44 protein-coding genes and 1 riboswitch are annotated in these 52,158 nt (G+C 55.9%); of the genes, 18 read left to right on the forward strand and 26 right to left on the reverse strand.

Annotated elements, in window-relative coordinates; all coding sequences use genetic code 11:
• Window positions 1-246: 246 nt before the first annotated feature.
• The 5 genes from JUK32_RS10530 to JUK32_RS10550 form a co-directional block, all read right to left on the reverse strand.
• Entirely contained in the window at window positions 247-1,485 is a 1,239-nt protein-coding gene (locus JUK32_RS10530; protein ID WP_204138810.1) for a murein transglycosylase A, read from the reverse strand.
• Entirely contained in the window at window positions 1,485-1,739 is a 255-nt protein-coding gene (locus JUK32_RS10535; RefSeq protein ID WP_204138811.1) for a hypothetical protein, read from the reverse strand. Before JUK32_RS10535 ends, JUK32_RS10530 begins: the two co-directional genes overlap by 1 nt.
• A gap of 131 nt (window positions 1,740-1,870) precedes the next feature.
• Window positions 1,871-3,442 carry a lysine--tRNA ligase gene (gene lysS / locus JUK32_RS10540; protein ID WP_204138812.1) on the reverse strand — a complete coding sequence of 524 codons (1,572 nt, stop codon included), beginning with the start codon at window positions 3,440-3,442 and terminating at the stop codon, window positions 1,871-1,873.
• Between the two features lie 147 nt (window positions 3,443-3,589).
• On the reverse strand, window positions 3,590-5,038 hold the full coding sequence (locus tag JUK32_RS10545; RefSeq protein WP_239112535.1) for a Na+/proline symporter: 1,449 nt from the start codon (window positions 5,036-5,038) through the stop codon (window positions 3,590-3,592).
• A gap of 112 nt (window positions 5,039-5,150) precedes the next feature.
• Window positions 5,151-5,294: a hypothetical protein gene (locus JUK32_RS10550; protein WP_204138814.1), complete on the reverse strand. Its 144-nt coding sequence runs from the start codon at window positions 5,292-5,294 to the stop codon at window positions 5,151-5,153.
• A 582-nt stretch (window positions 5,295-5,876) separates the two neighbouring features.
• Here JUK32_RS10550 and JUK32_RS10555 point away from each other — a divergent pair.
• Entirely contained in the window at window positions 5,877-7,835 is a 1,959-nt protein-coding gene (locus tag JUK32_RS10555) for a CHASE2 domain-containing protein (protein WP_204138815.1), read from the forward strand.
• Here JUK32_RS10555 and JUK32_RS10560 read toward each other — a convergent pair whose 3' ends face one another.
• From JUK32_RS10560 to JUK32_RS10580, 5 genes are all read right to left on the reverse strand, one after another.
• Window positions 7,836-9,599: a hypothetical protein gene (locus JUK32_RS10560; RefSeq protein WP_204138816.1), complete on the reverse strand. Its 1,764-nt coding sequence runs from the start codon at window positions 9,597-9,599 to the stop codon at window positions 7,836-7,838.
• A 169-nt stretch (window positions 9,600-9,768) separates the two neighbouring features.
• Window positions 9,769-10,653, reverse strand: a complete 885-nt coding sequence (locus tag JUK32_RS10565; protein WP_239112536.1) for an SWIM zinc finger family protein — start codon at window positions 10,651-10,653, stop codon at window positions 9,769-9,771.
• Between the two features lie 147 nt (window positions 10,654-10,800).
• Window positions 10,801-11,814 (reverse strand): DnaJ C-terminal domain-containing protein, encoded by a 1,014-nt coding sequence (locus JUK32_RS10570; protein WP_204138817.1) that lies wholly within the window; start codon window positions 11,812-11,814, stop codon window positions 10,801-10,803.
• A 273-nt stretch (window positions 11,815-12,087) separates the two neighbouring features.
• Window positions 12,088-12,468: a metal-sensitive transcriptional regulator gene (locus tag JUK32_RS10575; RefSeq protein WP_204138818.1), complete on the reverse strand. Its 381-nt coding sequence runs from the start codon at window positions 12,466-12,468 to the stop codon at window positions 12,088-12,090.
• A gap of 27 nt (window positions 12,469-12,495) precedes the next feature.
• Window positions 12,496-12,936, reverse strand: coding sequence for a protein disulfide isomerase family protein (locus JUK32_RS10580; RefSeq protein WP_204138819.1), 441 nt, complete (start codon window positions 12,934-12,936; stop codon window positions 12,496-12,498).
• 462 nt (window positions 12,937-13,398) lie between these two features.
• Here JUK32_RS10580 and JUK32_RS10585 point away from each other — a divergent pair, with 462 nt between their 5' ends.
• The 6 genes from JUK32_RS10585 (at window position 13,399) to JUK32_RS10610 (ending at window position 18,247) form a co-directional block, all read left to right on the forward strand.
• Window positions 13,399-14,574: an HhoA/HhoB/HtrA family serine endopeptidase gene (locus JUK32_RS10585; protein WP_204138820.1), complete on the forward strand. Its 1,176-nt coding sequence runs from the start codon at window positions 13,399-13,401 to the stop codon at window positions 14,572-14,574.
• Between the two features lie 209 nt (window positions 14,575-14,783).
• A complete protein-coding gene (locus tag JUK32_RS10590) occupies window positions 14,784-15,854 on the forward strand; it encodes a sulfotransferase family protein (protein WP_204138821.1) in 1,071 nt (356 codons plus the stop codon).
• Between the two features lie 214 nt (window positions 15,855-16,068).
• Window positions 16,069-16,614: a sigma-70 family RNA polymerase sigma factor gene (locus JUK32_RS10595; protein WP_204138822.1), complete on the forward strand. Its 546-nt coding sequence runs from the start codon at window positions 16,069-16,071 to the stop codon at window positions 16,612-16,614.
• On the forward strand, window positions 16,611-16,988 hold the full coding sequence (locus JUK32_RS10600) for a hypothetical protein (protein WP_204138823.1): 378 nt from the start codon (window positions 16,611-16,613) through the stop codon (window positions 16,986-16,988). Before JUK32_RS10595 ends, JUK32_RS10600 begins: the two co-directional genes overlap by 4 nt.
• A gap of 29 nt (window positions 16,989-17,017) precedes the next feature.
• Window positions 17,018-17,539, forward strand: a complete 522-nt coding sequence (locus tag JUK32_RS10605) for a Spy/CpxP family protein refolding chaperone (RefSeq protein ID WP_204138824.1) — start codon at window positions 17,018-17,020, stop codon at window positions 17,537-17,539.
• A 513-nt stretch (window positions 17,540-18,052) separates the two neighbouring features.
• On the forward strand, window positions 18,053-18,247 hold the full coding sequence (locus JUK32_RS10610) for a hypothetical protein (RefSeq protein WP_204138825.1): 195 nt from the start codon (window positions 18,053-18,055) through the stop codon (window positions 18,245-18,247).
• 39 nt (window positions 18,248-18,286) lie between these two features.
• Here JUK32_RS10610 and pyrR read toward each other — a convergent pair whose 3' ends face one another.
• From pyrR to JUK32_RS10625, 3 genes are all read right to left on the reverse strand, one after another.
• Window positions 18,287-18,832, reverse strand: a complete 546-nt coding sequence (gene pyrR / locus JUK32_RS10615) for a bifunctional pyr operon transcriptional regulator/uracil phosphoribosyltransferase PyrR (protein ID WP_204138826.1) — start codon at window positions 18,830-18,832, stop codon at window positions 18,287-18,289.
• Window positions 18,833-18,978: 146 nt separating this feature from the next.
• On the reverse strand, window positions 18,979-19,977 hold the full coding sequence (gene cbiB / locus JUK32_RS10620; RefSeq protein ID WP_204138827.1) for an adenosylcobinamide-phosphate synthase CbiB: 999 nt from the start codon (window positions 19,975-19,977) through the stop codon (window positions 18,979-18,981).
• Window positions 19,958-20,401, reverse strand: coding sequence for an RrF2 family transcriptional regulator (locus JUK32_RS10625; RefSeq protein WP_204138828.1), 444 nt, complete (start codon window positions 20,399-20,401; stop codon window positions 19,958-19,960). Before JUK32_RS10625 ends, cbiB begins: the two co-directional genes overlap by 20 nt.
• 741 nt (window positions 20,402-21,142) lie before the next feature.
• Here JUK32_RS10625 and JUK32_RS10630 point away from each other — a divergent pair.
• Entirely contained in the window at window positions 21,143-21,535 is a 393-nt protein-coding gene (locus JUK32_RS10630) for an AbrB family transcriptional regulator (protein WP_204138829.1), read from the forward strand.
• 348 nt (window positions 21,536-21,883) lie between these two features.
• Window positions 21,884-23,425: a hypothetical protein gene (locus tag JUK32_RS10635; protein WP_204138830.1), complete on the forward strand. Its 1,542-nt coding sequence runs from the start codon at window positions 21,884-21,886 to the stop codon at window positions 23,423-23,425.
• 263 nt (window positions 23,426-23,688) lie between these two features.
• Window positions 23,689-23,779: riboswitch (Glutamine riboswitch) on the forward strand.
• 586 nt (window positions 23,780-24,365) lie between these two features.
• On the opposite strand, the gene JUK32_RS10640 is transcribed toward JUK32_RS10635, so the two are convergent.
• Window positions 24,366-24,527: a hypothetical protein gene (locus JUK32_RS10640; RefSeq protein ID WP_204138831.1), complete on the reverse strand. Its 162-nt coding sequence runs from the start codon at window positions 24,525-24,527 to the stop codon at window positions 24,366-24,368.
• A 255-nt stretch (window positions 24,528-24,782) separates the two neighbouring features.
• Here JUK32_RS10640 and JUK32_RS10645 point away from each other — a divergent pair, with 255 nt between their 5' ends.
• Window positions 24,783-25,907, forward strand: coding sequence for a geranylgeranyl reductase family protein (locus JUK32_RS10645; protein WP_204138832.1), 1,125 nt, complete (start codon window positions 24,783-24,785; stop codon window positions 25,905-25,907).
• Window positions 25,908-25,968: 61 nt separating this feature from the next.
• On the opposite strand, the gene JUK32_RS10650 is transcribed toward JUK32_RS10645, so the two are convergent.
• On the reverse strand, window positions 25,969-26,469 hold the full coding sequence (locus tag JUK32_RS10650) for a GNAT family N-acetyltransferase (RefSeq protein ID WP_204138833.1): 501 nt from the start codon (window positions 26,467-26,469) through the stop codon (window positions 25,969-25,971).
• A gap of 538 nt (window positions 26,470-27,007) precedes the next feature.
• On the opposite strand from JUK32_RS10650, the gene dnaK reads away from it, so the two are divergent.
• From dnaK to JUK32_RS10665, 3 genes are all read left to right on the forward strand, one after another.
• Window positions 27,008-29,551: a molecular chaperone DnaK gene (dnaK, locus tag JUK32_RS10655; protein WP_204138834.1), complete on the forward strand. Its 2,544-nt coding sequence runs from the start codon at window positions 27,008-27,010 to the stop codon at window positions 29,549-29,551.
• Between the two features lie 77 nt (window positions 29,552-29,628).
• A complete protein-coding gene (locus tag JUK32_RS10660) occupies window positions 29,629-30,609 on the forward strand; it encodes a DnaJ C-terminal domain-containing protein (RefSeq protein WP_204138835.1) in 981 nt (326 codons plus the stop codon).
• Between the two features lie 125 nt (window positions 30,610-30,734).
• Window positions 30,735-31,508, forward strand: a complete 774-nt coding sequence (locus JUK32_RS10665) for an ADP-ribosylglycohydrolase family protein (protein ID WP_204138836.1) — start codon at window positions 30,735-30,737, stop codon at window positions 31,506-31,508.
• 69 nt (window positions 31,509-31,577) lie between these two features.
• Here the strand turns inward: JUK32_RS10665 and JUK32_RS10670 are convergent, their stop codons facing one another.
• Window positions 31,578-32,339 (reverse strand): tetratricopeptide repeat protein, encoded by a 762-nt coding sequence (locus JUK32_RS10670; RefSeq protein ID WP_204138837.1) that lies wholly within the window; start codon window positions 32,337-32,339, stop codon window positions 31,578-31,580.
• Window positions 32,340-32,541: 202 nt separating this feature from the next.
• Here JUK32_RS10670 and JUK32_RS10675 point away from each other — a divergent pair, with 202 nt between their 5' ends.
• Entirely contained in the window at window positions 32,542-33,147 is a 606-nt protein-coding gene (locus JUK32_RS10675; RefSeq protein ID WP_204138838.1) for a peroxiredoxin, read from the forward strand.
• 230 nt (window positions 33,148-33,377) lie between these two features.
• On the opposite strand, the gene ybaK is transcribed toward JUK32_RS10675, so the two are convergent.
• Window positions 33,378-33,845, reverse strand: a complete 468-nt coding sequence (ybaK, locus tag JUK32_RS10680) for a Cys-tRNA(Pro) deacylase (RefSeq protein WP_204138839.1) — start codon at window positions 33,843-33,845, stop codon at window positions 33,378-33,380.
• A 514-nt stretch (window positions 33,846-34,359) separates the two neighbouring features.
• The gene (locus JUK32_RS10685; protein WP_204138840.1) at window positions 34,360-35,397 is read right to left on the reverse strand and encodes an aromatic ring-hydroxylating dioxygenase subunit alpha; all 1,038 of its coding nucleotides are present in this window, start codon (window positions 35,395-35,397) and stop codon (window positions 34,360-34,362) included.
• 257 nt (window positions 35,398-35,654) lie between these two features.
• Here JUK32_RS10685 and JUK32_RS10690 point away from each other — a divergent pair, with 257 nt between their 5' ends.
• Window positions 35,655-37,529, forward strand: coding sequence for an ArsA family ATPase (locus JUK32_RS10690; protein ID WP_204138841.1), 1,875 nt, complete (start codon window positions 35,655-35,657; stop codon window positions 37,527-37,529).
• A gap of 188 nt (window positions 37,530-37,717) precedes the next feature.
• Here JUK32_RS10690 and JUK32_RS10695 read toward each other — a convergent pair whose 3' ends face one another.
• The 5 genes from JUK32_RS10695 to JUK32_RS10715 form a co-directional block, all read right to left on the reverse strand.
• On the reverse strand, window positions 37,718-38,200 hold the full coding sequence (locus tag JUK32_RS10695) for a DUF4079 domain-containing protein (RefSeq protein ID WP_204138842.1): 483 nt from the start codon (window positions 38,198-38,200) through the stop codon (window positions 37,718-37,720).
• A 65-nt stretch (window positions 38,201-38,265) separates the two neighbouring features.
• Window positions 38,266-39,153 carry a glycine--tRNA ligase subunit alpha gene (glyQ, locus tag JUK32_RS10700; RefSeq protein WP_204138853.1) on the reverse strand — a complete coding sequence of 296 codons (888 nt, stop codon included), beginning with the start codon at window positions 39,151-39,153 and terminating at the stop codon, window positions 38,266-38,268.
• A 163-nt stretch (window positions 39,154-39,316) separates the two neighbouring features.
• Window positions 39,317-40,546, reverse strand: a complete 1,230-nt coding sequence (locus JUK32_RS10705) for a D-alanyl-D-alanine carboxypeptidase (protein WP_239112539.1) — start codon at window positions 40,544-40,546, stop codon at window positions 39,317-39,319.
• A 288-nt stretch (window positions 40,547-40,834) separates the two neighbouring features.
• Complete coding sequence (locus JUK32_RS10710) at window positions 40,835-41,578, reverse strand: DUF4114 domain-containing protein (protein WP_204138844.1); 744 nt, start codon at window positions 41,576-41,578, stop codon at window positions 40,835-40,837.
• Window positions 41,579-42,274: 696 nt separating this feature from the next.
• Entirely contained in the window at window positions 42,275-45,058 is a 2,784-nt protein-coding gene (locus JUK32_RS10715; protein WP_204138845.1) for a GAF domain-containing protein, read from the reverse strand.
• A gap of 577 nt (window positions 45,059-45,635) precedes the next feature.
• Here JUK32_RS10715 and JUK32_RS10720 point away from each other — a divergent pair.
• Window positions 45,636-46,793 (forward strand): quinone-dependent dihydroorotate dehydrogenase, encoded by a 1,158-nt coding sequence (locus JUK32_RS10720; RefSeq protein WP_204138846.1) that lies wholly within the window; start codon window positions 45,636-45,638, stop codon window positions 46,791-46,793.
• Window positions 46,794-46,952: 159 nt separating this feature from the next.
• Here the strand turns inward: JUK32_RS10720 and argB are convergent, their stop codons facing one another.
• The 3 genes from argB to JUK32_RS10735 are packed head-to-tail and all read right to left on the reverse strand — an operon-like array spanning window position 46,953 to window position 49,432.
• Window positions 46,953-47,855 carry an acetylglutamate kinase gene (gene argB, locus JUK32_RS10725; RefSeq protein WP_204138847.1) on the reverse strand — a complete coding sequence of 301 codons (903 nt, stop codon included), beginning with the start codon at window positions 47,853-47,855 and terminating at the stop codon, window positions 46,953-46,955.
• A gap of 31 nt (window positions 47,856-47,886) precedes the next feature.
• Window positions 47,887-48,462 carry a shikimate kinase gene (locus tag JUK32_RS10730; protein WP_204138848.1) on the reverse strand — a complete coding sequence of 192 codons (576 nt, stop codon included), beginning with the start codon at window positions 48,460-48,462 and terminating at the stop codon, window positions 47,887-47,889.
• A 49-nt stretch (window positions 48,463-48,511) separates the two neighbouring features.
• Window positions 48,512-49,432: a hypothetical protein gene (locus JUK32_RS10735; RefSeq protein WP_204138849.1), complete on the reverse strand. Its 921-nt coding sequence runs from the start codon at window positions 49,430-49,432 to the stop codon at window positions 48,512-48,514.
• A 329-nt stretch (window positions 49,433-49,761) separates the two neighbouring features.
• Between JUK32_RS10735 and miaB the strand changes: the two genes are divergently transcribed.
• Window positions 49,762-51,144 carry a tRNA (N6-isopentenyl adenosine(37)-C2)-methylthiotransferase MiaB gene (gene miaB, locus JUK32_RS10740; RefSeq protein WP_204138850.1) on the forward strand — a complete coding sequence of 461 codons (1,383 nt, stop codon included), beginning with the start codon at window positions 49,762-49,764 and terminating at the stop codon, window positions 51,142-51,144.
• Window positions 51,145-51,391: 247 nt separating this feature from the next.
• Window positions 51,392-52,084 carry a uracil-DNA glycosylase family protein gene (locus tag JUK32_RS10745; protein WP_204138851.1) on the forward strand — a complete coding sequence of 231 codons (693 nt, stop codon included), beginning with the start codon at window positions 51,392-51,394 and terminating at the stop codon, window positions 52,082-52,084.
• The last annotated feature ends 74 nt before the right edge of the window (window positions 52,085-52,158 follow it).

Here is a 52,158-nt window from a genome sequence, read left to right on the forward strand (position 1 = left end):
GAAAGTGACGACTTTCTCACGATGAGACTACCGATACTTTGCTCCCAAAACTTTTCTGCACCAGTGAGCTCTGCCAGCCACCCAAACGATTCCAAAGAGATCGACGCGGCTTAATGGGAGAAGGTGTTTGTCTCTGACAACAGCTTTCCATGGGGGCATAGCTCTAGGAACCCCCACCGTCCTCGTCCCCCAGATGGAGATACTGTAAAGCACTGGTATCGGTTGCAGTGAGTGGCGTAACTAGGACTACTCCTTTAGCAGCAGAAAGAAGAGTTGACCATCGGTGTTGACTTGTCCGGCTTGGGCACCCGCCGCGTCGCCGCTGCCCACATAAATATCAACGCGCCCTGGTCCTTGAATCGCCCCCCCGGTGTCTTGATTGAGGACATAACGACTGATGGGAGTGGCCTGCCAATCACCGTCAGCACCGGGGATGGGCCAGTCGAGGGTGATGAGGGCGAGGGCACCGGGCGGCATAATCGCTTTATCCGTCGCGATGGAGCGGCCCGCTGTAACGGGTACGGAAAAGGTTCCGGTGGGGGGGCCACCAGCGGTTGCTCGAAAGAACACGAAGCGATCGTTGCGAGGGATGTATTCGCTGAGCGTGGCGGGATGGGCAGCGAAAAAGGCGAGCAGCCGCTCCAGGGTCATGCCCTCGGCGGGCACTTGACCATCGTTGATCAGTTCGCGGCCAAGGCTGACGTAGTCATACTCCGTCCGTCCGGCATAGCCCACCGACATGAAGCTGCCGTCGGCCAGGCGCAACCGGGCCGAGCCTTGCACCTGTACGAGAAAGGCTTCGAGGCGATCGCGCATCCACACTAGTTCCAAACCTTTGAGTGGGCCGTTGGCACTTTGCAGACCGTCTTTGCCCTCTAGCTCGGTGCGGGTAGGATGGGGCAACGTCCACTCTTCCAAATCCGCCGGCCGTTGATACAAGGGATAACGATATTCTGCCGTGGGGACGCGACTGGCCGCATAGGTGGGTTCAAAATATCCGGTGAAATGAACCGTGCCCGCACCGTCGTTGCCAATTGATTGATACAGCTCAAACTCTCGCTGCACAGCGGCGTGCAACTCCGCCGGTGAGGCGCTGGTCAATACCAGTGTCCGAAAGCGTTGCAGACTGCGGCGCACCCGATCGCGGGTCAGCCCTTCAATGGGATAGTTGGCATAGGCTTCCCTCGCGGCTGGGGTGTCGAGATAGCTGAGGCTATGGGCGATCGCGGTTAACAATCGCAATTGCGCCGCCGATGCATCTCCCTGCCACAGCAAATCATCCGCTAGCGCCGTATCGGGCCAGTGATCTAGCGACGTCAGGGGCAGGGATGGCGCGATCTCGCCGTCTTCAATCGCTTCAGTGGCTTGGGCGGCAGTCACTGGGGTCGCCGTGACTGACTGCGACGCTGAACTCAGCCAGGCGAGGCCGACTAAACCCGAGAGCGCGATCGCCCCGACTAACCCATTTCTCCACAAATGCTGCATTAGAACCGTTCGACACTAGAACTAAAGACGGGTTCCACCCGGATCGCCAAGAGCTTCGAGGGTCGAATCACCATGTATTCGCCAGGATTGATTTTGGGAATCGGCACATTAATAAAGGCGTCGTCCGACTGTTTGGGCATCAAGTCGGAGCTATACCATTTCTGGAATTCTTGAATCGTCGCAAACTTGACCTCTTGATGATGGCCGCCATCAAACAGCAAGTGGACAATATATTCGCTGGGTGTTCTTGGCATGGTATTCCCCGTGTTCTCCTACAGCGCTCCCGTGGGGCAGCGATAACAGACAAATTGTACCCACGGTCGGGCCTTCTCGACGCATCTGCTCACAAGCTCGGCCATCTCTCGCCTGTCGATGCCCACCACGCTTAAGCGTCGTCAGTCGGTTGGCTATCGCTATCGGCGGCGCGATCAGGCTTCAACAACGGAAAGGCGATGACATCGCGGATGCTGGGGCTGTCGGTGAGGAGCATAACGAAGCGATCGATGCCGATACCGAGACCGCAGGTGGGGGGCATCCCGTACTCCAGTGCCGTGAGAAAGTCCTCGTCCACTCCCGTCGCTTCAAGATCGCCAGCGGCCTTGCGGGCAGCCTGGGCCTCAAACCGCGATCGCTGATCGATGGGGTCGGTCAACTCCGAGAAGCCATTAGCCGTCTCGCGCCCCGCAATGAACAGTTCAAACCGTTCGACCACACCGGGTTTGCTGCGGTGGGGTTTCGACAACGGCGAAATTTCAACGGGATGATCGATGACGTAGGTAGGCTGGATGAGATCCGCTTCGACAGTTTCTTCGAACACGGTGTTGAGTAACCGCCCGATCGAATCGCAGCCGTCCAAATCGGTAATGCCGAGGGCCATGACTTTCTCTTTAGCAGTGGCGAGATTGTCTAACTGCTCAAAGTCCAGACCCGTTTTTTCTTGCACCAGTTCGTGCATGGTGGCCCGTCGCCAGGGGGGCGTGAGGTCGATGGTCTGGTCTTGGTAAGTGATTTTGGTGGTACCCAACACGGACTCCGTAACCTGGGCGATCAGGGTTTCCGTCATGGTCATGAAGTCGTGATAGTCGGCATAGGCTTCGTACACCTCAATACTGGTGAACTCAGGGTTGTGGCGGGTGGAGACGCCTTCGTTGCGGAAGATACGGCCAATTTCAAACACCTTTTCAAAGCCGCCCACGACCATGCGCTTGAGGTGCAGTTCGGTGGCGATGCGCAGATACAGCGGCAGATCCAGCGCGTTGTGGTGGGTGGTGAAAGGCCGTGCTTCCGCCCCCCCCGCTTCGCTTTGTAGCACGGGAGTTTCAATTTCGAGAAAGCCCCGATCTTCAAAAAAGCGGCGAATGCCGGAGGTGATCAGCGCCCGCTTGCGAAAGGTGTCGCGCACGTCAGGATTCACAATCAGATCGACGTAGCGTTGGCGGTAGCGTTTGGCAACGTCGGTCAGGCCGTGCCATTTATCCGGCAGGGGCAGCAAAGACTTGGTGAGCAGGGCGTAGTTTTGCACTTTGACGGAGAGTTCGCCTTTGTCAGTGCGCTTGAGGGTGCCGCGCACGCCGATAAAGTCACCCACGTCGGTGAGCTGTTTCACCTGGTTAAAGGCATCAGGATTATCGGCCATGCTGTCGCGAATCACCTTCTTGTCCAGATAAAGCTGGATGGGGCCGCTCTCGTCTTGAATATTGAAAAACGCGAGTTTGCCAAAGACCCGCCGGGCCAGGATGCGACCCGCGATCGCCACTTCATCCTCAACTTCTGCACCCGCCGCCAAGTCCTGATACTTTTCCTGCAACTCAGCCGCGCTGTGGGTCTTGTCCCAACGATAGGCAAAGGGGGTAAGTCCTGCTTCCGTGAGCTGCTGCACCTTTTGCAGTCGGGCCGCCCGGATTTCATCGAGGGTAGACGCGCTCTGATCGGGTTTGGGTGACTCGTTTTGGGCCATGGAATTGAGAAATGGGCGACACAAACAAACCCTCATTATAGGCAGTCGATGAACGGCCTCACTGAAATTATCGAAAAGTCGTGAGTTAAAGAATGTGCCCCCGGCGAGCACGATCAGAGCAGCACAACACGCGACTGCCACCTGCGGTTAGGTGACGTGGGGAGCGCGATCGCCCTCCCTGCTGGCGGCATCATTGCTTCGACGATCGCGGCGGCCCCACCAGGCCCCGACCAGATAGCCCGCCGTACAGAGCAACAGCCCGTACACATTCACCCCTAAATCCAGCGCATATTTGCCGCCCCCCAAACTCAACCAGGTGGGAAAAATACTGGTGCTCAAGGCACTTTCCAACACGCGCAAAACCCCAAAGATCAGGCCCGGCCAAAAGGCGAGATGAAAGCTCAAGGCCCCGGCACCGCGCAAAAAGGCCAGGAGAAAGATGGGGGCCAAGCCCATGACCATGGTGCCGCTAATGGTGGTCGCCATGATGATGGCCGGGCCGAGCTGATCGCCCATATAAATGCCCAGTAAGGGCAGGTTGCCGAGGAGGGCGATCGCCACAATCCACCAGCGACCGATAAAGGCTTGGCTCTCGGTGGGTTGACCTTTGCGGTTATCCCAGTCGCGCGCGCCCAGTTTCGCCACGCTCGAAAAGGTGGAATCCAGCGTTGAGCCCGCACTGGTGAGCATGATGGCATTGAACACTAGCAGCATCGGTAGGCCGAACAGGGCGGGCACGGTATAGCTGGGCGCGCCTTCCACCCCAAAGGCCCGGGCATAGAGGCCCACAGAGCTGAACAACAGAATGAAGCCGCCGCTGATCAGGCCCGCCCAGATGAAGGCTTTGACCATGGTGCGCGGCCCGGTAATGAAGGCGCGATCGGTCATCACGGGGTCGTGAAAGGGGTAGCTGAAAATTTGGACAAAGGCTAGCCCGCAAAAGGTCAACCCCGCCAGGCGCGTGTCGGCATCTACCGTTGGCAGTCCTTGGCTGACCAGGCCCGGCCCGAGCGTGGCGAGAATCACCACTAACAGCACGGCAGCTAGCAGCATTTGCGCCCCATCCGTCAGCAGGCTACTCCGCAAGCCGCCGAGGAGACTGTAAAACACGGTGAAGGCCGTGACGACTAGGGCGGCCAGCCAGTAACCCGCGCTGCCCTCGGCTCCAAAATACAGGGAAAAAACTTTGGTGTTTGACCACACTTCGTTGATCAGACGAATGGCGATCGCAATCAAAAAGAGGCGCGAGCAGACGAGGCCATATTTAGTTGCCAAAAACTCGGGAATGGAGCGATAGCCGCCCCGCGTGCGAATGAAATAGAGGGCGATCGCGGCGGTGACAAAGCTCAGGTAGTAAATGCTGTAGCCGATGCCGCCCAACACGCCGAAGGCATTGCCCAGGGTGGCCGCATTGTCGATAGATTTGGCAAAAATCCAGGAGATGGCAGCGCTGGCCACCAGGAGCCACATCCCGGGCGCTTTGCCGCTGCTGGACTGGCCTTCAAAGAATTCGGGGGCGGTGACTCGCTGGGGGGTGGTCTGGCGCACCAGGTAGAAAATGACGCCGCCGTAGCCCGCTAGGAGCATCCAAGTCATAGCTGTGATGAACATAAGCAGAAAATCGTGAAATCAGACGAACACTCAGAAAACGGTTTTGGAGTCGCCCCAACCTCACCGAAAGGTTGGCGAGGCGAGGCATCAGGCTACCTTAACTAGCCCGGTTTGACGACAGTTGCCGACTGGGGAGCCGCGATTGTTGAAATTCCACCAGCAGTCCGGCGTGGGCCATGGCGGCGATCGCGGTAAGGGCCACCACCGAGGGCGAGGCGATCACACGCCGCCGGAATTTCAAGCTCGATAGTTCTCAAATCCTTCACTGGTAATGCTATCGACAAGGGTTCATGCAACCTCGCCGTGAGGCTGCACAGGTGATTGAGCTTACCTTGCCAGACCACGCTGAGGATTACCTGAGAAAAGCGCTGACCAAAAATTAAGGCATCGTGAGTCGATAAATTAGCCCTGCTGAGCCCAGTCAGGGGACGGTTCCCTCGGACTAAGCCCCACCGTATTGGTGGATCCGACAGGGAACCGTCCCCTCGCAGCGCGATCGCTGTCCCCATACCTGGTGGCAACTGGCAATCATCCCGAGGCCGGACCGTGAGATTTCATACAATGAACTGGGGTGCCATGGGGCGAGATCCGCATCGTCCGGAGTTTTTAGACGCTCGGCTGTAGAGTTAGCCATGCAACCATCACCGCTGCCCGGTCATACATCAAGGGCGGTGATGATTGCCAATTATCCGCAACTAAAGCGGCGGTTGCATGTCTCCAACTCGCACTAGCTCATGCGAGGGGGCGAGCGCACGATAACCTCTCAACCAGGGCAGCATCCGTGGTGATTTTCAAATCCCTTAAATCTTGGGCGACCGGGCCAATGCAGCGTAGTCGTGGCTGGTGGCGATCGCAATCGGCCAATCTGATGATGATTGGGGTGGCGAGTTTGGCGCTGTCGTCCGGCGTGGCGGCGGTGGTGCAGGTGGGGCTACTCGAAGGGTTGGAGCACAAAACTTACGACCAGATGATGCGCCTGCGGCAGCTGACGCGATCGCTGCCGCCCGATGATCGGCTGCTGATTGTGACTGTCACCGAAGAAGATTTAGAGACTTTAGCGGAGTTTCCCCTCACCGACGGCACCGTCGCCCGCGCGATTAACCAGATCCAGCAGCACGAACCCGTCGCGATCGGGGTCGATATGTTTCGAGCCATTCCCAAGCCACCGGGCCGCGAGGCGTTGGGAGCAGCGCTGCAAGCGGACAATGTCATCGTGATCGCGCAGCTGTCCAACAGTACCGGTGGCCCCGGCATTCCGCCCCCCGCTGAGGTCGCCCCCGGTCAAGTCAGCTTCAACGATGTGGTGGTCGATGCCGATGGCAAGGTGCGACGGGCGCTCCTAGTGGCTGAACCCGTGGGCCTGCCCGAGCATCCGTATCTGTTTTCCTTTTCGCTGCAGTTAGCGATGCGGTATCTAGCGACCCAAGACATCGCCCCCACGGCCAGTTCCGCCAATTCTGACTACATGCAGCTCGGCGACACCACGCTGTGGCCCCTCCAGGCGGGGTCGGGGGGCTACGCTCGGATCGACGATGACGGCTATCAGGTCATGCTGGACTATCGCGATCGCCTGACGCCAGCCCGCACCGTGACCTTGCAAGCGGTCTTGAATGATCAGGTTGATCCCGATTGGGTGCGCGGCAAAGTCGTGCTTATCGGCATTACGGCTCCCAGCTTCAAAGACTTGTTTTACACCCCGTTTACGGGGGGAGCCAGCGACGCCAGCCACCAAATGCCGGGGGTGATCCTCCACGCGCAGATGGTCAGCCAGTGGTTAGACCTGGCCCTGGGCGATCGCCCCCTCATGGGGATGAGCCACCCCTGGCAAGAATGGCTGTGGTGTCTCGGCTGGGCGCTGCTGGGGGGTACCCTCGCCTGGTATCTGCATCACCCCATCACGTTGACCGCGAGCGAAACCGGCGTGTTTATCGCGATCGCCGTGAGCAGCTACGGTCTGTTTATCACCCAAGGCTGGGTGCCGGTGATTGCCCCCGCCCTGACGGTGTTGATCACCAGTGGTGTCGTCTTGGCCTATCAGGCCCAGCAGTCCTCTCGCCAACGGCAAATGATGCAGGTGCTCCTCGGTCAGAACGCCTCACCAGAAATCGCCCAAGCCCTATGGGAAAATCGCGATCGCCTGATCAAATCGGGCAAATTACCGGGCCGGGGCATGGTCGCCACCATGCTATTTACCGACCTGCGCGGCTTTAGCACCCTGGCCGAAACGACCTCGCCCGAGCAACTGTTGGAATGGCTGAACCACTACCTCGAAGCCATGACGGACGAAATCCGTATCCACCACGGCATTGTCAACAAATTTACCGGGGATGGGCTATTAGCGGTGTTTGGGGTGCCGATCGCCAGCACCACCCCGGCCGCGATCGCGGCCGACGCCCAAGCCGCCGTCGCCTGTGCCCTCGGCATGGCCACTCGCCTGGAAACGATCAACCAAGAACGCCAAGCATACGCCCACCCGCGTTTAGAAATGCGGGTGGGCATTTTCACGGGGCCAGTGGTCGTCGGCAGTCTCGGCGGCCACCACCGCATGGAATACGGCATCATCGGCGACAGCGTCAACATTGCCTCGCGGTTAGAAAGCGTGGATAAAAGCCGTCAGCCTGAACCCTGCCGCATTTTGATCGGTCAAGACACCCTTGACTACCTGGCCGATGCTTTTGTCGTCGAAGCGTGGGGCGACTTAGTGCTCAAAGGCCGTCACGCCCCCTTGGGCGTCTACCGGGTAGTTGATCACCGGGTCGCCCCGACCGCGCCGCCCACGTGATCACGTCTCTGCCGCCACTTGCTTGAGCAAATGCCAACAGGGAATGAAGTAGTCGGCCAAGACGTTGTCGACCTGCCAGAATTCGGCGTAGCTATCGCCCGAACAGAAGCGACTGATAAACACAATCAGCAAATCTTGAAACGGCAGCGGCGACTGTTGGGTGAACTGCGGGTCGGTGTAGAGCGTATTGATGACGTTTTGCAGGTGCAGCAAATTGACAGCAATTTCGGCAAACAGACTGTCTTCGCTCTCGACCGTCGGCAAGTAATGGCGACCGTATTCCTGCAAAAAGCAAGAGTACATTTGGGCGATCGCCTGCTTCAGATTCACCTCTAAGCGCGGAATCTGGTCGGCCCCCACATCCATCAGCGGGGAGTCGGCCAGCAGTGCAATTTCGAGGGGCGACGCTTCCATCGGCGACAGATGAATCTCTAATAGCGGTTGCAACACCCGCAAAAACAAGAAATCTAAGTCAGCCAGACTCAGGTCTAAATTGGCCGGATAGTCGGTAAACGCGGAGGAACTGGGCAGTTGATGGGCCGCCTGGGGATTGGTGAAGGTGAACTTGAATTCGGCAATGTCGGCGACCAACTCTCCCAGCAGGTGGGTAAACAGCAGTCCCAGGCGCTGGCGCACTTCCCCATGGAAAAACTGCACGGCTTTCTCTTCATTGAGCGACACCAACGGCCCGGCAAACTCAAACAGTTCGCCACAAGTCAAAGGGCCAGCCGGGGTGTAGGCCGTTTCGTGGGCTCGCAAGGCTTCGCCGCAGTCGGCCAGGGCAGTGTAATCACTGTTGAATTGGCTGAACAACAGTTGCCAGTAGTGCCCCCAAATATCGTGGACGAGAAACATCTCGGCATCTTTTTGCGGCAGCACCCCAACGCTTTTGGATAAGCGCTGCATGACCTGTTCGGGCGTGATGGGCACCGGCGATGACGACTGGACGTTGTAGCGATCGCTCACCGCCTGCGCCCAGGTCTCGCGAATGCCCGCCGGCTGACAGGGACCAAAGGTGGGAAACCGCTGAAACTTCTGAAACGTAAATTCTGACAGGCGTTGATGGAGCTGCCGCAGCGCGTTTTCATGCTCTTTGGGGCACAGGTCGCGCCACCCAGCAAAATCTTCTACCGCCGGGAAATCCACACAAAAGTACAGCTGAGTCGGCGTGAACACCACATCCAGCTTGTCGGGATTGACCAAAATGCCCCCAAACAGTTCTTGAAAGAGGGAGACAAAGGGTTCAGTCGTCAGGGGTAAAACGTTATCCAGAGACAGGCCAACGGTTTGCAAAACGGACTCGATGAGCAAATGCTGGCGGGCAATGTCCGCATCGACCTGATCCAGTTGGGCGACGATCGCATCCATCACGGCGTCGGGCAGCGCGAACTGTCGCCCCATGGCGGCGATGCCCTCCGGCGTTGACCAACTCGGGGGCACCGGGTCGGGATGGTACCGACTGAGGGTGTTAGAAGGCAGCGTCCCCCGCCAACCGCTGCCCCCGACGGCAAAATAACGACTGATTAATAACGCTGACTCAACCACCGCTTGCCGGACTGGCAAGGGGATCGCTTGGCCCGGTTCGGGCGTCTGGTTAATGGGGTGGGCACAGGCTTGCAGGGCCGTTTGAATCTCGCGAATGCGATCGCGCCGCCGCTCAATCAGGCTGGGCTCTGCCCCCTCTGACTGCGAAATCAGAAACCGCGACAGCGTCAGCGCCTCGGCAATTTGCGATCGCTGCATAGCGGTCAAATGCGAACCCATAGGATTTCCTGCCTACCAGCCATTTCAAGTGTGATGACATAGTCAGGCCGATCACTCGGGTGCGGACTCCGCAAAATTACTGACTGCCGCCATCAAAGACAGTTTGCCCAATCGGCTGACCTGATTGACACCGACTACCCGAAAACATCAATCTCAACAACGGCAACCCCTACGACGGCTCATCCGACTGCAACGACAGGGCTTTCATCGCCGCTTGTTGGCTCACGGTTTGGTACAAATCTCGCAGGTGAGCCATCACAATCCGGGCATCATTCACGGGCAGTGGAATCGAGTCGAGCACATCTAGCACGGTCTCGCCAGCCGGAGTGATGACCACCAAAGATGGATCTAGCGGCTCGTTATATTGCCAGAATTGGGCGACATTGACCGGTGGATAAGCAGCGCGGGCTGGCGCGATCGCCGATTCGGCAGCGGCCTCCGTGGGCCTCGTTTTCGCCTCGGCATCTACATCTGCCCTGTCACCGCCCTCTACCGCTGCGGCCTGCTGACGCTGTTGCCGCAAGGTCGCCAAAATTTGGCCGCGATCGCGCCCCCGCAGCTGAAACAAAATGAAGGGATCTTCGCGAAAAAAGTCGCCGAGCTGATAATAGACTGCGGCGATGTGCTTGCAGGGATTCTGGGGATCAGGGCAGTCGCATTTGGAATGCACTTCCGATAGCTGAAACGGAAACAGGCTCAAACCATTAGCCGTAAAGACGCCCTCAATATCATCGGGCATTTCCCCCGCTAGCAGTTGCGCCGAAAACAACGCATGTACCGCCAGACTATCGATGACATAGTTCCAGTCTTCGTCGGTAAAGGCATCGAGCCAAATAGACAATTTGTAGGGATCATCAGCAGTGCCTTGCACCAGCGCGATCACCTTAGAGCCTTTGTATTCGATGTTGAGAATATTGCCTTCACGGGCATACTTACGCCCCCGCTCCAGCCGTTTTTTGAAGCGGTAGTTGTTGAGCAGATCGACCCAACGCTGCACCCACCACGCTTCTTGTTCAAGCTCGTAATTAGACGGCATAACTGGGCTGCGAGTCATGGGCAATGGCAGGTAAATCGGACAATATCAACGAGGGCAAAAGTTCCACGCAGGCGATCGCTCACTCCTGGCTTCTGAGTCCACTAATTGGGGGCTCCGTCAGGAGTCGCCGAGCCAGCGGGAGCAACGCTTTAAAGGATGATTGCTCTACAACCTTACCTGACTCAGGTGACGGCGCGGGTCAGTGGTGCGATCGCGCTGAATCTTTTCATACAGCTCACGTTCTTGCTCGGTGAGGGTTTTGGGCGGCGTGATGACAACGCGCACCAGCTGATCCCCCCGTGCCCCTTTGGGACTGGGCCACCCCTTGCCCCGCAGCCGCAGCGACTGACCCGATTTCACGCCGGGGGGTAGATTCATGGTGACAGAGCCATCGGGGGTCGGCACCTGAATTTTGCCGCCCAATACCGACTCATCAGGGGCGATCGGCACTTCACACACCAAATTTTCGCCCTCAAATTGAAAGATATGGTGCGGCAGCAAATTGACAATCAGGTAAATGTCGCCCCGCTGCTTCGAATAGGGATTCAGTTGTCCCTTGCCCCGCAGCCGCACTTTCGTCCCCTGCTTGGCCCCTGCCGGAATGCGCACTTCCACTTCATCCTCGCCAATTTTGAGGCGCTTTTGGGTGCCGTGAAAGGCTTCACTCAGGGTGAGAGAGATCTTAGCCTCTTGGTCAAAGGATTGCTGGCTCGGCGCTCCTGCCGTGGGGAAGCCATCAAAGCTGTTGCCAAAACCGCCGCGCGGCGAAGTGCGATAGGACGTATAGCCCCCCGGCGATCGCCCGGTCGGCGCACCATAAGCCCCAGGACCGCCCCCAAAGCGACCTAGTAATTCATTGATAAATTCGTCAAAACTGCCGTAATTGCTAAAGTCGAAACCGCCAAAATCTGCGGCATTACCGCCATAGCTGCCCGCGCTCTCCGCCTGTTGCCAGTAACGACCAAACTGATCGTATTTTTGGCGTTTATCACTGTCTGACAAGACTTCGTAAGCTTCACTGATTTCTTTGAACTTGGCCTCGGCGGCTTCGTCACCAGGATTCACGTCGGGGTGATACTTCCGGGCCAATTTGCGAAAAGTGCGCTTGATGTCGTCAGCACTGGCGGACTTGCTCACGCCCAGGGTCGAATAATAGTCTTTAAAATCAGTGGCAGCCATCCAAACATCCCCTCCTAACCGGCTGACAATTACCTAAGCTGCTAAAAATTACTGCCATCGCCGAGAGCCTAACGAGACTCACCAGCATTCAGCAAATACATCTCTCAGACCTTTGATTGCTCCCAGCCAAACATTCAAGAAACTGGAGAATCATTGAGCGCTCAGTCATCTTTTGTCTTGACTATAGGCTATCAAAGCAGCTTAGTCTGAAAGGTTCGGTTATCTCCCCGGCGCGATCGCCCCTCTCCCTGTCGAGGAAGTGCCCTTGCCCGCTCACGGTAAAAACCGATCCAGCGCGGCTTTGAGTTCTTCAATTTCGGCTTCAATGTTGCCTTCTTGGGAAGCGCGGGTAACGCATTCGCTCAAGTGTTCATCCAAAATGATGCGGGCTACGCGATCCAGGGCACCCCGCACCGCGGCAATTTGCACCAGCACATCCGGACACGGACGGCTTTCTTGAATCATGGTCTTAATGCCGCGAATGTGTCCTTCAATTCGGGCAAAGCGATTCAGGATGCGCTGCAACGACTCTGGATCATGAACATGGGCATGGGGGGCATCATGGGTATGCGGGGCAGCCGCTGGCGAGGACGGCGAGATTGCCGAGGTCGGCGCAATGTCTTCTGATGAGCGGTTCGGTTTGGCGATCGCCATATACATTCCTTCAGCAATACGAGCGGGTCAGTTACCTGACGGGGCTTCAAATCCAGACAGCTGCGCCAGTTCTTCCAGCGAGCGGGTACCGGGATACAGTTCGCCCTCGATCTCCCAAGTGGGATACCCCTGGATTTCTTTGGTTTGGCACAGTTCCGGCTGCGCATTTTCGCCCTCGGGGTCGCATTCCACATAGGGCACTTCGTCAACGGCATCACCGAATAATGCCTTCTGATCTTGACAGTGAGGACACCAAAAGGCTCCGTACATGGTGGCCTCTTGGGCCGTCAGATGACTGGCCAGGCGGGCTTCATAGGGCGCATCAGCCGCCAACTCTGTACTGCCGCCGCTGCTCTCAGCAGTCGTCGGAGAACAACTGCTGAGAGCTAGCCCTAATACGGCCAAGCAGCCCGTCAAAGATAATAAAGCCGCACGATATTTTCCGGCAGGACGGTGGATATGGGTCATAACAACAAAGAGTAACCAGTGAACAACATCAAATCAGGGATATGAGGTCAAAGTGACCTGAGGACTATGCAGTCTGTAACGACCTTGATCAAAGCATTCATCCTACTTCTTCTTCGCGCCCCCAGCCCCCCTACGGAAAACCGCTCTGTGTCTACATTCCTCAGCCCCTTCTCCCAGTTTTGGGAGGAGGGGGCCGAACAAGTCCTTTTCTGAGCTTTGGGAGAGGAATTTAGGGTGAGGGCGAACCTGTGGCTAGACAAATCGAGTCTGTAATGACCTTGACCAAGTCTTGCTGTACGCTGACCAATGCCGTCCCAAGATTCGGCAATCCCGGCTTGGCAGGCGACTAACGGGTTCATTATCGTAGCTAGTTACTATGAGACAAGACAGTCAACATACTAGCTTTCGCAGCGGGTTCTGCGGCAAAGCTTTAGGCTTAATTCAACACCTTCGGAGAGAGTAATGGCAGTGATGGCTTGGTGGCATTCCTGGCAAAAGCTGATAGTGCGGTTAGTTGCGATCGCGTTAGTGGCCTGTGTGACGCTGGTAACGGGTCAGTCCGCCGCAATGGCGCAATCGGTGACTGAGGAGGTCGCCGTGCCGACGCCGCCCCGCAGCTTTGTGGCGCTGGCAGTCGAGCAGGTCGGCGACGCCGTAGTGCGCATCGATACCGAAACCACAGTGGTGCGCGAGACGCCGGATTTATTTTTCGACGATCCCTTCTTTCGAGGCTTTGCGGGACCTAATGGCTTGCCCCGCTATCCCCAGGAAGAACTGCTACGGGGTCAAGGTTCTGGCTTCATCATTTCGGCGGCAGGCGATATCCTCACCAATTCTCACGTGGTGGATGGGGCCGATCGCGTCACGGTAACCTTAAAGGATGGCCGCAGTTACGAGGGCGTGGTGGAAGGCCAGGATAGCGTGACCGATCTAGCCGTCGTTAAAATTGAGGCGGACGACGAATTGCTGCCGGTGGCGGCATTAGGCAACTCTGATGCGATTAAAGTAGGCGACTGGGCGATCGCGGTGGGCAATCCCCTCGGCTTAGACAACACCGTTACCTTGGGGATCGTCAGCACCCTCAAGCGTTCCAGTGCGTCGGTGGGCATTCCCGACAAGCGCTTGGACTTTATTCAAACCGATGCGGCGATTAACCCGGGCAACTCGGGTGGCCCATTGTTGAACCAAAACGGGGAAGTGATTGGCATCAATACCGCCATTCGCGCCGATGCCATGGGCATTGGCTTTGCGATTCCCATCAACAAGGCGAAGGAAATCAAGGATCAGTTGGTGGCGGGTGAAAGCATCGCCCACCCTTATCTCGGCGTGCAAATCGCGACCCTCACGCCAGATATTGCCCGTCGCAACAACGAAGATCCCAATGCGGGCGTCCTCTTGCCAGAAGTAGCTGGGGTCTTGGTGATCCGCGTGGTGCCCAATACGCCCGCTGCGGAGGCCGGACTACGCCGGGGCGACGTGGTGTTGGAAATCGACGGTGAAGCGATCGCCTCGGCGGATGTGCTGCAACGGCGGGTGGAAGACAGCCGGGTCGGCCAGACGCTACGCCTCAAGGTCAAACGGGGCAACCAAACTGAGCAGTTGGCCGTCACCACTGCTGAGCTGGAAGGTGGCGATTAGGTCGGCTGTCGTGCTGAGCTTTTGCAGATGGCCCCATCTACCCTAAGCTGAGCTGACAGTTATGCAAGCATGAGTCTGACTACTCGCTTAATTTGCTGGCCAGTCGCCCAGCTGGCGGCAACGGCAACGGTGGTCTGACGAGTGCTTGCAATCGACTGAGTTTGGCAGTTTCATGCGCGATCGCGGCGTTAGATTGAGGAGCTTTAACGATGGCTAACCCGGCTCAACCCAATTCGCAGGCGGTGATGATCGCTGGGATGCATCGGTCAGGCACGTCACTGACGGCCTCAATTCTTCAGCAAGCTGGGGTCTTCATCGGCGACCAATTACTCGGCGCAGCAGCCAGTAATCCTAAAGGACATTTTGAGGATCGAGATTTCCTCACGCTGCATATTGATATTTTGACGGCTCTGGGACTGAGTTCTGAGGGTTGGTTAACCGTGGGTCAGTTGGCGGTGCCAGAGCAGTTGTGGCCGCGTGCCCAAGCCCTGTGCGATCGCCGCCAACAAGCTCATGACCTGTGGGGCTGGAAAGAGCCGCGCACGACCCTATTGCTCAATTTTTGGAAGCAGCTACTGCCTGAAGCCAAAGTGGTGTTGCCCTACCGAGCCCCTTGGGAAGTGCTGGACTCTTTGTTTACTCGCAGTGATCCAGCGTTTATCAACAATCCGAATTTCGCCGTCGAAGTCTGGCTGACTTACAATCGAGCGGTTTTAGAGTTTTACCAGCAATATCCCGACGATTGCTTCCTCTTTCACTGCGATGTGTTGAAGACCCATGAAGCTGGCTTTATCGAACAGTTGCGACATAAGTTGCAAGTCCCGTTGAGCGTGCCCGACCAGCCGCTATTTGACCCAGCGGTGATGCACAAACAGATTAATGACACCCATCGTCCCACGCTGTTAGCGCGTCATTTTCCGGAAACGCTGGAGGTGTACGCGGCGCTGCAGCAAGCCGCAGACTTGCCGACGCCCCAAAACTGGGAAGCGACCCTCGCCACGGATGTTGATGAAGCCGTCTATCGGGCCTGGGTATTAGAGGATTGGCGGGCCTATAACTACTGCCAAACGGAAAAGCGCCAGCTCAAGGCGGAGATTCAACAGCTCAAAGTAGAGATGCAGCAGCAGCGAGAAAGGTGCGATGCCGAGGTTCAGCAGATACAGGTCTGCCTCGACAATGCCCATGAAACGATTAGGGTGATGGAGGCCAACCGGGCTTGGCAACTGCGAAATGCTTGGCTGAGCTTGAAAAATGCGCTAACAGGCAGTGCCACCGAATAATCCAGACGGTCTGGTCGGCCACATGATCATGCGATCGCCCGGCCTGAAGCGTTAATAGCGATCGCCTCGGGCCATTGGCCAGCCAGCCGCTACCAACTTTTTCAGTCTGCAACGGAGACTTGATTGAACCTTTTTGATCGCCCCCCAGTCTAAAGGGACGTCCACATCATGAGCTGGGGCATCATCTGTGACTGTGACCTCACCGGAGTCAGCAATGTCGGCGCTACCAATGCCCGATGCTGACCTCATTCAGCAATGTTTGCGTGGACAGCGATCGGCATTTCCAATCCTTTATCGTCGATATCAGCGGCAGGTGCGGGGGACGCTGTTTCAGCTCTGTGGGGCAGCGGAGTTGGATGATCTGGTGCAAGAGGTCTTTTTCCGCGCCTGGAAGGGATTACCTAAGTTTCGGCAATCGGCCCAGTTTTCGACTTGGCTGTATCGCATTGCCTGGAATGTGGCGACCGATCGCCGCCGTGCCCAAGGCCAAGCGCGATCGCAGTCCCTGCCAGTTCCCCCTGCGCCATCGGCAGAGCCGTCCACTCTGACCCAACTGCATTACGAAGACGTGGTGCAGCGGGGGCTACAAACCTTGTCTTGGGAGCATCGCGCCGTGATCGTCCTGCACGATCTCGAAGATTTGCCCCAGCAAGAAGTCGCCAGTATTTTGCACATTCCCAAGGGCACGGTGAAGTCACGGCTGCACCATGCCCGCTCAGCCTTGAGGACGTTTTTGCAACAAGAAGGGATTCAGCTATGACCTTGCCGCCTAACCCTCCCGACGACGATCGCCTGGTTGACTTCTTGCGTCGCCATCGTCCGGCCCCGCCCCCCGCTGCGCCTCAGTTAGAGGCGCAAATGATGGCCCAATTGACACCACTGTCTTCGCCGCCAGTGCTGACTCAGCCGCGACGATGGGCCATCCCAGCGGTAGCAGCAGCGCTAGTGCTGGGGGTCGGGGGCTGGGTCGTTGGGCGCTCCACGGTACCTAGTTTGCCGACGGCTTCGGCGTCAGAGGTGGAAGTGTTTTTGGCCGACACCTGGTATGGCAGTGCCTACGACGATGAGGTGCGCCTACCGCTGGATACGACTCAGCCTGATTGGTTGGCATCGGTCTACGCCACGCCTTATTAGTTTTTGATGATTGATTTTGGAGATTTCTTATGAACCGTAGAACGTTGTCTTTAATCGCGATCGCGACCCTCGCTGTGCCCGTAGTGGTCGGTTTCAGCGCCTCTCAGTTGCAAGCCCAAGGCGGTGGCCGCCCTGGGATGGAGGGTGGTCATGGCCTGGGCGCAGGCCATCGGGGTGATCACGCCGAGCACTTGATTGAAACCCTGGATCTCAGCGAAGCACAGGTCGCACAAATTCGCGCGATTCGCGAGGGCGATCGCGACACCATGCAGGCCCTGCACGCCAATCTCAGAACCGAACGCGAAACGATGCATGACCTGATGTCGGGCACCGCCTCTGAGGCGGAACTCCGGGCCCAGCACGCAGAGATTCAAACCCTACACCGCGAAGTTGCTGACCTGCGGTTTGAAAACATGCTCGCGGTGCGCAATGTGCTGACCCCGGAGCAACGCACAGACCTCTCGGAACGCATGGAACAGCGCCGTGAAGACCATCAGGGCCGGTTTCAAGAGCGCCGCGAAAGTCGCCGCCAGCACCGCCTAGCCGAATAACCGCGACCAGCAGCGGGAAGGCGAGTTTAGGGGACGGTGCCCTCGGTTCTCAGCGCCATCATATCGGTCGAACTGAGAGGGAACTGTCCCCGACTATGCTGTGTGACCGCGATCGCTCCCTTGTTTCAGAGCGAGGCACTGCACAGGTAGCGCCGCCTATTCCCAACGGGTTCGGAATAGGCGGCGCAAATCAAGAATTTCGCCATTGCGTGAAGGTTAACGGTGAGGCCGGTCAATTGACGCCTTGACGGGAAGATGACGCAATTTACGCCGAACTCAGATCCATGAAAATATTGCATCGCGTTAAAAAATATTCACCCCTGTTGCATCAGTGATCTCAAGGCACCTCCGCTCTCTAGACTTGAAATGTAGAGCCCAGAGCTAATTTTTGAGGGCGGATCCAGCAGGGTTAGCAGGCCACATATCGATGGCGTTGCTCTTGCTTCGTCTCCCTCGGCATGCGTACGTGGCGGGGCTCGGCTGAGCTGACCTTCAACGAGCAGGAGGACTGTTATGGCTTCCCACCTCACGATTTACACCCCCTCGGTGCGATCGCTGCGCCTAACCCAAGCCAGCATTGTGCTGTTAGTCATCATCACTGGCATCGTTAGTGCGGTAATCGTGCGATCGCAATGGGAACGTGACGCCCTACAGCCTGAACCAACACCGATCACCCAAGTCAAAACTTGGGAAGCGCTGGGTCGCTAATGGGCACATCGGCGTAATCGCGCCGCTGGCTAGCCGGAGTTAAAGACTGGCGTCGCGGCGGATGAGCTGCACGGCATCATAGCCGTCGATCGCTGTCATAAATACTTTCACCGCTTCGTCTCTGGCGGTGGGTACCGTTTTGCCGACAAAATCCGGGTGAATGGGCACTTGCCGATGACCGCGATCGACCAGCACCGCTAGCTGAATCATGTCGGGACGACCGTAATCATTGACCGCATTCATCGCGGCGCGAATCGTCCGCCCGCTATAGATCACATCATCGACCAACACCAACGTTTTGCCAGCAAGGTCAAACTCCATCTCAGTCCGCTCTGGGGTGCGGATGCCAATGCTATCGAGATCATCGCGGTAAAACGTGATGTCCAGCGTCCCCACCGGCACCGTCTGCTGTTCTAAATGCTTAATTTGCTCAGCTAGCAGGTAAGCCAACGGCACACCCCGCGTATGAATGCCCACCAGCGCCAGCTGATCCAGCGCACTCGTCCGCTCCACAATCTCCGACGCCAATCGATTAATGGTGCGTCGCATTTCTTCTGGAGACAGCAGTTCAACAAAGCTGGTCATAGGTTTTATGGTTACCAGGGCTGGGGGCCGACAAGCAGTAGAGCGCCGATCGATCGCATCCTCTCAAACTCTAAACTAAGACTGCGAAACCCTGATAGAGATCCGGGGGCCAAATCTTCCGCATTCGAGACAGGGGCGCTCTACAGTCATGGGCAACCGATGAACGTGTAGCGCCCCCCCAGCAATATGCCGCCCACCAGTAGCCACGACCACACAGCCCAACGGGTCAGTTGCAGCCCCTGCTGAATGACACCGGGGGTAATGGGGCGCAGGGACTCGGCGAGCAGCGGCTTCCGCTTGACTTCGCCCCGATAGGTGTTCAGCCCCCCCAGTTGCACCCCTAGGGCAGCAGCATAGGCGCACTCGCTCCACCCCGCGTTAGGGCTCGGATCCGCAACGGCGTCCCGGCAACACAGCTGCCACACGCGGCGGGGCTGGCCCGACAGCAGGGCAATCGTCACCACCGTGAGCCGACAGGGCAGCCAAGTCACCGCATCTTCGCTACGAGCACTAAACCAGCCGAGGTCTTGATAGGGCGCAGTTTGATAACCAATCATCGAGTCTAAGGTGCTGAGGGCTTTATAGGCGATCGCCGCCCCCACTCCCCAAGCAGGCGCGATCGCAAATCCCCAGAGTCCATAGAACAGCGGTGCCATCACCCCATCAGTGGCATTCTCGCTAATGGTTTCCATCACCGCCCGCAGCACCGCCGCTTCCGAAAGTTGATCCGTATCGCGACCCACGTATAGTGCTAGGCGGGTTCGTGCCGTGGACAAATCGCCGTCTGCGAGCGGCTGTAAAACTTCTTCGGCAGCACGCCTTAAACTCCGCGCCGCCAGGCAACTGGCAAATATGATGGCGGCGATCGCCCCGCCCAATAGGGGATGAATGGACTGGGCTAAGCGCACGAGCCCCACCGCGATCGCGCCGCTCACCAATGGTAAACCAATACCCAATAGGATCCCGGCTCCCCGTTGTCTCCAGGCCGAGGCCATCGTTTTGAACACCCAGGTTTGGTAGCGCTGAATCGCCCACCCCATCACCTGCACCGGATGCAGCCAATGCCAAGGGTCACCCACCACAAAGTCGATGAGGCACCCGAAGAGCGGAATCGCGATCGGCCAACTACACCACAAAACTGGCATTCTCTCCTTGGGATGCTTGCCAACTGCGCGCGTCGTAGTACAAATCCTCTAAGGAAATGCCATACACAGCTTCCTTCATCTTTTCATGGAGCCGCTTCCAAATGCTGAAGGTGACCCAGTCTTCAGCCTGTGAGATATCCGGGGCATAGCTGCGAAGTGGTGACGCGGTTTCGCCCACTGCCGCCAAAATTTCTCCGAGTGAAATATCTGCCGCCGGTCGAGCCAACCGATATCCCCCTTGTACTCCCCGCACTGAAACCACCAAATTGGCCCGCCGTAACTCAATGAGCAACTTTTCCAAATAGGGGGCAGGGAGGTTCTGACGTTGGGCGATCGCCTTCACCGAAGCCAAGTGGCCCGGCGCTTGCAAACTCAAATCCAACAATGCTTTAACGCTGTAGTGGCCCCGCTTAGTCAGTTTCATAAGCACGTCGCAGTAGAACATGGAGTCGAGCGAGCCATCGTCAACGGGGGCATCCCCATGTTGGCTGGCGGATCGTCCTCCCAAGCCAGATGTCCGCCCTTAACCATTGCCACCCTCGCAAATTTGGGTGCGCCATAACCAACTTCCCGAGCAAATCAGGATCGAACAACGACCGCCCACTCGTAGAAAAACAGTATTGAGTCCAGTCATGACCCACATTCAACAACGTATCAGTTAGCGACCCTCGCGATCGCAGTCCGGTCATGGGGCACCACGCCGCGATCGCCCATAACCACCAATGGAATCCGGCCAATGGAATCCGGCCACATCTAATTAGCCGCCCTCTCTGCCCCTACCAACGGGCAGCAGAAAAACCAACGGGTGGCAGAAAAATGGTTTTAATCATTGTCGGCAGCGACAGAAAACACTAGCTAGACAATCAGATAGTGGCGAACCCCAGCCCAACACGTAGCCTCATCATTTTCCAGCAGTTATCACGAAATCACCATCCACCTGGGAAATTTTGCGTTAACATTCGATTCTTGAAACGTGCATCAAATCAGCGGTTAAATCATCGGGTTCAATTTCTCATAATTAACCTTAATGCTAAGAAACCGGATGGGAGAGATCTAAATTTGAAATTTAGGATTACAGTTGGTGGCGGTAGGTGAGACAACTGCACCGACTTCAACTATTTTTCACTCTGCGTGCTGCACTGTTGTAGATTGTGAGACATCAACAATGGCCGAAATTCAAAATATCGAAATGCTGACCGGGCAAGCTTTAGTTCAAAAAGTCAAAGAGTTAGAAAGTCTAACTAAAGAGGAAAAAGCCAGGGCGTGTGGTTACTACACCATTACCAAAAAAGGGACTGAGCGCGTCAACATGATGAAATTCATGAACGCGCTGATTGCCGCCGAAGGAATTGAACTTGATAGTGAGCAAAGTCCAAATGGACGAGGCGGCCGCAGTGCCAGCTACCGGATTACGGTGCAGTCCAATGGCAACTTGTTAATCGGCTCTACATACACCAAGCAGATGGGGCTTGAGCCCGGTGATGAGTTCGAAATTTCCCTGGGTCGCAAACATATTCATCTCAAGCAGTTGGGGGTGGATGATGAAGGCGACAACTAAACTAGCAACTCGCTTAGCGCCTAAACGAGTTGTTTGCTTAAGGCAAAACAGTTGAGAGGTTGGGTAATCTGCACGCCATGAGTAACCTGATCAGCGCCACTCTTCATCACCGTATCGTGCTCGTATTGGCCTTTTCCAAAGCCAGTCGCCCCGCCTAGCCCCCCATTCTGCCCAGTTACTGAGGTGATGGCAAAATCATCAAATGGGCAACCATGGATCAACCATCAAGGGTGCCCCTGACCAAGAGGCTGGCGCACTGTTGGCAGCATTAACACCGTGCCTGAATTACCAGGGCGCTGTTGTTACATCAATCCTCTGTTTATTGGGTGTTCGTACCACAGAACTGATATGTCTATCCCGTTCATCCTAGAAGTTGTTCTCGGCTTAGTCTTCATCTACTTTGCCCTTAGCCTCTTGGCGAGTGAAATACAGGAAATTATTGGCACGCTTTTGCAATGGCGGGCAGAGCATTTGAAGCGGTCAATTGAAGTATTGATTGCGGGTAATGACCCCACCAGTAAAGCCGCGGCTGAAGCCTTTGCCGATCGCCTGTATGACACGCCGCTGGTGCGCAGTCTCAATCAAGAAGCCACCGGCCCGATCGCCCACTTCTTTCGCCTCATCAATCAAGCCGCTGGCCGACTTTATCGACTGGTCACCCGTACCCGCAATGTGTTTGGGAATAAAACGAGCGGCCCTTCATACATTCCCGCAAAAACCTTTTCCCAAGCCCTGCTCGATAATTTACAGATTGAAGATTTGCGCACAGTGCTGCTGGAAAGTCGCTTAGGGCGATTTACGGAAGAGCAGTTGATGCTACCGCTAAATCGCATGGTCAACGACTTGCGGGCCAGCACCGCCAACGAGTTTTTGTTGAACGCCGAGTTTCGCACGTTAGAGGCATCGGTCAGTCAACTGGTTCATGATTTTCGGGAGAAGCGCACCACCCTATCGGAAACCATTGACCGCTTGATTCTCCGGTTGGATGAATTTACCGTAGCGGCTCAGGTAGCGCTGCCGGACAATCACCACCTGACTGAGACATTTATGCGGCGGCTAGAGTTTCTCAAGCAAGCGTTAGCCAGCACCACGTTGGATAAAGCGGCCTTGTTGAAGCGGATTCAGCCTAGTCTGGCAGAGTTAGTGTCGGTGGTCGATCGCCAAAGCCCCGTTTACCAAGAGTTAAAAAGTCTGGCCGGTAAAGACGGCGGCCGAGTGCGAGCCATCTTTGAGCGGATCGACAACCACGGTATCCCGCAAAGTTTGCAATCGACCCTGCTGTCGTTAGCCGACAAGGCGGGCAGCTCATTAGCGGCCAAAGCTAGTGATACGGTGCTCAACACGATGCAGAATTTGGCTGATGACTCAGTCAGCAACTTGAAAATTTATCTCTCTGACCTAGAGACTGATGTGAAGTCGTTGGGCCAAGAAGTTGAAAGCTGGTTTAATCGCGGCATGGATCGTTCCCAAGGCGTTTACAAACGCAATGCAAAAGCCGTGGCCTTGCTGATCGGGATCGCGATCGCGATCTCATTGAATGCTGATTCGCTCCATATTCTTGATCGACTCTCGCGAGATCCCGCCATTCGCAGTGCGATTAATCAAGCGGCAGAAGAAATTGGCTCTGCGAATCCAGCAGCGATGGCTGAAATCGAAGCTCAAGTGGATGATGCTCTCAACCAGTTGCCGATTCCCATCGGCTATGGCGAGGCCGTGACCAGCAAACAGCAAGCTGCCCAGGCGAATTGGTTTATCCCCTTGGTGCCGCGACGAGTCGTTGGTTGGTTTATTACGGGCTTCGCCATTTCCATGGGATCTAGCTTTTGGTTCAATCTACTCAAGCGAATTGTGGACGTGAAGAATTCTGGCAAGCTGGATGACTCCGAGTAGGCCGGAGTGACCGCCGAACAACCGTCTCTCTTAATATATGCGGTGCTGCGATCGCATCGGTTCAGTCACGCGTCGATGGGGTCACCCTGGCGCGATCGCAATCATCAGCCCCCCAGCCATCGAGGAACAGATCCCCCATAGAGCAATGACTAATCGGCCCACGGTTAAGGATTACCAGGTGGTCAAAGGGTGAAAATATTCACAATTTACAAAGTTAGCCCACAAAAGTTGTGGGAATAGTAATAATAGAAATACATCAAAACTTCGTTCATCCTCATTGCCCTCACAGACTTTTGTTCTTTGTATCGATGACTGATGAGGACGGAAGTAGGGAATTTCCCGAAGGAACGCGCCCCCATTGATTAATCGCATTTTTTGGAGGCGGTACTATGATGAGTACTTCATTGGTTCAAGGTTTAGAAATTGTCGCTATCGTTAGCGCGATGGCAGTTGTGGTCTCTCCTATTCTGTGCTGGATTTTGCCCGATCGCACCAGCGCACTAGAGGTTGAAACGCCTACCAGACAATTGGTTTAGCAGATGCCACGGCTGAATCATGTTCCGATCGATGGGCGTCAATAGTACGCCGTCAGCGATCGCCAGTGCATTGAGACCGTAGCTAAAAATTATCCCCTTTCACGCCAAAAGGCCAGTCCATGGACTGGCCTTTTGGCTTATTAGCCGAACCTCAGCAGATGAGGTAAAAGGCAGAATAATGACAACAAATCGTCAAATCTAAGTGGCTCAACTCACGACTTTTCTGTAGTGTAATTGCCGAACTTCTGAGGTGGATTCCACGACAAAACCTGGATTGCGTTGTCCCAGAATGATGTCGCACCACTCCTTTTTACACACAAAAAATGTAAGCAATGGCCGTTAACCGTACTGCCGCTGCCCCCAACAAGCCGGCAGTTAGTGCGCCCAGTCGCACCAGCCGCTAACTAGGCGAGGTTGCCCGGTCGCACGGTGTAAGCCTTGTGCATCGGGTAGCCATCTTGAGCGTAAATGCGATCAACACAGTTCAGGGCAATGTCTAAATCTTTGAAGACCCTCAGCACGTCTTCTTTGCCATTGGCATAAAGAACGCATAGTTCCCAGAGCATAAGTGCCTCCTAATAAGGTCTGCGGTAGACCACGAATCAGCAGTGATAGAGGGGCATGGATCACTTCAGCATAGGGGGGGCTGGAACAGGTGTAATCCGCAGGACTATTGATTCTTGCCGGTAGCACCAAATGAGTAATCTACGCACAATCTACAGGGTGCCTGCCACACGACATTCTGAGACCGCTCGGCATAGAGGGGAGCACATTTCGGTAATGTGGGCTGTGTGAGCCAACGAGGACGAGGACGAGCAGCCGTGACTCAATATGACTGTGTGGTGGTGGGGGCGGGGCCAGCGGGCAGTAGCACCGCTTATCACCTAGCCCAACAGGGGGCAACCGTTTTGTTACTAGAAAAAGCGGCGTGGCCCCGGTCGAAACCTTGCACAGGGGCTGTATCCCCTCGGGTGGCAGAGTGGTTTGACTTTGACTTTGCACCAGCGTTGGCTAATACCGTGCGGCGGGTGCGCTACACCTGGAAACTGGGGGACGAAATCACCTCGGAACTGGAAACGGCAGAGCCCATTTGGATCGTCCGTCGCGAGACCTTTGATCAGTTTTTGGTTGATCAGGCGATCGCTCAAGGAGCCGCCCTGCATGATCAGACTCTGGTCTCTGGCGTCGAGTTGGTGAATGGGCTTTGGCATATTCAAACATCACGCGAAACCTATCGGGCGCGCTATTTGGTGGCGGCTGACGGGGCCAACGGCCCGGTTTCCGGGTGGTTGGGGCTGGCGAGTGCCAAACTCCGCGCTGCCGCCGTCTTGGAGTTCCCGACTCCCTTGCCGCCGGATCAAGCCGCGCTCAATTTTGAATTCGGGTTGCTGAAAAGTGGCTGTCTGTGGTGCTTTCCCCGCGATCGCGATGCGGTGATGGGGGGCGTCACGCTCTTGGGCAAACAAACGCCGAATTTTGAGCAAACGTTTGCCACTTATGCCCAAAATTTTGACCTAACAGGCGGCAACTGCCAAGTCCATCCCGTCAAGCTGTGGGATGGGCACCGCACGCTACATACTCAGCAAGCCTTGGTCGTGGGCGAAGCAGCGGCCATTGTCGATCCCCTCTCGGCGGAGGGGATTCGCCACGGCATGTATAGCGGCATAAAGGCGGCTGAAGCGATCGCGGCAGCCCTGGCCGGAAAACCGGACGCCCTGGCTGGCTACACCGCTGCCATGCATGAATGGGGCGACAACATGCAGTGGGCGCAGCGCATTGCGAGTGTGTTCTTCCGGGTGCCGGGCCTGGGCTATCGGGTAGGCATTAAGCGCCCGACTATGACCCAGCGTATGGGCCAATTGCTCGCGGGCGAAATTCAGTACAGCGACATTGCGAATCGAGTGATCAAACGACTCACAACGGGATTCATTCCCGGTCGCTCTTAAAAGTGCGGTGCTGCGCTTGAGCGCGGCTTGGGCAAAGATGACAGCTTTGAGCGCCGATCCTTTACAAAGAGGACTGAGCGAGATTTTGCAACGCATCGCCCGTCACGCGGCAGAGTTGCCACTCGGGTTTAATCACCGCTCCCATGCGTTCATAAAAGGCGATCGCGGGACTATTCCAGTCCAGCACATTCCAATCCAGCCGCGCACAACCACGGGCCACAGCGACTTGTCCCAATACCTGCAACAGGGCCTTGCCAATGCCCTGACCACGATAATCCGGCAGCACAAATAGATCTTCCAAATAAATGCCGGGCTGCATCAAAAAGGTGGAGTAATTGTGAAAAAACAGGGCAAAGCCAACGGGGGTATCGCTCACTCGGGCCAGCAGGGCTTCGGCATAGGGGCGATCGCCAAATAGGTGTTGCGCCAAGTCATCGGCGCTGCCAGTCACTTCGTGGGCCAGCTTTTCGTAATCGGCCAGGGCCTGGATCAGGTCAGAGATCGCGGACACATCGGCGGGCTGTGCTGGGGTAATGGTCAAATTTGACGAAGAATCAGACATCGACTTTAGGTAAAATTGCAGCCTACGATAATAGTGTGCCAGCGGAGTGATGCCAACCGACAGATTGCCTTCCTCACCTGAGGCGATCGCAACAGTGAGTGGCTCAACTGTCTACAGCCAACCGTCGCCGACAGCCAACCGCCGGAGTGGTCTGTCTGCTTTCCCAGGAGGAAACGGCAAAGTTGGGGAAATGGCATGAAACCCATCAGTATCTAGGATTTCAGGGGCTGACGCTGACGCCTCACCGCCTCCCCCCAGGCCCCGTTGATGCTGCGCTAGCGGACACCAGGAACCGCGTAGGTGGTAGGGCCGCCCAACCCGAAAGCACAGGTCTACCATCTACCATATATATTGTTGGTGTAGGACAGCGGCCAAAAACAGTCGGTGGGCGATCGCGAGAGACGACGACTTGGGAAGTTCTTCGATAAAGTTGAGGGGTTATCTGTTGCACGTCATACAGCACAGCCCGCCCAGACACCGCAGGCTGAAAGAATATCAAAGCAGTTAGGAACGGGACGAACGAGGAGACACGAGTCGAATGGGTAAAGTTGTTGGTATTGACCTTGGGACAACCAACTCAGTGGTCTCCGTGATGGAGGGGGGTAAGCCCGTTGTCATTGCCAATGCCGAAGGTATGCGGACGACTCCCTCGGTGGTGGCCTTTAGTAAAGACGGCGAGCGCCTAGTGGGACAAATGGCGCGGCGACAAGCCGTGTTGAACCCCCAAAACACCTTTTACGGCGTCAAACGCTACATGGGCCGTAAGTATGGCGAACTCACCGCCGACTCCAAGCGGGTGCCTTACACCATCCGTCGGGGCGACAACAATGAAGTGCGCATCCAATGTCCCCGTTTAGAGCGGGAATTTGCGCCGGAAGAAGTTTCAGCCATGATTTTGCGCAAGCTGGCGGAAGAGGCCAGTCGCTATCTGGGCCAACCCGTAACTGGCGCTGTGATTACAGTGCCCGCCTATTTCAACGACGCCCAACGACAGGCGACGCGCAACGCTGGCCGGATTGCCGGTCTGGAAGTGAAGCGCATTCTCAATGAGCCCACAGCGGCGGCCCTAGCCTATGGCCTCGATCAGCAATATAGCCAAACAGTCTTAGTCTTTGACCTGGGTGGCGGCACCTTTGACGTGTCGATCTTGGATGTGGGTGACGGCGTGTTTGAAGTGCGCTCCACCGCTGGCGACACCCAATTAGGCGGCACCAACTTTGATAAGAAGATTGTGGACTGGCTCGCCGACGAGTTTTTGGAAAAAGAAGGGGTGGATTTGCGGCGCGATCGCCAATCGCTCCAGCGCCTGACGGAAGCTGCGGAAAAAGCGAAGATCGAACTGTCCGGCGTGAACGTGTCGGAAATCAATCTGCCCTTTATCACTGCCACCGCCGACGGCCCCAAACATTTAGAAACGCCGCTGTCGCGATCTCAGTTTGAAGGGCTTTGTGGCGATCTACTCAGTCGGCTACGGGGTCCGCTAAAGCAAGCATTGTCAGATGCAGGGCTGACGCCTGACCAAATCGACGAAGTCGTGCTGGTGGGCGGTGGTAGCCGGATGCCCATGGTGCATGAGCTAGTGCGATCGCTGATTCGCCGGGCGCCCAACCAAAACGTCAATCCGGATGAAGTGGTAGCCGTCGGCGCAGCTATTCAAGCGGGCATTCTCACCCAAGAAGTGCAGGATATTTTGCTGCTGGATGTGACCCCCCTGTCCCTGGGGCTGGAAACCATCGGCGGCGTGATGAAAAAGGTGATCCCTCGGAATACCACGATCCCCGTGCGGCGATCGGACATCTTTTCCACCTCCGAAAATAATCAAACCATGGTGGAAGTCCACGTGCTGCAAGGCGAGCGGGAAATGGCCGCCGACAATAAACCGTTGGGACGGTTCAAGCTCATGGGCATTCCGCCCGCGCCCCGGGGCGTACCGCAGGTGCAAGTGGCCTTCGACATCGACGCCAACGGCATTTTACAAGTCTCTGCCATGGATCGCACGACCGGACGGGAGCAGAGCCTCACCATCCAAGGGTCTGCGACCCTAAGCGAAACGGAAGTGCAACAGATGATTCGCGACGCCGAAGAATATTCGGAAGCGGATCGCCTGAAGCGGGAACAAGTGGAAAAGCGTAACCGGGCCGAAGCCCTGACCTATCAGTCGGAACGAGTATTGCGAGAAGTGGTGCTGGATTTCGGCATGCAGTTTGCCCGCGATCGCCGTCGCCGCGTCGAGCGTTTGATTCAAGAATTGCGCGAAGCCTTGGCAAATAACGACGAACGGGGCATCGACATTATTCAATCAGAGCTGCAAGACGAAGTCTACGAGCTGAACCGCGAAGCGTATCTCTACGAAGACGACAGCGAAGAAACCGATTTGCTCGGCCAAATCGGCGGCACCCTCAAGCGCACCTTTATGGGCGACGACGATGAGTTTAACCGTTACGAAGATAGCTGGTCTCGCCGTCCCGCCTGGGAAGACGATGCCTGGAACTATGATCGCCCCCGGTTAACCGGCACTCCCCCCGCTAACGATTACTACAACTCGCCACCACCGCCGCGCTATCAGCCCGATGCCTATGGTGCGCCCCCCCGCAATGGTGCGCCCTATGAGCCACCGCGCGGTAACGACGGCTATGCGCCCCCTCCCGGTCGTCCGCCCTATGACGCTCCGGCAGCCCGCAGTGACAATGGGAACGAGCCACGTCCCGATAGTGGTCCGCCGCCTCGCCGTCCGGCCTCGGGGCCACCTTCAACGCGGGATTATGGGGGCGATCGCTATGCGCCCAATGCTAATCCGGCACCGCGCTATCCCGAGTCACCCGGTTATGGCAACGACGCTTATCGGCCTGCGCCTGACCCCTGGAGCGAGTCCGACAACTATGGAGCGGCGCGGCCCGCCGCCCCGCGCAACGATCGCGATTGGAATCGTCCCCCAACGGGTGCGCCCGCCCGATCGCCCCAAGCCCCCACTCCACGGGATCCGGCATCGGCGCGTCCCCGCCGTGACGAATACGCTGATCCCCGTCGACCGGGCGGGAACGGCTATGATAACGATTGGGGTGATGATGATGAGTGGTTTTAGTCCCGCTTATCGGCCCTAGCGTTGGATCAGATGAATTTATCAACTCATCATGGTGAGCGAACGCTTTGATTGCGTCTATGGAAAACTTTCGGAACTATTTTGAAATTTTAGGCGTAGGCCAAGATGCGTCAGGGGCCGACATCAAACAGGCCTATCGCCAACAAGCCCGCAAATATCACCCTGACTTGAATCCTGGGGATAAAGCTGCCGAGGAGAAGTTCAAGCTCTTGGGCGAAGCTTACGAGGTGCTTTCTGATCCTGAGCGGCGATCGCAATATGAAGAGTACAGCAGCTTTTGGCAACAAAAAGGCTTTCGGCAGCGAGTCAGCAGCAAGTTTTCGTTCAAAGACCTTGACTTTAGCGATCTGGGCGACTTCAACTCGTTCATCGATCAGCTCCTGAACCGCCGCGATGAGCCAGCGCGCTCCCCCGGTGGCCGTCCATCACCAGACTCGCGAACCGAACCGCGTCCGCCCCCCCGTTCGAGTAACGCACGGACGACGGCCCGGGCCACCAGCAGTAACCGCCGCGACGCCGAAGCAACGCTAACGGTGCCCCTAGAGCGGGCCTACAGTGGCGGACAAGAGCGCATTCGCCTAGAAGACGGACGCACCATTGAAGTAGAGATGCCCCCTGGCATGGTGACTGGACAGCGGATTCGCTTGAAAGGACAGGGCATGGGCGGCGGCAATCTTTACCTGCGCATTGAAGTGCAGCCCCATCCATTTTTCAAGGTGGTCGATAATGATATTTTCTGCCGCATTCCGGTGACGCCGAGCGAAGCGGCGGTGGGCAGCAACATCACCGTCCCCACGTTGGATGGGCCAGTGCAGATGACTGTGCCGCCAGGCGTACAAGCAGGCAAGCGACTACGGTTAGCGGGGCGGGGCTATCCGGTGGGGCGCGATCGCCGGGGCGACCAAATTATGGAAGTCGATGTCGTGATGCCCGTGAAACTCAGCGATCGCGAGCAGACTTTGTACCAAGAGCTGCGATCGCTGGAAAAATTCAACCCTCGGGCAGACCTGCTCAAATCCTGGCAGGCGGTGCCTCGCTAAGCGGGGTCGACTCGCTCCAGACCTAAAAGTGTCAAGATCTACGCAGTCGGAGCGGTTGGGAGATATTCCCGTTACCCTGTGAGCTAGAAACTTGAAGATCGGGTAGTAACCGAAGTGAGGAGCCAATGTTAGGGGCGATCGCGGGAGATATGATTGGCTCGGTGTATGAGTTTGATAACCGCCGGAGCAAAGATTTTCCTTTATTTACCGAGGCCACGACCTTCACCGATGACACCATTTTGTCGGTGGCCGTTGCCGATGTTTTGCTGCATGGGGGCGACTATGCCAAAGCGTTTAAGGCTTACTACTGGCGCTATCCCAACCCCACCGGCAGCTATGGCGCGCGCTTTCATCAATGGGCGGCAGCCCCGACGCTGACCCCCTACAACAGTTGGGGCAACGGCTCCGCCATGCGGGTGAGTCCAGTCGGTTTTGCGAGCACCTCGTTAGATGAAGTTCTGCAAGAAGCGGAGAAAACGGCAGCCGTCACCCACAACCATCCCGAAGGCATCAAAGGTGCTCAGGCCACCGCAGCGGCCATCTTTTTGGCGAGACAGGGCACCGCAAAAGCCGATATCCGCGACTTTATCACTGAGCAATTTGGCTATAACTTGCACCGCACCGTCGATGAAATTCGCCCAACCTACAGCTTTAATGAATCTTGTCAGGGCACGGTACCCGAAGCGATCGTCGCCTTTTTAGACGCTACCGATTTTGAGGACGCCATCCGCAACGCCGTCTCCCTAGGCGGCGACTCCGACACCCTCACCTGCATCACGGGAGGCATTGCCGAGGCGTTTTACGGCGACATTCCTGAACACATTCGTCAGCCCGTCTCTGAGCGGTTAGATGAACCGCTCAGAGACGTGGTAGCCGCGTTCCGCGATCGCTACTGCTAGAGCACAGCGGTCGGTTGGAGCCTCCTCCAGGGATTCTTCGCCGACTATCGACCTGCTGACGATGTCCCCTCAAATCTGGATGCGAATTTCGTCAACTTGCTCAATTTGTTCAGGGCTAAATCCTGCTTTTAGCAAATTTTCTAAATGAGCGGCATCGTAGTAACGACCATCGAGTTGTAACGCTTGCCGATAGCTAGCCACGGCAGCGACTGGATCTGGTTTGCTCCAGTGTGCCAGTGCCAGCGCCACCCAAGGATGGGGATTGTCAGGTTCTAACTCAGTCGCCCGTTCGGCGTGGGCGATCGCGGCGGAGACATCCGGCAACCGCTGATAAGCCAAGCTGAGGTTGTAATAGGCAATCTCGTTATCAGCTTGGAGGGTTTTGGCTTGGGTATGGGCCGCGATCGCCGCTTCCAGATCTCCATTGACCAGATAGGCAATCCCCAAAGCATTGAGCCCCGGCACATGCTCAGCATCACGGGTCAACCCTTGATTGAGGGTGGCAATCGCAACGTCGCGATCGCCCGCCAAATGCTGTGTCCAACCCAACAAGACATAACCCGGCACATGGAGTGGATCGAGAATGACGGCGGTGTTTAGGGCGGCGATCGCGCCCTCAAAATCTTCTTGTTGTCGAGCTGCGAGTCCTTGTTGACGATAGGCCGCCGCGCCATCCGCATCCATCAGAAACACCGGATAGGCTAGCTGCTCCTGAGCTTGCGGTGACAGCACCAGCGGCGATCGCAGAGGCACTCTGACCTCGGTAGTGGTACAGGCCCCCAAACTAATGGTGTAGCAATAGAGGCTGAAAACAACGGCTAGACGTATCATCAATGACCTGATCACCATCCAACAGGGGGCTGTTTACATTGTGACTCTAGTTGGCAGCAGGTTAGGCCGAATCGGACTACAGTAGACGAGCGGGTATCGCTTACCATCCCCGAAAGCTGAGTGCTGAATGATCTGGGGTAATGCGTTGGGCGATCGTCCCCGCGACACTCTGGCAGAGCATAGTTTGTGAGGATTAAATCCGATGACTACCCCCCAAGAAGGCTGTCTTCGTGTCGGCCAATCGGCTCCTGATTTCACAGCGACCGCAGTCGTTGACCAAGAATTCAAAACCATTAAATTGTCTGACTATCGTGGTAAGTACGTCGTTCTGTTGTTTTACCCGCTCGACTTTACCTTTGTGTGCCCTACAGAAGTGGTAGCTTTTAGCGATCGCCATACCGAATTCAAAGATCTCAACACTGAAGTGCTCAGCATCTCAGTCGATAGCGAGTTTGCCCACTTAGCCTGGATTCAGACGGAACGAAAACTCGGTGGCGTTGGGGATTTGAATTATCCTCTGGTATCTGATATTAAACGAGAAATTAGTACCGCCTATAACGTGCTAGACCCTGATGCGGGAGTGGCTTTAAGAGGGCTCTTCATCATCGATAAGGAAGGCGTGCTTCAGCACAGCACGGTCAACAATCTGTCTTTTGGCCGCAGCGTGGCCGAAACGCTGAGAGTATTACAGGCGATTCAGCATGTGCAAGCTCACCCCGAACAAGTCTGCCCGGTCGATTGGCAACCCGGCGACAAGACGATGGATGCCGACCCAGTCAAGTCAAAGGACTTTTTTGCCGCAGTTTAAGGCGAGCGGATCATGCTGAAAAGCAGTTGCCTAATGCAGCGTCCAGACTCATCCTTAGGCTGCGACAGTTTATTCTGAATCTACAAAGCCCGCCCATCCTGAACTTGTCAAAGGATATTAGCGACCATACACCCATCGAAAACTAAGCATTAACAAAGTATTGGGAACGATTCGCGTGTCATCTCCCATCCGTTTTGCCCTCACCTCCAGCCTTAATAGTGGGTGATGGCTCAATGAGTAATTGCGCCAATGGTGCCCTGGACGGTGATTTGATAAGTAGTAGGAGATACCATCAGCATTTGTCCCTGCTTGCCCGCAGAAACCGCAATACTGCTAAATTGTGTCGCAGAAATATCGATAAACACGGGATAAGGCTTTTTACTGCCCAAAGCCGTCACACCACCACGAATATAGCCGGTCAAATTCTGCACTTCTTTGAGCGGTACAGTTTCCACCTTTTTATTGTCTGACATTTTAGCCAGAGCTTTGAGGTCGAGGCGAGCATTGGCCGGAATCACCGCGAAACAAACTCCAGTTTGATCGCCCCTGACCACTAACGTCTTAAAGACTTGCTCATAGGGTAGCCCCAGTTTGTCAGCGGCTCGCTCTGCCGCTAAATCTTGCGGATCGACATCGTAAGTTAGCAGCTCATAGGGCACTTGCTGCTGTTCCAGGATTCTAGCGGCATTGGTTTTCATAAAGCTGCGAACTCTCTTAGAAAGGCGCGAAGATAGAAAATTAGCCGTTCTGCCTTAAGGGTAACGCTGTAGTCTTATTCTCTGAAACGAGAATAACAAAGTTTGCTGAAATCGTCGTCGCCCTCAAGATTGTCATTATTTAGCCACTTAACTGTTTGACCGTCAAAGTAACAGCCCCTGAAGTTTCACGCCAGCATCAGGGCGTCAGTGTTGATGTGAGATGAGCGCCAACGTCTATCAATGGTGTCCCCTCGGCCATTTGGCTGGGTGCGGGAAAATCGTCAGGGGCATGAGTCGGACAATCTGACGCTTGGGGCCCAGGCCAAAGGCATTTCAGGATGCTTGGATCGTCCAACCAGATCACCCAAATCAAGTTAATGCCCCCAGTCGGTGCCGTGTCAGCACTGGATGGCAAAGCCAGGAACGCCGATTGCGCGATCGCTCCATCCCCACCGTGGCTCAAATGCCATGCCGTCACCCCAAAGCGACTCATTCACTGCGGCCTATTGCGGCATTAAGCCGTAAAGGAACGACCGAGGCCCAGTTCTTTCAACTGCTTGCGAAAGGTGATGGAACTCTTGTCGCCCGCAATGTGAACTTCATCCGAAAGCTTCAGGGGCAAATCTTCGGGCCATTGTTCTTGCACGATCGCTTGATCTTCGGCAAACACCTGATGGTTAAAATCCAGCGTGTCTTGCAGGGGCGCATCTTTGTCAAAGTTGCGGCAAATGGGCACAAACACCCGCGTCTTACGGGCCGAAACCGGTGAAGCCGCATTGAGAATATGCAACATGCCATTGGGAAACGTGACCGATAGCTTCGCCGTGAACGGCAAAAACACCTCAAAGAGTCGTCGCCATTTGAAATCTGGCGGAGCCAGATGCTTCATGCCATGGGGATAATTGCTAACCGTACTGACATAATCGGCCTTGAAGCCCGCCGGTGTCAGCTCGATGGGATAGTCCGGCACTGCGGGGTTGTCACTTTCACCAAAGGATTTGACATGGATAAAGGCAAAGTGACTGACATCGAGAAAGCCTTCGACTTGCCGCCCCGCCGCCGCCTCTAAGTCCACTGCGTCGGGAAGAACCTGTATATAATCCGGGTCATCCCACTCAGCCATTTCCGGCAAAGGAAGAGGGCCATTGTCGACTAACCGTACCCAAACTAGACCGTACCGCTCGGTCACGAGATAAGTCGTCAGCTTCAGGCGTTGGGGAATGGTGGCATCCGGTTCAGCAGGGATGCCGACACATTGGCCGGTGCTGTCATATTGCACCCCGTGATAAGGACACACAAGGCGATCGCCCGCCATCCACCCCTGACTCAACGGTGCCCCGCGATGCAGACACAGATCGCGCGCTGCGGTGACGGTGCCCGCAGAGGTGCGATAAATCACCAACCGCTCATCGAGCAGCCGGGTGCCATAGGGTTGCTCCAGGGTCACTTCTGCCGAAAATGCTACCGGATACCAAAACGGAGCGAGGGCCTGCCAATCGCTCGGGGTAAAGGTGCAATTGCGGGGCAGCGAGATTTTGGGGGCAGCAACCATGCAATGAACTCCTAGCCTGACTACGATAAAACCACAGCATGATTCAGACGGTACTCCGCTGCCAGCGTCTGTGTTTGTATCAGATGGCACGCGGTCAGCGGCATAAGCCAACCGTAGCGGTCATCCGAAGCGATGCCCTCGCCCCCAGACAAGGTCTCTGCAACTTCAACAATTTGTAGAGATTGTGGCTGGGGTAGCAGCCACCGCGAGAAAGTTGGGCATGCTGAGAACAAAGACGTCAGCGCAGCACAAATTAAATGGACTTGATGGAGTTAACGCAACTGACGCTGGTAAGCGGCAAAGGGGGGGTGGGCAAAACGACCTTCGCCTGCGCGATCGCCCTGGATCAAGCGCAGCAGATGCCCGATGAAACGATACTCCTGTTATCGACCGATCCAGCCCATTCCCTGGGCGATGTGTTGCAGCTACCCGTGGATGACGACGCGCGATCGCACCCCGACTGCCCCAACTTACGCGTCCGCGCGTTGGATGCCGAGCGGTTGCTGACCATCTTTAAGGCCGATTATGGCCACGTGCTGGAAACGCTGGTCGAGCGGGGCAGCTTTGTGGAAAATGACGACCTCTCTCCCGTGTGGGATATGGACTGGCCCGGCTTGAATGAGCTGATGGGGCTGCTGGAAATTCAGCGGATTTTACGGGCTGGTGAAGTTGACCGAGTGGTCGTGGATATGGCTCCCAGCGGTCATACCCTCAACCTGTTTGGCCTGATGGATTTTTTGGATACGTTGCTGGCGTCGTTGCGACTCTTTCAAGACAAGCATCGCTACATGATCGAGTCGCTATCAGGGCGCTATGACGCCGACGAAGCCGATACCTTTTTGGATGACATGACGGCGGATCTAGCCGCTGGGCGATCGCAACTCCAAGACTCTGAGCGCACCGCCTGCTGGGTCGTCGCCATTCCCGAACCCCTCAGTCTGCACGAAACAGAGCGCTTTGTTGAAGCCCTCGCTGAGTTGCAGATTCCCCTGGGGGGCATTGTCGTCAATCGTCTGACGGGGAGTGCTCCGCAGCGTCATCAGCTAGAGCAATTTGCCCAAATTCAAGCAGTCAACGATTTGTTCGGTCTGCCGCTACAAGCGACTGAACCCGTCGGTCGCGAAGCTCTACAAACTTTATTAGCCGGACTCGCCCCCATCGACCGCTGGCAAGATCCGACCATCCAAACGCTCCCAATGGCTTGGCCAGAACCGGTCTCGCCAGGACTCCCCGATTTCATCACCCAAGGGCGGCGACTCGTGATTTTGGGTGGCAAAGGGGGCGTCGGCAAAACTACCGTGGCCGCCGCGATCGCGTGGGGCCAAGCGCAGCAGCATCCTGATGCGGCGGTGCGCGTAATGTCTATCGACCCCGCCCATTCCCTGGGGGATGTGTTGGAGACACCGTTGCGCAACGATGCCGTCACGATTACCGATAACCTCTCCGCCCAGGAAGTGGATGCGGATACAGTGCTAGAGCAGTTTCGCGATGACTACCTGTGGGAATTGGCAGAGATGATGAGCGGCGACACGGGCGATGATCGCCTCCAGCTCGCCTACGGACCAGAAGCCTGGCGGCAAATTGTCGCCCAAGCCCTCCCCGGCATTGACGAGATGCTGTCCCTCATCACCGTGATCGATTTGCTAGAGCAAGACCAAGAACAGCTCATCGTGCTGGATACTGCCCCTACAGGCCACCTGTTGCGCTTTTTAGACATGCCGACGGCGCTAGGCGACTGGCTCGCGTGGATTTTCAAACTATGGATTAAATATCAGGATGTGGTGGGCCGCACTGAATTGATTGGTCGCCTGCGCGGACTCCGCAAGCAAGTCATGAATGCCCAAAAGCGGCTGACCGATCCAGCCCACACCGAGTTTATTGGGGTGGTACAAAATCAGTCGGCAATTTTGGCTGAGGCCACTCGGCTCACGGCAACCCTAGATGACATGTCGGTGCCCCAGCATTACATCGTCCACAACCGCTACACGCCAGATAACGACCTGCCAGAGAATACTTTTCCTGGGCAAACCGTGATTCGCTTACCTGATCTCCCAGATAGCATCCACCCCCATGTCCAAGTCGAGGGGGCTTCACAGCTCCTCTTTGCGCGATCGCCTGCCCTCGTCCGGTGAGAGCAAAGGGGACGGTTCCCTGAGAGATAGCCGATGCCGTAAGGTTCACGCCAAGGGAACCGTCCCCTGACAAATCTATTTTCAATAATGCACCAGAGGGCGATCGCTAGCAAATCCGCGATCGCCCTCTGCTTTCACCATGCTCATCTGGGTGCCGATTCTCTAGTCCGCAATGATCGGCACGACCCTTAAATCGAGAGGCCCAGCTTTACGCCCAGCGCGGCATGGACAAACAGCACCACCATGGCGACGGTGCCAATGTAAGCGTGGGCCGTCCGCAATGCCGGCTTACCGCCACCAAACTTTGACGCCGAAATCGCACCATTGATACCCAGCACGCCCAACGCAGCCGAGCCCGTCCAAAAGTGTGAACTCTGCAAAATCGGATGCCCCTGCATCACGAGGGACAAAATGCCGCCCGTGTAGCCCAGGGCAATAAACAGCGACATCATCGGTGCGAGCTTTTTGTGGTCGCCCAGCGCTTTCGCGCGAACCGGAACCTCCTCCGCCTTGCGACCTCTCCAACCAGCCGCAGCGGTGTAAATTCCCAAAACAAAAATGACGATGCCCATCATCAAAGGGTGGCCCCAATGAACAATCGGCTCTGGCGTGTTGAAGCCGGCAAACCAGTCGGCAATCGGCTGTAGCCAAGCAGTGAGTTGATCAGCCACGACAAATCTCCTTTCTGCGACACATTGACGTCGTTACACCCCTCAACATGCCATATCCTTTGGCGTTACGCAGCTTTTCCCACAGATTCTTTGAGCAGCGGAAAACCGAGCGCCTCACGTTGGTCGTAATAGAGCTGCGCGACTTTGCGCGCGAGTCCTCGCACTTGGCGAATATAACGGGTACGCTCCGTCACCGAAATCACCCCCCGTGCATCCAATAAGTTAAAGGTGTGGGAACATTTCAGCACGTAGTCGTAGCTGGGCAAGACCAGCCCTTTTTCCATTAACTGTTCCGCCTCTTGCTGATACAGATTGAAGAGGGTAAACAGCAATTCTGGATTCGACTCGTCGAAGTTGTACTTGGAATGCTCGATTTCGCCTTGCATATGCACGTCGCCATAGGTCAGGGTGTCGTTCCATTGGATTTTGGCGATCGCATCCACCTCTTGCAGATACATGGTCAGACGTTCCAACCCGTAGGTCAGCTCAATCGACACTGGGCGACAGTCAATCCCACCGCACTGCTGAAAGTAGGTGAACTGGGTAATTTCCATCCCGTCGAGCCAGACTTCCCAGCCGACTCCCCAAGCCCCAACTGCGGCATCTTCCCAGTTGTCTTCCACAAAGCGAATGTCGTGGTCTTCGGGTTTAATGCCCAAAGCCCGCAGCGAATCTAAATACATATCTTGAATATTCGGCGGCGATGGCTTGATCAGCACCTGATATTGGTAATAGTGCTGATAGCGGTTGGGGTTTTCGCCATAGCGGCCATCGGCGGGGCGACGACAGGGCTCGGCATAGGCCACCGACCACGGTTCCGGCCCGATCGCCCGCAAAAACGTGTGAGGACTCTTGGTGCCTGCCCCTTTCTCCGTGTCGTAGGGCTGCACAATTAAACAGCCTTGATTACTCCAAAACTCATGCAACGTTGTGATGACCGATTGAAAATGCACGTCGTTCTCTCCCCAGCCGTGACCGCAAGTCTCCATCTATGACTCTAAGATAGAAAGCCCGCAGATTCCAACCGGGAATCGGGCGCTATGAGCGACGCGACTCAAAGGCGGCGGCGAGAATCGTCGGAGTTAGCGGCCAACGTCACTGATCACACCCTTTAATTTACGGTTCGGATACGTTACGGCTCGGATCGCCTAAAACGTAAGGCGGCTGACCCATGATGACTTTTGGCGCAAAGGTGGTCGGGGGTGGGGCGGCTCCCCAATGTTCTTGCAGCGCCAGTAATAACGCATCTTGCTGTGCCCGAAACAGTTCCAGATCGCCGCCCCAGTTTTGGATGGAAAACCACACGGGGCCGCGATCGCGCGTGGGAAAGTAGCCCGCCAGCGAACTCACCGTGTTCAATGTCCCCGTTTTCAGGGCAGCTTGCGGCGGCAAGTCTCGATAAATTAGCGTGCCTTCATCTTGACCAAATACCGGCATCACGTCGGAAATGGAGAGGCCATTGGGCCGCAGGTCGCGCTGAATACCGACCAGAATCGCCACCACCGCCCGAGGTGAAAGTTGGTTTTCTACCCCTAAACCGGAGCCGTTGATCAAGCGAATTTCTGATACTGGTACGCCAGTGCGATCTGCCGCTTTGGCCGCCACGGTGTTTGCTCCTCCTAAGGCCCGCGCAAACTGGTCGGCCATGGCGTTATTGCTGTAAATGTTCATCGCTTTGAGCAGCGGCACCAGGGGTAATGACTGATGCTGCACTAACCACTGCGGCTGTAGGGGATTAGTGGCAAGTGGCTGCACGATAATGTCGCCCGCGATCGCTAACGTCGGGGCCGGAGTCTCAGGCGGCATCGTGCTGTGAACGTAGTAAACCTCGTCCGACCAGCGATTGATATCCATCGCTTGAATTAACAGCTCTCCAGAACGATAGGCATCAGCCTCAAAATTCATCGAAAACTCGCCCAGAATGACGAGATTACCAGTGACTTGCTGAATGCCTTGTTGGTTCAGGGTGTTGGCTAGAGAGATCGCCTCTTCCCAGACAAAATAAGGATCCCCCGTCCACTGAATGACCAAATCACCATTCACGACGCCATTTTCAATCGTGCCGGTGTGGCCAATGCGAGTCGTAAAGCGATGATTGACGGGCCAAGCTTCCAACGCCGCCAGAGTCGTGGCCATTTTGGTCAGGGAAGCCGCCGGCGACGGTTGGTAGGGCTGATTGACCGCGATCGCAGTCGCCCCAGTCTGTAGCCAGAGTCCTTGCGCTTCCGGGTCAAAACCGAGTTCAGCCAGATTCGTCAGGTAGCTCCGCACAATTTCCTTAGCCTGCGGATCGGGGGCATTCATGCTCAGTACCCACGGCGATTCCCAACCCGCAATAGTTTCCATGGCAGGCCAAGCAATCGGCTCTAAAGCCGTCGCGCTGGTAGGTTGTTCACCTAGCCATGAAAGCAGGCTAAGAGCGACAAGTGCCTGATGCAGCATGACCCACACATCTCACATCGGCAACTATCCTAACGGACATCCTCGAAAGTAGCGTTGCCTGAGTGACGCAATCTGCAACATCACTGCTCGCTAGTATTTACCGTCCCTGATGGCGCAGTTCAAAAAATCCCCCTGATTAGCAAATTAGAGGGATTCCCATAGTTCTGTTCTAAGTTCCTACACAAAAAAGCGCTAAGCCATCTTTTTCTTCAGAGCGCCACCAGCCGCTACGGCACCAACTGCCAACACCGCCAAGCTAGAAATTGGTTCGGGCACATCCGCCGGAGCATCCGGATTCGTGAACCCCTTAGCGACTAACACCACATCGTTATAGTCGAGATCACCGCCGCCCACAATATCCTCAAAACCGATGAAAGTGTAATATTCACCCGTTGCTTCATCGGTGTAGCCGAACGCTGTGACATGCTCTAAGCCGTCTGAGTTCTTGCTGGCATCAGTGTAAAGCAGCGTCGGATTCGTTTTGTTATAGCCGTTTGACGCAATTAAAAATTCAAACTGAGCAATGCCCGAGAGCCCGCCAAAGTCACTCAGAATCCAGCCATCTCCAGCTTTTAGATTGCCACCAGATCCTTGGAGTGAGGCATTTTCAATCAGCATCTGTGGAGCTTGGTCATCAGCCGTAAACAAGACTTGATTCTTATAGCCAGCACCTTCATACATGAAGTAAACTTCAACGGTTTCACTGGTGTCAAACAAGAGACCCGTGGCATCCAAAGGCTTCAATTCTGAAGTACTCAGAGCTGCTCTTTCAGTGTTGACGTGTGATTTAAAGAAGTCAAAGAGCGCCTTATTCTGAACCTCTAAATTAGTTGATTTAGTTTGGGTAAACGAGAAAGCCTGCGCTTCAGCAGCCATAAATCCCGAGGCCGCTAATGCGATCGCTACAGCTAATGATTTGACGATACCGATTTTCATGATGGAACTCACTTGTGTCTGTGTTCCTACAATAACTAGAGCCCAAGTTGAGACGACTCCGTAGTTATGCCTTATTCTGACGGCTTCAGCGTATTTTCAAATTGAAAAAGTTCTTTTTAAATTACTTTAAATATCTAGAAAAATGATTTTTATCTAACAAAAACTTTTCAGTATTATTTCAAAATAATCGAATTTCCGCCAAAGCGTCCTAGCATTCCTAAGAACAATTACTGAACTGTGGACTGGGTTACCGTTGGTATGTGCCGAAATCCTCCGGAGAATGGTAACGCTCTGTCGCCGCCAACACAGTACTTTCCGCAAGTCTCATTTGACTGTGATATTACGGTTGTGAGCGACTGCTGCCGCCTGTGAGCCGGTAAGGCGATGCTCACAGGGCAATCTGGGTTTCCAGTCTGCACAGCTGGCACAGTCTCAAAATCGCCCACTCAATGCGACTGAACGAAGTCAACGCATCTACTTATGAGGCTAATAGCGAGTGCATCCCAATTTGGCAGGGCGGATTGCGATCGCGGGCAAGCTGCCTGCCCCAAACCAGTGATCAGTTTACAAATTTGAGAGGCATCCCTGGTGGCATTCACTACTGATGGACTGTGGGCTACAGACTTTGAATTTTGGCGCTTTCACCCATACCAAAGCATCTATATAACCTCTGAGTCAGTCATTTGGGCAACTCGTTTATTTGCCTTTGCGGGCAACAGTTAACACTACTCGGCTCATGATGCGACCATCTTCGAGTTTTTGCAGGCTAAATTCGCCGCCGACCTGCTTGATCAGCGTCTTGCAAATGCTGAAATGCAACCCTGGTGGGATATCTAACAAAGAAGGTACCAAAATGTCGTCGGGACGACCATGCTTCAAGTCTTTGATGAGTTGATGAGGAATGTCGCCGTCGTCCGTGATGGCAAGTTCCATGAGGGGACGTTCAAGGGGACGACACCAAATGTCTAGCCGGCCATGCTCGGGCGATCGCTGGCAAGCGGCGACCATCAGTTCGTACAGTACAAATTCAATCTTTTCGAGATCCCCAGCAATAATGACATTACTTTCATTATGGACTTTGGCCCAGAGATGTTGCGATTGAATCAGCGGATTGACTCGATCCATTAACCGATTGAGTAGGCTGATCAGGGGGGTCGTTTGTTGATGTTTGCGTAGCTCCCACGCTTCTTGGGTAACGACATTTTCAATGCTACTGGTCAGGGTGTTGAGTTGCCGCACGAGTTGGAGCTGGCGCTGCGCTGTTAACCCTTTACCTTGGGTGATGGGGTCACTCAATCGACTGAGATTCATCTTGAGTTGGCGATGGGTTTCGTTCAAGCGTTGATGCTTGTACCAGTTCAAGGCTTCGAGCGAATCTTGTCGCTCCAGCAGCAGGTCAACGATGCCGAGGTGGCGGCGAGACCAAGCCAATTGTCGAGCCAGCACAGAGACTAAACTCAGTTGATGGTTGCTCCAGCGGCGATCGCCGCGATCGGCCACAATCCAAACACCGTTAGGCACGTGTTTGTCTGCTGTCTTTAAGGCAACCAGTAAAAATTTGCTGTTGGGCGGCCCGGTAATCCAGGTACGGGTCTCCGGGGGAAAATCTTCCCAGGTAACGGGGAGTGGCCCATCTGTTTGTTGCGCCCAGTTAATAATGGCATCCGAGCTGAGCGGAATCGCGGTGTCTTGGTCTGCGGCAAAATCGACATGACGCGACAGGACGCGCCCAACTTTGGCATGGTGGTCACCGACTTGCCAAGTCACCAAAGCGACGAGAGGAGCATCCAGCACGTCGCTGAGATATTGGCAGGCTGATTCTTCTAGCTGCTCTAGATGAAAGGTTTGCTGGAGCGTGCGGAGGCCCCATTGGATAGAACTGTACAGGTCTTCTTGCTGATTGGTTTGTTGCTGTAGTTGCCACTGCCGCAGAATCAGGCTGATCTGCTGAGCAATCTGCTGCAACAGGTGACCAGCGGCGGCGGCCCACTGGCGGGGGGTGGCGCTCGCAACCAAGATGATGCTTTCTGGCGCATTACCAGGGGCTACATTGCAGGCTAAAACACTCTGCAAATCTAGCGCTTCAAAGTTTTCTCGCCAGGCCAGTAGTTTCAAATCGTTGGTTAGGTCGTTGATGGCGATCGCTGAAGGGCTCTCTTCCAACATTTGCCAATCGACCTCGTCGAGGGCCGGCCAGGCCAGCGAGGGGCGCTTGCGGGGCAGCGTGCGCTTTTGAAAAATGACTTGATAGCCATCATGTTCGGCGTCGTGCATTAACACCAAAAATTGTTGCGCATCGAGCGCTTGGCAAAGATTATCGCCGCACATTTCGAGGGTTTGGTGCCAGTCGGACTCGCTTTGAATGCTGCGCACAACGCCAGTGAGTAGCTGCATTTCTTGCTCTGACTGCTGTTGGGCTTCGGCTACCGAAACCGTTGGCATCATGAGTCCGGCTAGATTAGCGACCGTTTTACAATAGCTGCGGCTGTCATCTGACCACACTTGGGCCTGATCGCTTTCAACGCTGATAAAGCCCAGCAACGTTGATTGTTCAAAAATGGGGACGACGAGCAGGGCATCGGCCTTGAGCAATTGCAAAAAGCGGACGGGCACGGCAGCGGTATTGGCAGTCTGGGCCTCGCCCACCACTAGCGGCTGCTGCTTGCTCAAGAGCTGATAAACTCCGCGAATCTCGCTAACCGGCATGGTTAAGCCAGGAGCGTCTATCGTGTGGCATTTGGGCGCGCGCGCTTGTTTGGTGCGGAGGGTCAGTCTTTCCCAAAACTCAAATTTGTCGGGCTCTAGCCAAAAGATCCGTACACGGTCGGGCTGCACAAACCCGGCGATGGATTGGGCAATTTTGATCAGTTGGGTATCGCGATCGTCACCCGTTTGCAATTGGTCGATCAAACTCGCCAAGGCCACGCCTGGATCTTTGCGCTGTTCCGTCTGGAGCGTTTGCTCGCGTTTGTGTAAAACATCGGCTAAGGCACTACAAATCGTGGAGATGAAGGTGCGATCGCTATTGGTAATGCCCTGGCCCCAGTGATCAGAGCCCATAATGAGCAAGCCGTAGCAGATGTCTCGGTGGCGGACCGGAAAAATCAGCGCCCCTTGAATCGACAACTGCTGCGCCATTTCGTTCCACGCAGCAATGCGCGGTTCAATCCGCAAATCATTAATAATCAGCGGGCGCTGTTGAATCACGACTTGTTCCATCAAGTCGCCGGGGGCCAACGCAAATGTGCTTTTGAGCGAGCGATGCGGTTTAGGAGCCAAAAACCCCTGGCTGATGACTTGGTGTTGCACCCGTTCGTAGAGACCAAACCACAGCAAAGAATAGTGCAGTTCTGCTTTCAAGTTGTCTAGCAATGAGGAAACCAGGCGATCGAGATCCTCAGTTTCTCGCAGCAGCTTCAAAATTCTTGCTAAAGCCGCTAGACGCCTTTCAGGATTGGGGCTGGGTAGAGTCGAGACCATGACTGTACTGTGGTTTGCGGATGGAGGGGCCGACTGAAACTTAAGCAAGTTGATGTCGGTCAAATCAACTTCACATGATCCAAGACGTGCAGATTAGCCCAATCAGGTTGGTGGTCGGCAATCAGCTCCATTTTGAAGGCCTTTGCAGTGAAAGGCACGATTTAAGGGTATCCGAAAATTTAGCGCGTCTATGCTAGTGATTAAAAATTCCTAGCAAATCGGCATGAAGATGCAGCCATCAACGGAATATTCATGGCTTGGTAACGCTTATCAGGCAAACTTTTGAACCGCGTAAAATCTCGGGACATCCGAAAGTATAGGCACAAGGCCCAGGGCAGTTTGCCACGAATGTTACTCAGCTGGGGGCAATCGTGCTCCAGGCGTTGCTGAGCAACGAGTAGGACCAACGCATCCCTTCTGGCCAGAAACGACGTACTCAGCTGCACTAGCGCCCATGCTAATAGCCAACGGCTACACTAACAGCGGTGAGTCGGTGCGCCTAACCGAAGGCTGACTGAAGGCTTGCCTTTGGTTGGCACCTGATGAGATGACGCATGCAATTAACAGGAGAGGCATCATGGTCGATTGGTATCAACAGCTAGCACGGCCACTACTGTTTTATGGTGTTCAAATCGATCCGGAATGGGTACACCAGCGCACTTTAGAATTGCTGCAAGGGGCGGCTCACCCGGCAGCGACTCAGGGGCCTCGCCTATACGGCCAGCTCCAAGGTTGGCTCTCCCAGCGCTGTCAATATGAGGATACGCGTTTATCACAATCGCTCTGGGGACTCAAATTTGCGAATCCCATGGGCTTAGCCGCTGGGTTTGATAAGGATGGCATCGCGGCGCAAGCCTGGCCCATGATGGGGTTTGGCTATGCCGAGCTCGGCACGGTGACGTATCACGCCCAACCGGGTAACCCCAAGCCTCGCCTGTTTCGCTTGCCCCGCGATCGCGCGGTCATCAACCGCATGGGGTTTAACAATCAGGGGGCGGCCCAGTTGGCGACTCGATTACAACAGTATGGGCAGCAGCAAGCGTCCCCGATTCCCATCGGTATCAATTTAGGCAAGTCCAAAGTGACGCCGTTAGACCAGGCGGTGGACGACTATGTGGAGAGTTTTCGACTGCTGCAAGCTATGGGTGACTATTTTGTGGTGAATGTGTCGTCACCCAATACGCCAGGGTTGCGATCGCTCCAGGCTAGTGACAGTTTGGGACCGATTCTCGCGGCTTTGCAGGCTGAAAATACCGAGGCCAAACCGCTGCTGGTGAAAATTGCGCCGGATTTAGAGTGGGCGGCGATCGCGGCAGTGTTGGCCCTGGCAGAGCAACATCACCTGGCAGGCATTATCGCCACGAACACCACCATTGGGCGATCGGGGCTGAAGACTGACCGCATTTTAAAAACAGGCAATCGGGTCACGGAAGAACCGGGCGGCCTCAGCGGTGCGCCTCTGCGCCAGCGCTCGACCGAAGTGATTCAGTTCTTGTACCAAAAGAGTCAGGGACAGATGCCGATCATTGGCGTGGGAGGCATTTTTACAGCTCAGGATGCTTGGGAAAAGCTGAATGCTGGCGCGACCCTGCTCCAGGTCTACACCGGATGGATTTACGGCGGCCCGGAAATGGTGCGGCGAGTGCTCACTGGCCTCACGCAGCAGATCGATCGCCATCAACTCAGCACCTTGTCAGCAGCGATCGGGCAAAACCTGCCCTTCATTGCCGATTGAGCGATCGCGATCGTCTTCAGGGGCAGCAGATCACCTGGAGGCGGGTAACATCGTCGCAAGGATCAGCATTCCAGGCACCGCTCACGACACCAGCAATCGGTTTTGAATCAAGGCATATTGCCCCACGCCTCACAGCGGCCCCAGTTTCGAGATGGCTTGCTACTGCGAAAATTCTGAGGCCACGAGCATGGAGCCGATGCCCGTGTCGCTGAAGATTTCCAGCAGCAGTGCGTGGTTGATGCGACCGTCGAGAATGTGGGTGGCCCCCACGCCTTGGGCCAGCGATCGCACGCAGCATTGCACCTTGGGAATCATGCCCCCCGCGACCACGCCCTCATCAATCAGCTTGCGGGCTTCGCGAATATCGAGCTTCGGCAACAGGGTGCTGGGATCTTTGTAGTCCCGCAAAATGCCCCGCGTATCGGTCAACAGGATCAGCTTCTCGGCATTCAGGGCAGCGGCAAGTTCGCCAGCCACCGTGTCGGCGTTGATGTTATAAGCCTGACCACTCTCATCTGAGGCGACGCTAGAGATCACGGGGATGTAGCCGTCTTCAACCAGGGCTTTGACGAGCCCCGGCTCAATATTGGTGACATCACCGACAAACCCGACATCGGCATTGCCCTGCGATCGCGCCGTGATCAGGTTGCCGTCTTTGCCGCACAGGCCGACGGCTTGCCCCCCCGCTTGGTTGATCAGCGAGACCAATTCTTTATTCACCCGTCCGACTAGCACCATTTCCACCACGTCCATCGTGGCCGCATCGGTGACGCGCAGGCCGTCTTTGAACTGGGGTTCAATGTTGAGTTTCGTCAGCCAGGTATTAATCTCCGGGCCGCCCCCATGCACCACAACGGGGCGCATCCCGACGCAGGCCATGAACACGATATCGCGCACCACGCTGGCTTTTAGCGTGCTGTCTTTCATCGCGGCACCGCCATATTTGACAACCACCGTGCGCCCCCGGAACTGCTGAATGTAAGGCAATGCCTCACTCAAAATGCGGACGCGATCAACATCGGTTTCTAAAATGCCGCTGGGGGGCTCAGAGAGATTGGTCATGGCTTTGACAAAATATCGTTCCCGTAGTGTATCAACCGTCGGTGGGAACGGATGACGGCGGCGGCAGAATCCGCTCGCGCAAGCGCTCCACCAAGCGATCGCAAATATCCTCAGTTTGCTCCCCAGCGGTGACGGTGAGGTGAATGTCGGCTTGGGAGTAGAGGGATTGGCGATCGCTCAGCAATTGGGCCAGCTGGGCTTGCCAGTCCGGGCGTTGCAACAGGGGACGGCTGGCATCCCCTTGCAGGCGACGCCCTAATTCCTCAACCGGCACGTCGATCCACGCGACCACCCCCTGACGGAGATGCCACCAGTTTTCTTGATTCAGGACGATGCCGCCCCCCGTGGCGATCACCAGGCGGGTGTAGGGCGAGAGCTGACTCAGCACCTGACTTTCGAGGGCGCGAAATTCGGCTTCCCCAGATGACGCAAAAATTGCGGGAATGGACTGCTGGGCGGCCTGCTCGATGACCGTATCGGTGTCACAAAAGCGATAGCCCAGTTTCGTCGCCATGACCTGGCCAAGGGTCGATTTACCTGCCCCCATCATGCCGACGAGGTAGAGATTGGCTCCTCTCAGGAGATCCAGCGCTGAGGAATCTGACATCCAAATCTAAGGGGTGAAACGAGGGGCAATGGCCTTACCGTATCAGAGATCAGGAAGCGCGATCGCCCTCATTGCCCCCATCGTCTGAAGGCTGATAGGGGGGAATGATCACGCGATAATCGGCATCGTAGACCTGATCATCATCTTGGTTGGGGTCATCGGGCGGCGCGTAGATCGAGTCGCGGCGGTTGGCGCGATCCACCCCGGCATATTTTTCTGCATAGGCCGTGTCCGACAGGGGATTATCGGGCGAGTCCCAACCTTCCCAGCCGTCTTCGATTTCATCCAGTGTGTCTTGGACCTCGCTGCCACCGGGGGGCACGTACACCGTCTCGCGAGCCGACTCGTCCCACCCTTTGTCGAGATCGTGAATGGTCGCTTCGGCTTGGTCGCGATCGCGTTTTTGCCGACGATCAAAATTTTCATCTTCGGGACGATTACCGCTGGCGTCCGACCAATCGTTCCAAGCACTGGGTTTATTGCGTTGGCCCCAGGCTTGCCAATCTTCCGCCGCCACGGCATTGCTCGGGGGTGGGCCACTGGGTCGCGATCGCGGCGCTTGACGCGGTTCATTACGATTGTCCTGACGATTGGGAGCGCGCTGCGTCCCCTCTCGGCGCAAGAAGTCCTGGGGCGATCGCATCTGCCACCGACGGTTGCGCTGCTGGGCAGTGCCATCATCCGAGCGGCCCGCATCGGGATGGGGCGGCATGTCGGGCTGCACATGCCACTGACGACGGCGCGATCGCGGTGGCGCACCAGAGCCCATTTCAGTCAGAACCAGGATCGCGATCGTGGTGAGGGAGCCGAGGGCGATCGCGGCCACTAGCCACACCCCCAGCGGCAACGTCACCGAGCGGAATCCCAAAAAGCTGAGAGCCAGCAGCGGCGTCGAATTTTGCCACGCTAGAATGACGAGAATCGCGACGATGAGCGCGACGAGCACGAGTTTGGGGGCTTGCTTTCCCATAATGGGAACCTCTCCACGGCAATCCCCCCTATCCTAAAACCTGGCTGGCCTCAGCAACCGATTTCCACCGTGCTGATGTGAGAGTTAACGCTGGCTCCCCCCTGGATTAAACATGCTGGCCATCAGCCCGTCCAAATGGGAGATAGTACGCTCTCAGCCATGACCTGGCAACATTCTCTCGCCATTCGCTCGGATGGGTCGACAGGCTCAACGGATAAGACGGCGATCGCCCCGCCCAGCCAAAAATCCGCCCCGCAACCTCTCATGTAAGAGCGACACGCGGTAACATTTAAGATTGCTGCTATGCTTGCTCAACTCATCGGTTCATCATGTCTACTGCTCCTCGTCGCTATCACGTCACTACCTTCGGCTGTCAGATGAACAAAGCCGACTCCGAGCGCATGGCCGGAATTTTGGACGATATGGGCTTGCAGTGGGAAGCCGACCCCTACCAAGCTGACGTGGTGCTTTACAACACCTGCACCATTCGCGACAACGCCGAACAAAAGGTCTATTCCTACCTGGGACGTCAGGCCAAGCGCAAGCAAGGAAAACCCGACCTGACGCTGATCGTCGCCGGATGCGTGGCGCAGCAAGAAGGGGAAGCGCTCCTGCGTCGCGTACCCGAACTCGATTTGGTGATGGGACCGCAACACGCCAACCGCCTGCAAGATTTGCTGGAACAGGTGATGGACGGCAATCAGGTGGTCGCCACCGAACCCGTCCACATTATGGAAGACATCACCAAACCCCGCCGCGATAGCCAAGTCACCGCTTGGGTCAATGTCATTTACGGCTGTAACGAACGCTGCACTTATTGTGTAGTACCCGGTGTGCGCGGCGTTGAACAGTCTCGCACACCCGAAGCCATTCGCGCCGAGATGGCAGAGCTAGGGCGGCAAGGCTACAAAGAAATCACCCTGCTAGGGCAAAACATCGACGCCTACGGGCGCGACCTGCCAGGGGTGACGGCTGAGGGGCGGCGACAAAATACCCTCACCGATCTGCTTTACTACGTTCACGATGTCCCCGGTATTGAGCGCATTCGCTTTGCCACCAGCCATCCTCGCTACTTTACCGAGCGGCTGATTAAGGCTTGTGATGAGTTGCCCAAAGTTTGCGAGCATTTCCATATTCCCTTTCAGTCGGGCGATAACGACATCTTGAAGGCAATGGCCCGGGGTTACACCCACGAAAAATATCGCCGGATTATCGACACCATTCGCGAATACATGCCCGATGCCTCGATCAGCGCCGATGCGATCGTGGGCTTTCCCGGCGAGACTGAAGAGCAGTTTCAAAAGACGATGCAGATGACTGCCGATATCGGCTTCGACATGCTCAATACGGCGGCCTATTCTCCGCGCCCCAACACGCCCGCCGCCCTTTGGAACAATCAATTGAGTGAAGAGGTGAAGAGTGATCGCCTGCAACGGCTCAATCATTTAGTCAACCAAAAGGCCGCCGAGCGATCGCTGCGGTATCGCGATCGCGTCGAAGAAGTCCTCGTCGAAGATGTGAACCCCAAAGATCCGTCCCAGGTCATGGGCCGCACCCGGGGCAATCGCCTCACCTTTTTCGCAGGCGACATCAACGACCTCAAAGGGCAACTCGTCAAAGTGCACATCACCGAGATCCGCGCCTTTAGCCTCACGGGCACACAACTCGCGCCCGTTGTGGCTGAAGTAGAGTCCGGCATACATTCTTCGTAGGACAAGTCAACGAAGCATAATCTTTGCAGGCGTTTAGTTTCATACCTCAAACGCAATCCACAAAGCATCAATTTTCAGATTGCATCTTAACCACCTGCTTAGCGAGCGACCTCTTAATTGCAAGGCTGCCGAGTCTCCCAGGCTATGTTGTGGTGTCAGTGAGTCATTTACAATATCAACGAAGTAACCGTCGCTTCGTGATGGTTACGGTTTGAGTGTATTGATAAGCCTGCGTCTAACCGCCCCTATGACTGACCAAATTGATCTGTTTGTCGAGCCTAATGCTGATGCTGTGCCAGAGAGCTTTGACCGGGAAGCCATTCCCACCCGTGCATCGGTGTCAATTCCCGCAGGCGTTTACGATGATTTAGACACGCTGGGTCGGCACTGCCGGAGCTGTCAGCGCTGTGGTTTGGCGGCGGGGCGCACCAACGTGGTCGTCAGCCGAGGCAATCCTCAGGCCCACATCATGATTGTGGGAGAAGGCCCTGGTCAGCAAGAGGATGAGCAGGGATTACCCTTTGTGGGCAAATCGGGGCAGCTGCTGGAAAAAATTCTCGCCGCCGTCCGCTTAGACACTGAAAAAGACGTTTACATCTGTAACGTCGTCAAATGCCGTCCCCCGGGCAACCGTACGCCGACCGCAGAGGAATCGAATGCTTGCAAGGGCTACCTGCTCGAACAAATCCGCTTGGTTGACCCCAAAATCATTTTGATGACGGGGGCCACTGCGATGAAGGGACTGACGGGAGAAAAGCGCGGCATCACGAAGGTGCGAGGCCAGTGGATGGAGTGGGAGGGCCGTTTGTGTATGCCGATCTTCCATCCAGCGTACTTATTACGAAACCAGTCGCGGGACAAGGGCTCACCCAAGTGGCTGATGTGGCAAGACATCCAGACAGTGCGGGCCAAGCTTGATGAACTGACTGCCACAGACTAGGGATCGGCGGGAAAATAACATCCCGGTAATGGCAGTGCTTGGGTGGCTGGGTAGCTGGGTGCCTGGGTCAGTTA

This window comes from Halomicronema sp. CCY15110, assembly GCF_016888165.1.
Lineage (GTDB): Bacteria > Cyanobacteriota > Cyanobacteriia > Phormidesmidales > Phormidesmidaceae > Halomicronema.

Bases quoted from the DNA above. Each gene is read 5' to 3' on its own strand.
- JUK32_RS10710 (WP_204138844.1), bottom strand. From the start codon at position 41,578: ATGAAAATCGGTATCGTCAAATCATTAGCTGTAGCGATCGCATTAGCG.
- JUK32_RS10670 (WP_204138837.1), bottom strand. From the start codon at position 32,339: ATGATACGTCTAGCCGTTGTTTTCAGCCTCTATTGCTACACCATTAGT.
- JUK32_RS10565 (WP_239112536.1), bottom strand. From the start codon at position 10,653: ATGACTCGCAGCCCAGTTATGCCGTCTAATTACGAGCTTGAACAAGAA.
- JUK32_RS10605 (WP_204138824.1), top strand. From the start codon at position 17,018: ATGAACCGTAGAACGTTGTCTTTAATCGCGATCGCGACCCTCGCTGTG.
- ybaK (WP_204138839.1), bottom strand. From the start codon at position 33,845: ATGAAAACCAATGCCGCTAGAATCCTGGAACAGCAGCAAGTGCCCTAT.
- JUK32_RS10630 (WP_204138829.1), top strand. From the start codon at position 21,143: ATGGCCGAAATTCAAAATATCGAAATGCTGACCGGGCAAGCTTTAGTT.
- JUK32_RS10625 (WP_204138828.1), bottom strand. From the start codon at position 20,401: ATGAAACTGACTAAGCGGGGCCACTACAGCGTTAAAGCATTGTTGGAT.
- JUK32_RS10745 (WP_204138851.1), top strand. From the start codon at position 51,392: ATGACTGACCAAATTGATCTGTTTGTCGAGCCTAATGCTGATGCTGTG.
- JUK32_RS10665 (WP_204138836.1), top strand. From the start codon at position 30,735: ATGTTAGGGGCGATCGCGGGAGATATGATTGGCTCGGTGTATGAGTTT.
- JUK32_RS10575 (WP_204138818.1), bottom strand. From the start codon at position 12,468: ATGGCGATCGCCAAACCGAACCGCTCATCAGAAGACATTGCGCCGACC.
- JUK32_RS10595 (WP_204138822.1), top strand. From the start codon at position 16,069: ATGTCGGCGCTACCAATGCCCGATGCTGACCTCATTCAGCAATGTTTG.
- JUK32_RS10660 (WP_204138835.1), top strand. From the start codon at position 29,629: ATGGAAAACTTTCGGAACTATTTTGAAATTTTAGGCGTAGGCCAAGAT.
- JUK32_RS10555 (WP_204138815.1), top strand. From the start codon at position 5,877: ATGCAGCGTAGTCGTGGCTGGTGGCGATCGCAATCGGCCAATCTGATG.
- cbiB (WP_204138827.1), bottom strand. From the start codon at position 19,977: ATGCCAGTTTTGTGGTGTAGTTGGCCGATCGCGATTCCGCTCTTCGGG.
- JUK32_RS10690 (WP_204138841.1), top strand. From the start codon at position 35,655: ATGGACTTGATGGAGTTAACGCAACTGACGCTGGTAAGCGGCAAAGGG.
- JUK32_RS10705 (WP_239112539.1), bottom strand. From the start codon at position 40,546: ATGGAAACTATTGCGGGTTGGGAATCGCCGTGGGTACTGAGCATGAAT.
- JUK32_RS10635 (WP_204138830.1), top strand. From the start codon at position 21,884: ATGTCTATCCCGTTCATCCTAGAAGTTGTTCTCGGCTTAGTCTTCATC.
- JUK32_RS10545 (WP_239112535.1), bottom strand. From the start codon at position 5,038: ATGACTTGGATGCTCCTAGCGGGCTACGGCGGCGTCATTTTCTACCTG.
- JUK32_RS10720 (WP_204138846.1), top strand. From the start codon at position 45,636: ATGGTCGATTGGTATCAACAGCTAGCACGGCCACTACTGTTTTATGGT.
- JUK32_RS10535 (WP_204138811.1), bottom strand. From the start codon at position 1,739: ATGCCAAGAACACCCAGCGAATATATTGTCCACTTGCTGTTTGATGGC.
- lysS (WP_204138812.1), bottom strand. From the start codon at position 3,442: ATGGCCCAAAACGAGTCACCCAAACCCGATCAGAGCGCGTCTACCCTC.
- JUK32_RS10730 (WP_204138848.1), bottom strand. From the start codon at position 48,462: ATGTCAGATTCCTCAGCGCTGGATCTCCTGAGAGGAGCCAATCTCTAC.
- JUK32_RS10600 (WP_204138823.1), top strand. From the start codon at position 16,611: ATGACCTTGCCGCCTAACCCTCCCGACGACGATCGCCTGGTTGACTTC.
- JUK32_RS10675 (WP_204138838.1), top strand. From the start codon at position 32,542: ATGACTACCCCCCAAGAAGGCTGTCTTCGTGTCGGCCAATCGGCTCCT.
- JUK32_RS10715 (WP_204138845.1), bottom strand. From the start codon at position 45,058: ATGGTCTCGACTCTACCCAGCCCCAATCCTGAAAGGCGTCTAGCGGCT.
- JUK32_RS10570 (WP_204138817.1), bottom strand. From the start codon at position 11,814: ATGGCTGCCACTGATTTTAAAGACTATTATTCGACCCTGGGCGTGAGC.
- JUK32_RS10685 (WP_204138840.1), bottom strand. From the start codon at position 35,397: ATGGTTGCTGCCCCCAAAATCTCGCTGCCCCGCAATTGCACCTTTACC.
- JUK32_RS10585 (WP_204138820.1), top strand. From the start codon at position 13,399: ATGGCAGTGATGGCTTGGTGGCATTCCTGGCAAAAGCTGATAGTGCGG.
- dnaK (WP_204138834.1), top strand. From the start codon at position 27,008: ATGGGTAAAGTTGTTGGTATTGACCTTGGGACAACCAACTCAGTGGTC.
- JUK32_RS10735 (WP_204138849.1), bottom strand. From the start codon at position 49,432: ATGGGAAAGCAAGCCCCCAAACTCGTGCTCGTCGCGCTCATCGTCGCG.
- JUK32_RS10530 (WP_204138810.1), bottom strand. From the start codon at position 1,485: ATGCAGCATTTGTGGAGAAATGGGTTAGTCGGGGCGATCGCGCTCTCG.
- JUK32_RS10560 (WP_204138816.1), bottom strand. From the start codon at position 9,599: ATGGGTTCGCATTTGACCGCTATGCAGCGATCGCAAATTGCCGAGGCG.
- JUK32_RS10590 (WP_204138821.1), top strand. From the start codon at position 14,784: ATGGCTAACCCGGCTCAACCCAATTCGCAGGCGGTGATGATCGCTGGG.
- JUK32_RS10580 (WP_204138819.1), bottom strand. From the start codon at position 12,936: ATGACCCATATCCACCGTCCTGCCGGAAAATATCGTGCGGCTTTATTA.
- JUK32_RS10640 (WP_204138831.1), bottom strand. From the start codon at position 24,527: ATGCTCTGGGAACTATGCGTTCTTTATGCCAATGGCAAAGAAGACGTG.
- miaB (WP_204138850.1), top strand. From the start codon at position 49,762: ATGTCTACTGCTCCTCGTCGCTATCACGTCACTACCTTCGGCTGTCAG.
- JUK32_RS10610 (WP_204138825.1), top strand. From the start codon at position 18,053: ATGGCTTCCCACCTCACGATTTACACCCCCTCGGTGCGATCGCTGCGC.
- pyrR (WP_204138826.1), bottom strand. From the start codon at position 18,832: ATGACCAGCTTTGTTGAACTGCTGTCTCCAGAAGAAATGCGACGCACC.
- JUK32_RS10650 (WP_204138833.1), bottom strand. From the start codon at position 26,469: ATGTCTGATTCTTCGTCAAATTTGACCATTACCCCAGCACAGCCCGCC.
- argB (WP_204138847.1), bottom strand. From the start codon at position 47,855: ATGACCAATCTCTCTGAGCCCCCCAGCGGCATTTTAGAAACCGATGTT.